The sequence below is a fragment of the Nonomuraea sp. NPDC049607 genome, from assembly GCF_040675375.1.
In the GTDB taxonomy this organism is placed as follows: Bacteria; Actinomycetota; Actinomycetes; order Streptosporangiales; family Streptosporangiaceae; genus Nonomuraea.
Window position 1 is genome coordinate 226,419 of sequence record NZ_JBFAOV010000002.1, and the last position, 54,629, is coordinate 281,047.

56 protein-coding genes and 1 tRNA gene (2 of these 57 cut by a window edge) are annotated in these 54,629 nt (G+C 71.7%); 24 read left to right on the top strand and 33 right to left on the bottom strand.

The window, feature by feature from the left end; genetic code table 11:
- The 8 genes from AB0J97_RS05280 to AB0J97_RS05315 all read right to left on the bottom strand — a co-directional run.
- Positions 1–278, bottom strand: partial view of a hypothetical protein gene (locus tag AB0J97_RS05280; protein WP_364084752.1) — the 5' portion only. It extends 1,063 nt beyond the left edge of the window; 278 of the gene's 1,341 nt are visible here — the first part of the coding sequence; it begins with the start codon at positions 276–278; the stop codon falls past the left edge of the window.
- Entirely contained in the window at positions 275–1,291 is a 1,017-nt protein-coding gene (locus tag AB0J97_RS05285; protein ID WP_364084755.1) for a LacI family DNA-binding transcriptional regulator, read from the bottom strand. The genes AB0J97_RS05280 and AB0J97_RS05285 overlap by 4 nt, the downstream gene beginning before the upstream one ends.
- Positions 1,292–2,935: a glycoside hydrolase family 36 protein gene (locus tag AB0J97_RS05290; protein ID WP_364084758.1), complete on the bottom strand. Its 1,644-nt coding sequence runs from the start codon at positions 2,933–2,935 to the stop codon at positions 1,292–1,294.
- A 2-nt stretch (positions 2,936–2,937) separates the two neighbouring features.
- Positions 2,938–3,747 (bottom strand): carbohydrate ABC transporter permease, encoded by an 810-nt coding sequence (locus AB0J97_RS05295; protein ID WP_364084761.1) that lies wholly within the window; start codon positions 3,745–3,747, stop codon positions 2,938–2,940.
- Positions 3,744–4,613, bottom strand: a complete 870-nt coding sequence (locus AB0J97_RS05300; protein ID WP_357699089.1) for a sugar ABC transporter permease — start codon at positions 4,611–4,613, stop codon at positions 3,744–3,746. The genes AB0J97_RS05295 and AB0J97_RS05300 overlap by 4 nt, the downstream gene beginning before the upstream one ends.
- Positions 4,610–5,920 carry a sugar ABC transporter substrate-binding protein gene (locus AB0J97_RS05305; RefSeq protein WP_364084765.1) on the bottom strand — a complete coding sequence of 437 codons (1,311 nt, stop codon included), beginning with the start codon at positions 5,918–5,920 and terminating at the stop codon, positions 4,610–4,612. The genes AB0J97_RS05300 and AB0J97_RS05305 overlap by 4 nt, the downstream gene beginning before the upstream one ends.
- Positions 5,917–7,068, bottom strand: a complete 1,152-nt coding sequence (locus AB0J97_RS05310) for an aminotransferase class V-fold PLP-dependent enzyme (protein WP_364084768.1) — start codon at positions 7,066–7,068, stop codon at positions 5,917–5,919. Before AB0J97_RS05310 ends, AB0J97_RS05305 begins: the two co-directional genes overlap by 4 nt.
- Before the next feature lie 224 nt (positions 7,069–7,292).
- Positions 7,293–7,366: transfer RNA gene (locus AB0J97_RS05315), tRNA-Lys, on the bottom strand.
- Positions 7,367–7,467: 101 nt separating this feature from the next.
- Here AB0J97_RS05315 and AB0J97_RS05320 point away from each other — a divergent pair.
- Positions 7,468–8,307: a MoxR family ATPase gene (locus AB0J97_RS05320; protein ID WP_357699083.1), complete on the top strand. Its 840-nt coding sequence runs from the start codon at positions 7,468–7,470 to the stop codon at positions 8,305–8,307.
- Positions 8,300–9,679 carry a VWA domain-containing protein gene (locus AB0J97_RS05325; protein ID WP_357699081.1) on the top strand — a complete coding sequence of 460 codons (1,380 nt, stop codon included), beginning with the start codon at positions 8,300–8,302 and terminating at the stop codon, positions 9,677–9,679. Before AB0J97_RS05320 ends, AB0J97_RS05325 begins: the two co-directional genes overlap by 8 nt.
- A 6-nt stretch (positions 9,680–9,685) precedes the next feature.
- Here the strand turns inward: AB0J97_RS05325 and AB0J97_RS05330 are convergent, their stop codons facing one another.
- Positions 9,686–10,450: a nuclease-related domain-containing protein gene (locus AB0J97_RS05330; protein ID WP_357699079.1), complete on the bottom strand. Its 765-nt coding sequence runs from the start codon at positions 10,448–10,450 to the stop codon at positions 9,686–9,688.
- 171 nt (positions 10,451–10,621) lie between these two features.
- Between AB0J97_RS05330 and AB0J97_RS05335 the strand changes: the two genes are divergently transcribed.
- Positions 10,622–11,212, top strand: a complete 591-nt coding sequence (locus AB0J97_RS05335) for a TetR/AcrR family transcriptional regulator (protein ID WP_357699077.1) — start codon at positions 10,622–10,624, stop codon at positions 11,210–11,212.
- Here the strand turns inward: AB0J97_RS05335 and AB0J97_RS05340 are convergent.
- From AB0J97_RS05340 to AB0J97_RS05350, 3 genes are read right to left on the bottom strand one after another with little or no spacing between them, the layout of a single operon-like run.
- Entirely contained in the window at positions 11,171–12,226 is a 1,056-nt protein-coding gene (locus AB0J97_RS05340) for an acyl-CoA dehydrogenase family protein (protein WP_364084773.1), read from the bottom strand. The genes AB0J97_RS05335 and AB0J97_RS05340 overlap by 42 nt on opposite strands.
- Positions 12,223–13,386, bottom strand: a complete 1,164-nt coding sequence (locus AB0J97_RS05345) for an acyl-CoA dehydrogenase family protein (protein WP_357699073.1) — start codon at positions 13,384–13,386, stop codon at positions 12,223–12,225. Before AB0J97_RS05345 ends, AB0J97_RS05340 begins: the two co-directional genes overlap by 4 nt.
- Positions 13,383–14,585, bottom strand: coding sequence for an acyl-CoA dehydrogenase family protein (locus AB0J97_RS05350; RefSeq protein WP_364084776.1), 1,203 nt, complete (start codon positions 14,583–14,585; stop codon positions 13,383–13,385). Before AB0J97_RS05350 ends, AB0J97_RS05345 begins: the two co-directional genes overlap by 4 nt.
- Positions 14,586–14,692: 107 nt before the next feature.
- Between AB0J97_RS05350 and AB0J97_RS05355 the strand changes: the two genes are divergently transcribed.
- The 3 genes from AB0J97_RS05355 (at position 14,693) to AB0J97_RS05365 (ending at position 17,929) form a co-directional block, all read left to right on the top strand.
- Positions 14,693–15,268: a GNAT family protein gene (locus AB0J97_RS05355; protein ID WP_364084779.1), complete on the top strand. Its 576-nt coding sequence runs from the start codon at positions 14,693–14,695 to the stop codon at positions 15,266–15,268.
- Between the two features lie 24 nt (positions 15,269–15,292).
- Positions 15,293–17,677, top strand: a complete 2,385-nt coding sequence (locus tag AB0J97_RS05360; RefSeq protein ID WP_364084782.1) for a hypothetical protein — start codon at positions 15,293–15,295, stop codon at positions 17,675–17,677.
- Between the two features lie 129 nt (positions 17,678–17,806).
- The gene (locus tag AB0J97_RS05365; RefSeq protein WP_357699066.1) at positions 17,807–17,929 is read left to right on the top strand and encodes a hypothetical protein; all 123 of its coding nucleotides are present in this window, start codon (positions 17,807–17,809) and stop codon (positions 17,927–17,929) included.
- Positions 17,930–18,006: 77 nt separating this feature from the next.
- Here AB0J97_RS05365 and AB0J97_RS05370 read toward each other — a convergent pair whose 3' ends face one another.
- Positions 18,007–18,663 (bottom strand): TetR/AcrR family transcriptional regulator, encoded by a 657-nt coding sequence (locus AB0J97_RS05370; RefSeq protein WP_364084786.1) that lies wholly within the window; start codon positions 18,661–18,663, stop codon positions 18,007–18,009.
- Between the two features lie 83 nt (positions 18,664–18,746).
- On the opposite strand from AB0J97_RS05370, the gene AB0J97_RS05375 reads away from it, so the two are divergent.
- Positions 18,747–19,907 (top strand): FAD-dependent monooxygenase, encoded by a 1,161-nt coding sequence (locus tag AB0J97_RS05375; RefSeq protein ID WP_364084789.1) that lies wholly within the window; start codon positions 18,747–18,749, stop codon positions 19,905–19,907.
- On the opposite strand, the gene AB0J97_RS05380 is transcribed toward AB0J97_RS05375, so the two are convergent.
- The 5 genes from AB0J97_RS05380 to AB0J97_RS05400 all read right to left on the bottom strand — a co-directional run bounded on the left by AB0J97_RS05380 (position 19,876) and on the right by AB0J97_RS05400 (position 25,626).
- The gene (locus AB0J97_RS05380; protein WP_364084792.1) at positions 19,876–20,832 is read right to left on the bottom strand and encodes a hypothetical protein; all 957 of its coding nucleotides are present in this window, start codon (positions 20,830–20,832) and stop codon (positions 19,876–19,878) included. The genes AB0J97_RS05375 and AB0J97_RS05380 overlap by 32 nt on opposite strands.
- 164 nt (positions 20,833–20,996) lie before the next feature.
- Positions 20,997–21,371: a VOC family protein gene (locus tag AB0J97_RS05385; protein ID WP_364084795.1), complete on the bottom strand. Its 375-nt coding sequence runs from the start codon at positions 21,369–21,371 to the stop codon at positions 20,997–20,999.
- Positions 21,372–21,424: 53 nt separating this feature from the next.
- A complete protein-coding gene (gene secA2 / locus AB0J97_RS05390; RefSeq protein WP_364084798.1) occupies positions 21,425–23,608 on the bottom strand; it encodes an accessory Sec system translocase SecA2 in 2,184 nt (727 codons plus the stop codon).
- A gap of 134 nt (positions 23,609–23,742) precedes the next feature.
- Positions 23,743–24,621 carry an EamA family transporter gene (locus tag AB0J97_RS05395; protein WP_364084801.1) on the bottom strand — a complete coding sequence of 293 codons (879 nt, stop codon included), beginning with the start codon at positions 24,619–24,621 and terminating at the stop codon, positions 23,743–23,745.
- 189 nt (positions 24,622–24,810) lie between these two features.
- Positions 24,811–25,626 carry an SAM-dependent methyltransferase gene (locus AB0J97_RS05400; protein WP_364084804.1) on the bottom strand — a complete coding sequence of 272 codons (816 nt, stop codon included), beginning with the start codon at positions 25,624–25,626 and terminating at the stop codon, positions 24,811–24,813.
- 190 nt (positions 25,627–25,816) lie between these two features.
- Here AB0J97_RS05400 and AB0J97_RS05405 point away from each other — a divergent pair, with 190 nt between their 5' ends.
- Positions 25,817–26,104 (top strand): PRC-barrel domain containing protein, encoded by a 288-nt coding sequence (locus AB0J97_RS05405; RefSeq protein WP_352352063.1) that lies wholly within the window; start codon positions 25,817–25,819, stop codon positions 26,102–26,104.
- A gap of 93 nt (positions 26,105–26,197) precedes the next feature.
- Here AB0J97_RS05405 and AB0J97_RS05410 read toward each other — a convergent pair whose 3' ends face one another.
- A complete protein-coding gene (locus tag AB0J97_RS05410) occupies positions 26,198–26,749 on the bottom strand; it encodes a nucleotidyltransferase (protein ID WP_364084808.1) in 552 nt (183 codons plus the stop codon).
- A gap of 140 nt (positions 26,750–26,889) precedes the next feature.
- Between AB0J97_RS05410 and AB0J97_RS05415 the strand changes: the two genes are divergently transcribed.
- The gene (locus AB0J97_RS05415) at positions 26,890–27,375 is read left to right on the top strand and encodes a DUF1360 domain-containing protein (protein WP_357699048.1); all 486 of its coding nucleotides are present in this window, start codon (positions 26,890–26,892) and stop codon (positions 27,373–27,375) included.
- Here AB0J97_RS05415 and AB0J97_RS05420 read toward each other — a convergent pair.
- On the bottom strand, positions 27,372–28,325 hold the full coding sequence (locus tag AB0J97_RS05420) for a TIGR03557 family F420-dependent LLM class oxidoreductase (RefSeq protein WP_364084812.1): 954 nt from the start codon (positions 28,323–28,325) through the stop codon (positions 27,372–27,374). The two genes, AB0J97_RS05415 and AB0J97_RS05420, sit on opposite strands and share 4 nt — an antisense overlap.
- Positions 28,326–28,396: 71 nt before the next feature.
- On the opposite strand from AB0J97_RS05420, the gene AB0J97_RS05425 reads away from it, so the two are divergent.
- Both AB0J97_RS05425 and AB0J97_RS05430 read left to right on the top strand, forming a co-directional pair.
- Positions 28,397–28,546: a GPGG-motif small membrane protein gene (locus AB0J97_RS05425; RefSeq protein WP_165959640.1), complete on the top strand. Its 150-nt coding sequence runs from the start codon at positions 28,397–28,399 to the stop codon at positions 28,544–28,546.
- A 138-nt stretch (positions 28,547–28,684) separates the two neighbouring features.
- Positions 28,685–30,466: a SpoIIE family protein phosphatase gene (locus tag AB0J97_RS05430; RefSeq protein ID WP_364084815.1), complete on the top strand. Its 1,782-nt coding sequence runs from the start codon at positions 28,685–28,687 to the stop codon at positions 30,464–30,466.
- 6 nt (positions 30,467–30,472) lie between these two features.
- Here AB0J97_RS05430 and AB0J97_RS05435 read toward each other — a convergent pair whose 3' ends face one another.
- Genes AB0J97_RS05435 through AB0J97_RS05445 form a run of 3 tightly spaced genes read right to left on the bottom strand, consistent with a single transcriptional unit; the run spans position 30,473 to position 32,507 of the window.
- Positions 30,473–31,213 (bottom strand): metallophosphoesterase, encoded by a 741-nt coding sequence (locus tag AB0J97_RS05435; RefSeq protein ID WP_364084818.1) that lies wholly within the window; start codon positions 31,211–31,213, stop codon positions 30,473–30,475.
- Entirely contained in the window at positions 31,206–31,454 is a 249-nt protein-coding gene (locus tag AB0J97_RS05440; protein WP_364084821.1) for a BON domain-containing protein, read from the bottom strand. The genes AB0J97_RS05435 and AB0J97_RS05440 overlap by 8 nt, the downstream gene beginning before the upstream one ends.
- Positions 31,455–31,499: 45 nt before the next feature.
- Entirely contained in the window at positions 31,500–32,507 is a 1,008-nt protein-coding gene (locus tag AB0J97_RS05445) for a DNA topoisomerase IB (RefSeq protein ID WP_364084824.1), read from the bottom strand.
- A 45-nt stretch (positions 32,508–32,552) separates the two neighbouring features.
- Here AB0J97_RS05445 and AB0J97_RS05450 point away from each other — a divergent pair, with 45 nt between their 5' ends.
- Both AB0J97_RS05450 and AB0J97_RS05455 read left to right on the top strand, forming a co-directional pair.
- Entirely contained in the window at positions 32,553–32,828 is a 276-nt protein-coding gene (locus tag AB0J97_RS05450; protein WP_364084827.1) for a hypothetical protein, read from the top strand.
- Positions 32,829–32,836: 8 nt separating this feature from the next.
- Complete coding sequence (locus tag AB0J97_RS05455; protein ID WP_364084830.1) at positions 32,837–33,841, top strand: SDR family oxidoreductase; 1,005 nt, start codon at positions 32,837–32,839, stop codon at positions 33,839–33,841.
- A gap of 36 nt (positions 33,842–33,877) precedes the next feature.
- Here AB0J97_RS05455 and AB0J97_RS05460 read toward each other — a convergent pair whose 3' ends face one another.
- Positions 33,878–34,333 carry a MarR family transcriptional regulator gene (locus tag AB0J97_RS05460; RefSeq protein WP_357699032.1) on the bottom strand — a complete coding sequence of 152 codons (456 nt, stop codon included), beginning with the start codon at positions 34,331–34,333 and terminating at the stop codon, positions 33,878–33,880.
- 63 nt (positions 34,334–34,396) lie between these two features.
- On the opposite strand from AB0J97_RS05460, the gene AB0J97_RS05465 reads away from it, so the two are divergent.
- The gene (locus AB0J97_RS05465; protein WP_357699469.1) at positions 34,397–34,765 is read left to right on the top strand and encodes a VOC family protein; all 369 of its coding nucleotides are present in this window, start codon (positions 34,397–34,399) and stop codon (positions 34,763–34,765) included.
- A gap of 266 nt (positions 34,766–35,031) precedes the next feature.
- Here the strand turns inward: AB0J97_RS05465 and AB0J97_RS05470 are convergent, their stop codons facing one another.
- Positions 35,032–35,439 (bottom strand): RidA family protein, encoded by a 408-nt coding sequence (locus AB0J97_RS05470; protein WP_364084833.1) that lies wholly within the window; start codon positions 35,437–35,439, stop codon positions 35,032–35,034.
- 136 nt (positions 35,440–35,575) lie between these two features.
- Between AB0J97_RS05470 and AB0J97_RS05475 the strand changes: the two genes are divergently transcribed.
- Together AB0J97_RS05475 and AB0J97_RS05480 are read left to right on the top strand one after the other, a co-directional pair.
- Positions 35,576–35,956, top strand: a complete 381-nt coding sequence (locus AB0J97_RS05475; protein WP_364084836.1) for a helix-turn-helix domain-containing protein — start codon at positions 35,576–35,578, stop codon at positions 35,954–35,956.
- A 125-nt stretch (positions 35,957–36,081) separates the two neighbouring features.
- Positions 36,082–37,908 carry a transketolase gene (locus AB0J97_RS05480; protein ID WP_364084839.1) on the top strand — a complete coding sequence of 609 codons (1,827 nt, stop codon included), beginning with the start codon at positions 36,082–36,084 and terminating at the stop codon, positions 37,906–37,908.
- Between the two features lie 5 nt (positions 37,909–37,913).
- On the opposite strand, the gene AB0J97_RS05485 is transcribed toward AB0J97_RS05480, so the two are convergent.
- Positions 37,914–38,297 (bottom strand): ChaB family protein, encoded by a 384-nt coding sequence (locus AB0J97_RS05485; RefSeq protein WP_357699025.1) that lies wholly within the window; start codon positions 38,295–38,297, stop codon positions 37,914–37,916.
- 13 nt (positions 38,298–38,310) lie between these two features.
- Positions 38,311–38,592 (bottom strand): hypothetical protein, encoded by a 282-nt coding sequence (locus AB0J97_RS05490; protein WP_352319513.1) that lies wholly within the window; start codon positions 38,590–38,592, stop codon positions 38,311–38,313.
- 38 nt (positions 38,593–38,630) lie between these two features.
- On the opposite strand from AB0J97_RS05490, the gene AB0J97_RS05495 reads away from it, so the two are divergent.
- From AB0J97_RS05495 to AB0J97_RS05505, 3 genes are all read left to right on the top strand, one after another.
- Positions 38,631–39,140 (top strand): shikimate kinase, encoded by a 510-nt coding sequence (locus AB0J97_RS05495; RefSeq protein WP_364084843.1) that lies wholly within the window; start codon positions 38,631–38,633, stop codon positions 39,138–39,140.
- A 12-nt stretch (positions 39,141–39,152) separates the two neighbouring features.
- Complete coding sequence (locus AB0J97_RS05500; RefSeq protein WP_357699021.1) at positions 39,153–39,707, top strand: GNAT family protein; 555 nt, start codon at positions 39,153–39,155, stop codon at positions 39,705–39,707.
- Between the two features lie 105 nt (positions 39,708–39,812).
- Positions 39,813–43,055, top strand: coding sequence for a WD40 repeat domain-containing serine/threonine-protein kinase (locus tag AB0J97_RS05505; RefSeq protein WP_364084847.1), 3,243 nt, complete (start codon positions 39,813–39,815; stop codon positions 43,053–43,055).
- Positions 43,056–43,068: 13 nt separating this feature from the next.
- Here the strand turns inward: AB0J97_RS05505 and AB0J97_RS05510 are convergent, their stop codons facing one another.
- Positions 43,069–44,712 (bottom strand): serine/threonine-protein kinase, encoded by a 1,644-nt coding sequence (locus tag AB0J97_RS05510; RefSeq protein WP_364084850.1) that lies wholly within the window; start codon positions 44,710–44,712, stop codon positions 43,069–43,071.
- A gap of 103 nt (positions 44,713–44,815) precedes the next feature.
- Between AB0J97_RS05510 and AB0J97_RS05515 the strand changes: the two genes are divergently transcribed.
- Positions 44,816–45,946 (top strand): alpha-hydroxy-acid oxidizing protein, encoded by a 1,131-nt coding sequence (locus AB0J97_RS05515; RefSeq protein ID WP_364084853.1) that lies wholly within the window; start codon positions 44,816–44,818, stop codon positions 45,944–45,946.
- Positions 45,947–45,996: 50 nt separating this feature from the next.
- Positions 45,997–47,103 (top strand): winged helix DNA-binding domain-containing protein, encoded by a 1,107-nt coding sequence (locus AB0J97_RS05520; RefSeq protein WP_364084856.1) that lies wholly within the window; start codon positions 45,997–45,999, stop codon positions 47,101–47,103.
- Here the strand turns inward: AB0J97_RS05520 and AB0J97_RS05525 are convergent.
- The 3 genes from AB0J97_RS05525 to AB0J97_RS05535 are packed head-to-tail and all read right to left on the bottom strand — an operon-like array spanning position 47,074 to position 50,029.
- Complete coding sequence (locus AB0J97_RS05525; RefSeq protein WP_357699011.1) at positions 47,074–47,895, bottom strand: carbohydrate ABC transporter permease; 822 nt, start codon at positions 47,893–47,895, stop codon at positions 47,074–47,076. The genes AB0J97_RS05520 and AB0J97_RS05525 overlap by 30 nt on opposite strands.
- On the bottom strand, positions 47,892–48,782 hold the full coding sequence (locus tag AB0J97_RS05530) for a sugar ABC transporter permease (RefSeq protein ID WP_364084860.1): 891 nt from the start codon (positions 48,780–48,782) through the stop codon (positions 47,892–47,894). Before AB0J97_RS05530 ends, AB0J97_RS05525 begins: the two co-directional genes overlap by 4 nt.
- Entirely contained in the window at positions 48,779–50,029 is a 1,251-nt protein-coding gene (locus AB0J97_RS05535) for an extracellular solute-binding protein (protein WP_364084863.1), read from the bottom strand. Before AB0J97_RS05535 ends, AB0J97_RS05530 begins: the two co-directional genes overlap by 4 nt.
- A 124-nt stretch (positions 50,030–50,153) precedes the next feature.
- On the opposite strand from AB0J97_RS05535, the gene AB0J97_RS05540 reads away from it, so the two are divergent.
- The 3 genes from AB0J97_RS05540 to AB0J97_RS05550 all read left to right on the top strand — a co-directional run bounded on the left by AB0J97_RS05540 (position 50,154) and on the right by AB0J97_RS05550 (position 53,601).
- Positions 50,154–50,909 (top strand): IclR family transcriptional regulator, encoded by a 756-nt coding sequence (locus AB0J97_RS05540; RefSeq protein WP_357699005.1) that lies wholly within the window; start codon positions 50,154–50,156, stop codon positions 50,907–50,909.
- Positions 50,906–51,850, top strand: a complete 945-nt coding sequence (locus AB0J97_RS05545; RefSeq protein ID WP_364084867.1) for a sugar kinase — start codon at positions 50,906–50,908, stop codon at positions 51,848–51,850. The genes AB0J97_RS05540 and AB0J97_RS05545 overlap by 4 nt, the downstream gene beginning before the upstream one ends.
- An 86-nt stretch (positions 51,851–51,936) precedes the next feature.
- A complete protein-coding gene (locus tag AB0J97_RS05550) occupies positions 51,937–53,601 on the top strand; it encodes a catalase (protein ID WP_364084870.1) in 1,665 nt (554 codons plus the stop codon).
- 47 nt (positions 53,602–53,648) lie between these two features.
- Here the strand turns inward: AB0J97_RS05550 and AB0J97_RS05555 are convergent, their stop codons facing one another.
- Positions 53,649–54,581: a dihydrodipicolinate synthase family protein gene (locus AB0J97_RS05555; protein WP_364084873.1), complete on the bottom strand. Its 933-nt coding sequence runs from the start codon at positions 54,579–54,581 to the stop codon at positions 53,649–53,651.
- Positions 54,578–54,629, bottom strand: the end of a protein-coding gene (locus tag AB0J97_RS05560; RefSeq protein WP_364084876.1) for an ABC transporter ATP-binding protein. It continues 941 nt past the right edge of the window; only the last 52 of its 993 coding nucleotides appear in the window; its start codon lies beyond the right edge, outside the window; the stop codon is at positions 54,578–54,580. Before AB0J97_RS05560 ends, AB0J97_RS05555 begins: the two co-directional genes overlap by 4 nt.

The window sequence follows — 54,629 nt, forward strand, 5'->3', positions numbered from 1 at the left end:
GCGAAGCAGCGCAGCATGGTGAGGTTGGCCTCGGCCATGCCGAGCAGGTGCGCGCCGACGATCTGGTGGGCGAAGTCGCGGGCGTAGAAGCCGCTGCGGTGTGCGTACCCCGCCCAGTAGGAGGGCAGGTAGCGGCTCTGTCCCGTCCCCGCGGGCCGGTGCTCGTCGACGTCGACGGGGCCCCACGAGCCGCCCACGTGCCGCAGGCGCAGCGCCCTCGCCCGGGCCCACTCGAACATCGCGACCAGCTCGTAGCTGGCCGAGCCGATGCGCATCATGGGCCGATGCTGGGACGGATCACCAGCTCCCCGGGCAGCAGCAGCCCCGCCTGAGGGGTCGCGCCGTCCTCCACCGTCTGGATCAGACGGCCGATCAGCGCCCGCGCGATGCGCTGGAGCGGCAGCCGTACCGTGGTCAGGGCGGGATGGAGGAACGCGGTGAGGGGAAGGTCGTCGAAGGCGGCCAGAGCGAGATCGGCGCCGATCTCGATGCCCTCCTCCCTGGCCGCGGCGTAGACGCCGAGCGCGAGCCAGTCACCGGCGGCCACGACGGCCGTCGGGCGGTTGCGGCCGCGCAGCAGCTCACGGGTGACCGTGACGAGCTCCGCGGGGCCGTCGCCCGGCGCGGAGAACTCCTGCCCCACCAGGCCGTGCCTGCGGACGCCGGCGCGGAAGCCGTCTCTGCGGTCCTCCATCCACGGTTGCGCGCCGACGGAGGCCAGGAAGGCCACGCGCCGATGCCCCCTGGCGGCCAGCAGCCCGACCAGCTCGATGACCGCCTGAACGCTGTCGACGTCCACCCACGACTGCGGCTGGTCCGGCATCGTCCTGCCGAACGCGGCGAACGGGAACCCCGCCGCGGTCAGGTGCGCGACCCTGGGGTCGTCACGCATAACGTCCGACAGCAGGAAGGCGTCCACGGTGCGAGCCGCGATCACCTCGTCCAGTGCCTGCTCCTGACTCTGGCCCGGGCGCGGCCGCAGCAGCAGGATCCGGTAGCCGACCTCCCCGGCCGAGGCCACCACGGCCTCCAGGAACCCGCCCATCAGCGGGTTGGGGTTGGCGGGGTCGTCCACCGGCGTCGGGTAGGCGATTATGCGCCTGGTGCCCGACTTGAGGCTGCGCGCCGACTGGTCGGGCCGGTAGCCGAGCTCCTCGATCAGCCGGGTCACCCGTTCCAGCGTCTCCGGCTTGAGCCGCTGGGGGGCGTTGAGCGCGTTGGAGATCGTCTGGCGGGACACGCCCGCCGCGCGGGCGACGTCCTCGATGGTGATCCCACGGCGTGCCGCCACTCAGTCTCTCCTCACCGTCAGCAGGCCCCCCACGGGTACCTCGACCACGCTCGTGCCGGAGGTGAAGCGCAGCTCGCTCTCGCTCACGAGCCGCCCGCCGCAGTCGCGGACCTCGGCCGTCGCGACACCCCGCCCGTGCAGGACGACGCGGGTGTCGGGGGCGGCGTTGGCCACGAGCAGCTCTGCGATCTCCGGCACGTCCACAGGCAGGGCAGCGTACCGGGCCACGACCTCGCTCTCCTCACTGTAGGCCCGCACCAGCGGGTATCCGTGCTCGACCCCGTGCGGTTCCAGCACGCCGAGCTGCAGCGTGGCGAGGTGGCGCCGGAAGACGCCCAGCCAGAACCGGATGGCGGCGAGCTGGTCGGGCCGCTGGGCCGCCAGGTCCACGGAGATCTGCGGCACCGAGAAGAGCACGTTGATCAGGTGCACCGCGACCTGCTCGGCGGACTCGTCCGGATGCCAGAGGATCATGTCCGAGTGCACGGCCTGAGGTCCGGCGGTCAGCCGCAGGTCGATCGTCCGCTGCCGGTTCTCCTGCGGGCTGAGCGGGCAGTCCACCGCCCTGACCATGTTCGCGTACGGCCACAGACCCGGGCTCGTGTACGGCTGGCGGTGCTCGATCAGCACGTCCGGCTTCGCCGCCCGGAGCCTGACGTCGAGCTCGCGCAGCAGCTCCGCCACCCCTTCGTCGGTGCCGAAACGGTCGATGAAGTCGATCTTCAGGCCGTCCGCGCCCCACTCCTCCACCGCTCGCGCCAGCTTGCCGACGAGGAACGCGCGCACCTCGGGGTGACGCGGGTCGAGGACGGCCGCGTCCATGTGGTCGAGGTAGCGCAGGAACTTCCCCTCGAAACGCTCGAACGCGGCGTTGTCCTTGCCCACGAACGGCAGCGCGTACCACAGCAGATAGGCCATGCCGTCGCTCTGGACCCGCTGGATGTGCTGCCGGATGTCGGAGATGTTGGGCTCCCAGTCGCCGCAGAAGGCGTACCCCCGCGACCGGTCGGCCGTCTGCCACCCGTCGTCCACGATCATCGTGGCGCAGCCCAGTTCCTTCGCCAGACGGGCCTGGAGCTCCACCGACTCCCGCGAGACCTCCTGGTGCATGCTGTACCAGGTCGAGTACACGGGCAGCCTGGCCTGACGCGGCGTGGGCGGCAGGTCGCGGCCCTCCTGCCACCATCCGGCGACCTCGGTCAGCGCCGCGGAGAACTGCCGATCCGACAGGTCCAGCCGGATCCGCAGCCCCTCGCCCTGCACGGTGAAGACGAACTCGCCGGTCTCCTCGATCACGCCGCCGGTGAAGCTGCCGGTCACCGAGGCCAGGGCCACCGTGCACAGGTTGGCCCCCGCCGTGCCGACGAGACTGACGACGGGCGCGCCGGAGATCAGCCCGGCCGCCGTCGGAGAGCTCCAGATCGGCGGGATCCAGCGGGTGCCCGAGCCCGGCGTCCAGAAGGCCGCGGCGTTGACGCACGGCAGTTTCCACTGCGCCGCGTTCCCTTCGGGGGCGTCGATCAGCCAGACGTCCGGCGCGACCGGGGTGACCGTGATCGCCTCCGTACCGGCTATCGCCACCTCGACCTCGCCCGCGCGGACGACGGTCGTCTCCCCGAGGGCGTGCGGCTCCCAGATCTGCATGGTCAACCTTTCGTGGCCCCGGCCAGCAGGCCGGAGATGAACTGTTTCTGAAGGATGAGGAAGAGGATCATCATGGGCAGCGCGGAGATCGCGGTGCCCACCATGACCTGGCCGAAGTCGGTCCTGGCCAGCCCCTGGAGGGTGGCCAGCGCGACCGGCAGGGTGAACATCTCGGGCGTGCGCAGCGCGATCAGCGGCCACAGGAAGTCGTTCCACGCGCCGAGGAACAGGAAGACCGCCAACGCCGCGAGCGCGGGCCGCATGACCGGCACCACCACCCGCCACAGCACCCGGAGCTCCCCCGCCCCGTCCACGCGCGCCGCGTCGAGCAACTCGTCGGGTACGGCCTGCAGCGACTGCCGGATGAGGAAGATCCCGAACGGAACGGTCAGGTTCGGCAGGATGAGCGCCGGGAAGGTGTCGATCAGCCCGAGGTCGTTCATCATCTCGAAGATCGGGATGATGGTGACGCCGCCCGGGATCACCAGCGTCGACAGCAGCAGGACGAAGAAGGCGTTCCTGCCACGGAACTCGAACTTGGCGAACGCGTAGCCCGCCAGCAACGCCACGACCAGCGCGATCGACGTCTGGACGGTCGCCACGAGCAGCGTGTTCCCCAGCACGTGGAGCAGGCCGATGGACTCCTCCAGCTTCGCGGTGTTCGCTCCGAGCTGGTCGCCCGGCGAGAACGTGGGCGTGGCGCCGAAGATGTCGGCGTTGGCGTGCGTGGCCGCCATGGTCAGCCAGTAGAACGGGCCGACGCACAGGGCGAAGCACGCGGCGAGCGCGAAGGTCAGCAGCCAGCCCTTCATTTCCTGCCTCCGGTGAGCTTGAGCTGCACCAGCCCGAAGCCGGCCACGATCAGCGTGAGCGCGTAGGCGATCGCCGAGGCGTAACCGAAGTCGAAGTAGCGGAAGCCGTTCTGGTACAGATAGAGGGAGATCGTCAGGGTGGAGTTGTCCGGGCCGCCACCGGTGAGCACGAACGGCTCGTCGAACAGTTGCAGCGTGCCGATCGCCGACAGCACGATCGTCAGCAGCAGGATCGGCCGCAGTTGCGGGACGGTGATCGACCAGAAGCGGCGGACCGCTCCCGCGCCGTCGACCATCGCCGCCTCGTACAGCTCCTTCGCGATGCTCTGCAGCCCGGCCAGGTAGATCACCGCGTTGTAGCCGCAGTAGTGCCAGGTCAGCGCGATGACGATGGCGATTCGCGCCCAGAAGGGGCTGCCCAGCCAGTCGATCGGGCTGACGCCGAAGAGGCCGAGCAGCCAGTTGAGCAGGCCGGAGTCCTTGCTGAGGATCACCGAGAACATCACGCCGTAGGCGACCAGGCCGGTCAGCGAGGGCATGAAGACGCCGAGCCGCCACAGGGCGCGCAGCCGTACGAGCTTGGAGTTGAGGCCCAGCGCCAGCAGCAGCGCGAGGATCAGCATGATCGGGACCTGGACGACGAGGATCAGCGCCGTGTTCCCCAACGACGTCCAGAACAGCGGGTCGTTCACCAGCCTGACGTAGTTGTCCAGTCCGGCGAAGGAACGCGCCGCCCCGGCGCCGGTCGTCAGGCTGATGTAGGCCGCCGCCAGGATCGGATAGGCCTTGAAGCAGACGAAGCCGAGCAGCGCGGGCAGCACCAGGAAGTACGGAACGTTTCTCCTGGTGAGCAGGCGGGCGGTCATCCCGCGAGCTTCCTGCCGGACTGCTGGGACAACTGCTGGGCCGCCTGGCTCAGCGCGGCGGCCGGGTCGGCGCCCTTCAGCAGGACCTGGGTCTGCGCGTCACTGGCGATCTTCAGCGCGCGGGCGTAGTCGCCGGAGTAGTAGGTGGCGTCCGCGCCCTCGCCCAGCGCGTCCACGAAGGTCTTGAGCGCGGGCTGCCCGCCGTAGTAGTCCGTCCTGGCGGTGAACCGCGGGTCGGCGTAGGCGGCGGTCAGAGCGGGGAAGACCCCGCCGTCCTCGAACATCTTGTTGATGACCTCGGGCCTGGTCAGCGCGTACTCAAGGAACTTGAACGCCTCCGCCTTGTGCGGGCTGGTTCCGGAGACCGACAGGTACGTGGAGTTGACGATCGCGGTGCGCTTGCCGCCCGGCACGACGGCCGGCGGCTGCATGACGCGCCAGAGCCCCTTCTGCTTCGGCCACGTCTCGGGGATGTAGCCGACCCCCCAAGCCGCCCACGGCAGCACCGCGACCTTGTCCTCGCTGATCAGCTTCTTCCGCGTCCCCTCGCCGGAGGTGTCGGCGACGATCCCGGCGTCGTTCATCTTCTTGATCAGGGTCATCGCCTGCACGGCGGGCGCCGAGGAGAGCGTGACCGCTCCCTGACGGTCGAAGTAGAAGGCGCCCTGCTGCTGCAGCAGCGACTGGAAGAGGTCCATGTCCACGCTGCCGGCCGCCGGCTTGTTCAGGCCGATCAGATAGGCGCCCGTCCTCTCCTTGAGCTTCTTGCCCGCCTCGATCGCGTCGTCCCAGGTCCTGATCGCCGCGGCGTCGATGCCTGCCTTGTCGAACAGGTCCGAACGGTAGAAGAACCCGACCGGGTTGACCTCCCACGGCATCGCGTACGCCTTGCCGTCCTTGCCGGTGACCGTCGGCCACAGGCCCTCGGCGAAGGCGTCCTTGTACTTGTCGGCGCCCAGCTCGCTCAGGTCCGCCAGCCCGCCGGGGAACTTCTCCATGTATCCGGGCAGGTAGTCGATGCCGATGTGCAGGACGTCCCCCAGGCCCTTGCCTCCCGCGGCCATCCCCACCGTGATCTTCTCCCAGATCGCGGGGTTCCCGACCACCTGGACGTCGACCTTGATGCCGGGGTTCGCCTGCTCGAAGTCCTTGGCCACCGAGGCCAGCCCGTCGGAGGCGGGCTTCCAGCTCCAGACCGTGATCTTCACGGGACCGGTGGACTTCTGGTCGCTCCCGCCCCCGCCGCCGCAGGCCGTGACGGCCAGAGCGAGAGTCGCGGAGACGACCATGACGAGAGGTCGGTTCATGACGATTCCTTTCTCGGGGGGTGCAGGGCGGCGGCCAGACGCTGTACGGCCTCGCCCGAGGTGGTGGCGTGGGGCGAGAGACGGATCCACTCGCCCCGCAGAGTCGTGGTGAGCCCGGCGACGGCCAGCGCGGCATGGACGGCCGCCGGATCCCGGCCGGGCATCGTGAAGGACCCGATGCCGCTCCACTCCGCGGCGCCACGTCCGGGGCCACGCCCGGCGCCGGGCGGCGCCGGCCCGCCGGCGCCGGCGGGCGCGTCCAGCAGCACCCGTGCCCCGGCGGCGCGGGCCGTGTCGAGCAGCTCACCCAGCCGATCGGCCGTCCTGCGGCCGATCTCCGCGACGCCGGCCTCCAGGACCAGCTCGATCGCGACGCCCAGGGCGGCGACGCCGGAATAGTCGGGATTGGTCATCGTGTGCGCGGCCGCTCCCGCGAGCGGCGGCCGGGGCGCGGGCCCCGCCAGCGGGCCCTCGACCCCCGACCACCCGCCGAGCCCCGGCGCCATCAGCCCGGCGACGCGGTCGCGGGCCAGGAAGAGCGCCGCCCCCCAACCGGCGCGCAGCCACTTCTGCCCGCCGCAGACCAGCACGTCGGCGGCCTCCACCTCCAGCGGCACGGCGCCCAGCCCCTGGATCGCGTCCACGACCAGCACGCGTCCCGGCCCGAGCACCTCCTTCAGCGCGCCCAGCGGCGCCGGGTAGCCGGTGAGCGCGTCGACCGCGCTGACCGCGAGCGCCCGCACCGACGCGTCCAGGTGCTCGGCCAGCACCTGGGGGGTGAGGCGCACTTCGTCGATCCACCGCACCCGGAGCCCGCCGCGCCCCTCGAACCGCAGCCAGGGGTAGACGTTCGCGGGGAACTCACCCCGGGGCAGCAGCACCACGCCCTCTCCGTGCAGCGCAGCGGCGGCGGCGAACAGCCCGTGGCTGGTGGAGGAGACGAACGCCACTTCGTGCTCGGCCGCCCGCAGCAGCCGCGCCGCCGCCGAGCGCGTCCGCGCCGCCTGCTCCTCGAACCAGGCCAGCGGCATGTCGCCGACGCGGCGGTGGGCCGACTCGGCCAGGACCGCCGCGACCGCGCGGGAGAGCGGCCCCAGCCGGGCGAAGTCGAGGTAGCCGGAGGGCTCGGCGAAAATTTGAACGTTCATATCCTCTGACGGCTCATCTAGGCATGACGAAGCGGGGAGTGTGCGGCTGACCGGGGATAACAGGGCTCAGCGATATGAACGTTCATATTACGCAGCTTCCTCATGGCCGCAAGCAAAGATTGCATAACGGGCCCGGGGAAGCAGGGCGGCCCAGCGGTTCGACCAGAGCCACCGGACAACGAGAAAACCCCAGCTCAGCGTACTGAACTGGGGCTTTCGTGCGGTGCGCCGCCAGGGACTCGAACCCCGGACCCGCTGATTAAGAGTCAGCTGCTCTAACCAACTGAGCTAGCGGCGCTTGCAGAGAGGAATATACCGGTGATCCGCATGTTGGTCGAATCGACCTCGGATGGACTCCTGCCGCTAGAATAAAGTTCGGCCTGCAGACAGGGAGCATCGATGTTCGACTCGCCCGCCGACGTTACGGCGCGGCTCGCCGCCGTGGACTACCTCTCCGACGACGCCATCTCCACCTCGGTGTTCCTCGCCGCCGCACTGGGCAAGCCGCTGCTGGTCGAAGGGCCCGCCGGCGTGGGCAAGACGCAGCTCGCCAAGGCCGTGGCCCAGGCGACCGGGTCCGAGCTGGTCCGCCTCCAGTGTTACGAGGGGCTCGACGAGGCCCGCGCGCTGTACGAGTGGAACTACAAGAAGCAGCTGCTCCGCATCCAGGCGACCAGCGCCGACGACGACATCTTCACCGAGGAGTTCCTGCTGGAACGCCCCCTGCTGAAGGCGATCAGGTCGGCCGACCCCACCGTGCTGCTGATCGACGAGACCGACAAGGCCGACGTCGAGGTCGAGGGGCTGCTGCTGGAGCTGCTGTCCGACTTCCAGGTCACCATCCCCGAGCTGGGCACGATCGCCGCCACCCGCAAACCGTTCGTGCTGCTCACCTCCAACGCCACCCGCGAGCTGTCCGAGGCGCTCAAGCGGCGCTGCCTCTACCTGCACATCGAGTACCCGACGCCGGAGCGGGAGCGCGACATCGTGCTCGCGCAGGTGCCGACCATCCGGGCCGACCTGGCCGAGCAGCTCGCCAGGACGGTCGCGACCATGCGGGCGCTGGAGCTGAAGAAGGCGCCGTCGGTCGCCGAGACCGTCGACTGGGCCAACACGCTGCTGGCCCTCGGCCGGGAGGAGCTGGACGAGGCGACGGTGGCCGGGACGCTGGGCGTGGTCCTCAAGCACGCCTCCGACCAGACGCGGGCGATCAAGGAGCTGGGGCTGCCGGATGCCTGAGCGCATGTCGCTGGTGGACCGGCATGTCGGGTTCGTGCACGCGCTGCGCGAGGCGGGCCTGCCGGTGTCGCTCGCCGAGGGGCTCGACGCGGCCCGCGCGCTGCGGGTGATCGACCTGAGCGAGCGCGAGTCGCTGCGCGCCGCCTACGCGGCCACGCTGGTCAAGAAGCCGGCCTACCGTCCCGGCTTCGACGTGCTGTTCGACCTGTGGTTCCCGTCGTCCACGACCGGCATGCACGCCCCGCGCCCCGGCGACGCAGGGCTCGACCCGCGGACGGCCCCGGTGACCGAGCTGCGCGACCGCCTGGCCGGGCTGCTCACCGGCAGCACGGACGCCGAGCTGCGGGAGTTCGCCCAGGCCATGGTCGAGCGGTTCGGCCGCCAGCAGACCACCGGGCCCGGCCGCCAGAACTGGTTCTCCTACAGCGTCCTGCGCGCCCTGTCCCCCGAGACGCTGATGGCCCGCATCCTGGCGAACGTGCTGGCCGGGCAGGAACGCGGCGGGCTGGCCGAGAAGACCGTGCGGCAGCGCGTCAACGGCAACATCCGGCGCTTCGAGGAGGCCGTGGCCACCGACGTGCGCCGCCGCATCGCCGAGGACTCGGGCATCGAGCGCATCGCCCGCTCGGCCGTGCGCCCGCCGCTCGACCAGATCGACTTCCTCCGCATCACCCGGGCCGACCTGGCCAGGCTGCGCAAGGAGGTCTACCCGCTGGCCAGGCGGCTGGCCGCGCGGCTGACGATCAAGCACAGGAAGGGGCGCAGGGGGCGGCTGGACTTCCGGCGGACCGTGCGGGCCTCGCTGCAGAGCGGCGGCGTGCCGCTGACCACGCACTTCAAGCCGCCCCGGCCGCACAAGCCCGAGCTGGTCATCCTCTGCGACACCAGCGACTCGGTCTCGTCGTTCGCCCACTTCACGCTGCTGCTGACGTACGCGCTGCGGGAGCAGTTCACGAAGGTGCGGGCGTTCGGGTTCGTGGACCGGGTGGACGAGATCACCCGCTTCTTCGTGCCCGGCGCGGACGTGGTGGAGGCCATGACGAGGCTGGCGGACGAGGCCGACATGGTGCGCTTCGGCCGGACGAACTACGGCCACGCCCTGGAAGGCTTCGCCGAACGCCATGCCGACGCCATCGGCCCGCGGACCTCGCTGCTGATCCTCGGCGACGCCCGCTCCAACTACCAGCCGCCCGCCCTCGACGTGCTCAGGCGCCTGACGTCGGGGGCCCGCCACGCCTACTGGCTCAACCCCGAGCCCAGGCCGCAGTGGGACACCGGCGACTCGGTCGCGAGCGAGTACGGCACCGTGGTCGAGATGCACGAGTGCCGGAACGTCGCCCAGCTCACCGCGTTCATCGAGACCCTGGCCTGACGGCGGTCAGACCTTCTGCAGCTCCCTGGCCGCGGTGCGGGTCAGCAGCTCGACCTGCTGCTCGGTGAACACCACGCCCTCGACCGCCCTGATCCGCCGGGAGACCAGGCGCGGCTTGATCAGCGCGAGGCCCTCGCCGACCACGACGCCGCCGCGCGGCAGCAGCCCGCAGTGGACGGCCAGCATGGGCGAGATCGTGACCTCGATCCCGGTCTCGCGGGTCAGCAGTTCGGCGAACGCCTCGGCGGTGTCGACGAGCGGCTTGGCCCATTTGCTGCCGTACTTCTCGCTGAAGAACAGCCTGCCGTTGTAGCAGCCGATCTCGGTGTCGGGGCTCCAGGACTCGTTATCGATGACCCAGATGCCCGTCGGGCCGATCACGAGGTGGTCGATGGAGGCCTGGTCGCGGATCGCGCGGCCGTCGAGCACCTGGTAGCCGCGCCTGGCGAGCTGCCTGCGCAGCAGCCGGCCGGTGATCAGCTCGCCGCGCCGGGCGCCGCGCCAGACGGCCGTCGCGCGGAACGAGCGCCAGTCGATGAACCAGTCGACGGCGGCCACCAGACCGGCGGTGACGGCTCCCCAGAACAGGATGAACTCCGAGCCGAACCGCAGCGCGAGCAGGACGCCGGCCACCGCGCCCACGCCCGCCTTGACGTAACGGGACCGGCGCCGGTTGGGCGCGTCCTCACGCCAGAACTTCTCGTACCACCACTGCGGGGATGAGCCTGTGTACTTCTCGTCCTGCTGCACGTAGATAGAGCCACCGGGCACGGCAAACTCCCCGAGTCAGTAGAAACCTTCAGGATCTGCCACTCCGAAGATCCTCACCGGTCTAAGTGATACCCATGCTTGAACCAAGGCGAGCCTAAGGTGACGTAAATAGAACCCGCAAGACCGTCAACCGACCAGTCGGTATGCTATGGCGGTGACAAGGGGGACGAAGTGAAGGAAGAACCCGTTCGGCAGCGGTTGCTCGCCGAGGCTACCCGGCTGTTCGCGGCCCGCGGATTCGAGGGGACCTCGGTCCAGGAGATCGTCCTGGCGGCCGGCGTCACCAAGGGCGCCATGTACCACTATTTTGACTCAAAAGACGATCTGCTGCACGAGATCTACGCCCGCCTGCTCCGCATGCAGATGGACCGCCTGACGCGCATCGCCGACGGTCCGGGCACGGTCCGCGAGCGGCTGCACCGGGCCGCGGCCGACGTCGTGGAGACGACGACCGCGAACCTGGACGACTCCAAGATCTTCTTCAGGTCGATGCACCTGCTCGCGACCGAGAAGCAGAAGACCGTGCGCGCCGAGCGCCGCCGCTACCACGAGCGCTTCCGCGGCCTGGTCGCCGAGGGGCAGCGCACGGGCGTCCTCAGCGACCGGGTGCCCGCCGAGCTGGTCGTCGACTACTTCTTCGGCTCGGTGCACCACCTGGGCACCTGGTTCCACACCGACGGGCCGCTGACCGGCGCCCAGGTGGGCAGACACTTCGCCGACCTACTGCTGAACTCCCTCGGGGCCGGGGACGCCGGCGAGTGAGGCCAGCGCCTCCCGGTGGTCTCCGGGGGTGCCGAGCGCGATCTCGGTGGCCTTGGCGCGCTTGAGATACAGATGCACGGGATGCTCCCAGGTCATCCCGATCCCGCCGTGGAGCTGGACCGCCTCCTCGGCGGCGTGCACCGCCACCCCCGCGTTCCACGACTGCGCCACCGCGACCGCGATGTCCCCGGGATCGGCGGCCGCGGCGCGGGCGGCGGCCCTGGCCCTGACCACGTCCAGCCAGAGGTCGGCCAGCCGGTGCTTGATCGCCTGGAACGAGCCGACCGGCCGGGCGAACTGGTGGCGCTCCTTGACGTAGGCGAGCGTCGTGTCGAGACACCACTCGGCCACGCCGACCTGTTCGGAGGCCAGCAGGCCCGCACCGAACCGCAGCACGCCGGCCAGGTCGCACGCGCCGACGTCGCGGGCCGGCGCCCCGGCGAGGGTGACGGAGGCGACCGGCCTGGTCAGGTCGAGCGAGGGCACGACCTCGACGGTGGCGCCCTCGACCTCGTACAGCCTGCCCTCGAAGGGCACCAGGAGCACGTCGGCGACGTCCGCCCCGGCCACGCCGGTGACGGTCCCGGACAGCCGCCCGCCCGCCAGCCGCAGCGACGACCCGCGCCCCGGCCGGTACGGCGAGGCCGCGAACGACACGACCAGCGCCGCCGTCCTGCGCCCCTCGGCCAGCTCGCCGAGCAGGGGGTCACCGGTGGGCAGCAGCGCCCGCGTGGCCAGCACCGCGCTGGTCAGGAACGGCACCGGCGCCACGGCCCGGCCCAGCTCCTCCAGCACGACGGCCACCTCGCTGGCCGACGCGCCCGCGCCGCCCAGCTCCTCGGGCACGAGGAGCCCGGCGACGCCGATCTCGCCCGCCAGCGTCTTCCACAGGTCCAGGTCGTAGGGCTGCGACTCGACGCGCCCGAGCACCGCGGCCGGCGGGCAGCGGTCGGCGAGCAGGCCGCGCACGGCCGCGCGCAGCTCCTCCTCGACCTCGGAGTAGAGCAGGGTCATCGCGGCAGGTCCTTCCAGGGCACGTCCTTGTCGACGCGGGGCTCGGAGGGCAGGCCGAGCACCCGTTCGGAGATGATGTTGCGCAGGATCTCGGACGTGCCGCCCTCGATCGAGTTGCCCTTGGCCCGCAGGTAGCGGTAGCCGGGGCCGCGGCCGTAGAAGTCGACGTCCTCCGAGCGGCGGAACGTCCAGTCGTCGTAGCCCAGGTCGCGGCGGAGCTCGACGTCGAAGCCGGACAGCGCCTGGTTGAGCCGGGCGAACGACAACTTCATGCCCGAGCCCTCGGGGCCGGGCTGCCCGGCGGCGAGCTGCTCGCGCAGCCGGGCCCCGGACAGGCGGGTCACCTCGGCCTCCACCCACAGCGCCAGCAGCCGCTGGTGCAGGTCGTGGGTGCGCAGCTCGGGGTGCTCGCGCCAGGCCGCCAGCACCGCGCCGACCATGCCGCCGCCGCGCCGCACGGGCGCGCCGCCGATCGCGACGCGCTCGTTCATCAGCGTGGTCTGCGCGACCCGCCAGCCGTCACCGACCTCGCCCAGCCGCAGGTCGTCGGAGAGCCGCACGCCGGTCAGGAACACCTCGTTGAACTCGGCCTCGCCGGTGATCTGCCGCAGCGGCCGCACCTCGACGCCGGGGGCGTGCATGTCGCAGACGAAGTACGTCATGCCGCGGTGCTTGGGCACGTCCGGGTCGGTGCGGGTGACCAGGATCGCCCATCGCGAGTGGTGGGCGCCCGACGTCCACACCTTCTGGCCGTCGACCACCCACTCGTCGCCGTCCCTGACCGCGCGGGTGGCGAGGGTGGCCAGGTCGGAGCCGGCGCCGGGCTCGCTGAAGAGCTGGCACCAGATCTCCTCGCCGGTCCACAGCGGGCGCAGGAAGCGCCGTCTCTGCTCCTGCGTGCCGAACGCCAGGATCGTCGGCGCGGCCATGCCCAGGCCGATGCCCTGGACGCCGCTGTTGATCTGCGGCGTGCCGGCCAGCTCGTGCTCGACCACCTGCTGCAGCTCCCTGGCCGCGCCGAGGCCGCCGAGCCCTTCGGGGAACCAGACCCAGGCCAGCCCGGCGTCGAACCTGGCCCGCAGGAACTCCAGCCGGTCCCCGTCGGGGTCGTGCTCGCCCAGGAACGCGCGCACGCGCTCCTTGATCTGCGCTTCGTTCACATGAACCTCTTCAGCTCGCGATAGGCCAGGGACCGCTTGTGGACCTCGTCGGGACCGTCGGCCAGGCGCAGGGAGCGGGCGCCCGCCCAGAGCGCGGCCAGCGGGAAGTCCTGGGAGACGCCGCCCGCGCCGTGCACCTGGATGGCCTTGTCCAGGATCCATTCGACGGTGACCGGGGTGGAGATCTTGATGGCCTGGATCTCGGTGTGGGCGCCCTGGTTGCCCACGGTGTCCATGAGCCAGGCGGTCTTGAGCACCAGCAGGCGGAGCTGCTCGATCCTGATCCGGGACTCGGCGATCCAGTCCTGGACCACACCCTGCTGGGCGATCGGCTTGCCGAACGCCGTCCTGGCCAGGGCCCGCTCGCACATCAGCTCGACCGCGCGCTCGGCCATGCCGATCAGGCGCATGCAGTGGTGGATGCGGCCGGGGCCGAGCCTGGCCTGCGCGATGGCGAAGCCGCCGCCCTCCTCGCCGATCAGGTTGTCGGCCGGGACGCGCACGTCCTCGAAGATCACCTCGGCGTGGCCGCCGTGGTCGGCGTCGGTGTAGCCGAAGACGTGCATCCCGCGCTTGACGTGCAGCCCCGGGGTGTCGCGCGGCACCAGGACCATGCTCTGCTGCCGGTGCTTGGGCGCGTCGGGGTTCGTCTTGCCCATGACGATGAAGATCTTGCAGTTGGGGTTCATCGCGCCGGAGATGAACCACTTGCGGCCATTGATGACGTACTCGCCGCCGTCGCGGACGATCGAGGTGGCGATGTTGGTGGCGTCGGAGGAGGCGACGTCGGGCTCGGTCATCGCGAAGGCCGAGCGGATCTCGCCGTCGAGCAGCGGGCGCAGCCACTCGTCGCGCTGCCACCCGCTGCCGAACATCGACAACACTTCCATGTTGCCGGTGTCGGGGGCGGCGCAGTTGGTGGCGGTGGGGGCGATGCTGGGACTGCGGCCCATGATCTCGGCCAGCGGGGCGTACTGGAGGTTCGTCAGGCCGGCGCCGTGCGCGCCCGGCAGGAACAGGTTCCACAGGCCGCGCTTCCTCGCCTCGTCCTTGAGGTCGTCGAGCAGCGGGGGCGGGCTCCAGCCGGCGGCCGCGGCCTGCTCCTCGAAGGCGGGCTCGGCCGGATAGACGCATTCGTCCATGAAGCGGAGCAGGCGCTCGCGCAGGTCCTCGGTGACGGTGTCGAAGGCGAAGTCCATGCCGGTGAGCCTACCGACCGGCCGGTATGGCTGTCGACAGGTGGTTCCCCGCAAAAACCGCCAGGTGGCCGTCAACCTGCGACGGGACCGCGTCCTATCGTGGCGGCATGACCGCCAAGCTGCCCGCGCCCGTGGTGCTGGAGAACGACGTCGTACGCCTCCAGCCCCTCACCCTGGAACACGTTCCGGACCTGTTCGCCGCCGGAGGCGGGGACGACGAGCTCTGGCGCTGGCTGCCCGCCGCCACCCCGCGCACGCAGGAGGACCTGGCGAGGACGGCCCGCGCGCTCATCGACGACGACCTGCACATCCCGTTCGTGGTGATCCCCAAGGAGACCGGACTTCCGGCCGGCTGGACGACCTACATCGACGTGCCCGGCTTCGACGACAGCGTCGAGATCGGCTGGACCTGGTACGGCCAGGCCCATTGGCGCACCGCGCTGAACACCAACTGCAAGCTGCTGCTGCTCGACCACGCCTTCGGCCTCGGCTACAACCGCGTCCTGCTCAAGACCGACGTGCTGAACCTGCGTTCCCAGGCCGCGATCCGGCGCATCGGCGGCGTGCACGAGGGCACCCTGCGCCGCCACCGCAGAAGGCCCGACGGCACCTGGCGCGACACGGTCTATTTCGGCATCCTCGAAGAGGAGTGGCCGGAGCACCGGGCTCGACTGAACCGCTGAACGGAAGGCGGCATCTAATCCCGCATGACTGATCGGCTGGGAGGCTACTGGCTCGGCGCCCGGCTCGACGGCGGCGGGCGGACGACCGTCCGCGAGGCCTACGACGAGTCGGGCGGTCGCCATGCGCTCCACCTGCCCGGGCCGGGCGCGTACGCACAGGTCAGGGAGGTGCGGTCGGTGCACGCCGCGCGGCTGGTCGAGGCGTGCCCGCAGGGCGATCCGCCGTATCTGGTCAGCGAGTACATCGAGGGGCCGACGCTGCGCCAGGTCGTCGACCGGCACGGCCCCTTCGCCGGCGACGACCTCTACCGCCTGGCCGCCGCCACGGCCACCGCGCTGGCCGCGGTGCACGAGGCGGGGGCGGTGCACGGGTCGCTCACGCCCGACAAGATCATCTTAGGCGCCGACGGGCCGCGCCTGGTGGGGCTGGGGCTGGCCGACGCCGAGGCGGGCCCGGCCGGTGACGTCCAGGCGTGGGGGCGCGTCCTGCTGTTCGCCGCGTACGGGCTCACCGAGCGATTAGGCAACGGGGAGCGCCTCGACCGGCTGTTACGCGGCCTGGTCGCCGCCACGCTCCACGACGACCCCGAGCAGCGCCCGGACGCCCGCGGCCTGCTCATGTCCCTGCTCGACGCCCCTCAGTCGCAGCTCGGCCGCCTGCTGCCGCCCGAGCCCGTCGACGACCCGCCGCTCGGCGCCCGCGCCGAGGCGATCTACCTCCAGCTCTGCCGGGCAGACCAGGATCTGGTGCCCGAAGTCTTCCTCCGCCTGGTCGGGCTCGACGACTCCGGCGGCGACACCGTGGCCCCCGCACTCCGCGACGACCTGGTCGCCGGACGCGCCCCCGACGAGGTGGCCGCGATCGACCGGGTCCTGGAGACGTACGGGAAGGCCGGCATCCTGACGATCGCCGACCGGGGGCCCCTGACGATCACGTACGCGGCGCTGCTGCGGGCCTGGCCGCGCCTGCACGAGTGGCTGGACAGCGAGCGGGACGGCCTGGCCGTGCACCGGGAGCTGGCCCGGGCGGCGCGGGCCTGGGACGCGGGCGGGCGCCGCGAGTCCGACCTCTACCAGGGAGAACCCCTCGACCGGGCGCTGGCGTGGGCGGCCGGCGGGCGGCGGCGGGTCACCCTGAGCGCCGGCGAGCAGACCTTCCTGGACGAGGGCCTCGGACGGGCCCGCGGCGGGGCGCGCAGGCGGCGGGCGCTCATGGCGGGGCTGCTGTCGGTCGCGGTGCTGGCGGCGCTGCTCGCGCTGTGGCAGCGCGGGGCCGCCGACGGGCGGCTGGAGCAGGCGATGGCCAAGGTGGCCGCGTCGCGGGCCGAGGCGCTGCGGGTGGCCGACCCGGTGACCGCGCGCCGGCTGAGCCTGGCGGCCTGGCGCCTGGCCCAGGTGCCGCAGGCGCGGCGGGCGCTGACGGCGGCGGCGGCCGACCCGGCCGTGGACGTCTTCACCGCCCCGGAGGCCGGGCCGCACTCGTTGTACGCGATCAGCGACGACGGCTCCCGGCTCGCCACGCTGACCGGCGCCACGGTACGCGTCTACGACGTCCCCGGGCGCCGCCGGCTGGCCGAGACGAACGGTCCCGAGCAGAGCGTGCGGGCGATGGCCTGGTCCCCCGACGGGCGCACGCTGGCGTTCGTGGGCGTGGACCGGTCGTACCTGTGGGACACCGCGTCGGGGCGGGGCGTCGGGCCGCCGTTCGGGAGGGGGCTGGGCGCGCCGGGCGAGCAGTCGGCCTGGTTCAGCCCGGGTGGCGGGCTGCTGTTCGCGGCGGCCCGGCAGTCGGGTGAGCGGTGGGCCTGGGACCTGCGGGCCCGCCGGGCGGCCTTCGTCGGCGAGTACGCCGTGGCCGGTCCCGGCGACCGGGTGGCGCTGACGTTCGAGGGCCGGCGTTCGGCGATCAGGCGCGGCGGCCGCGTCACCCCCGCGCCCTGGCTGGACCGCATGCCGTGGGAGTACACGACGTTCGCGCCCGACGGCGAGCGGGTGGCCATCGCCGAGGAGACCGGCATCCAGATCTACGACCTGGACGGCGTGCCCGTGCTCGGCACCCGCCTGCGGCCCTCCCCCGGCCACCTGCGCTTCAGCCCGGACGGCCGGCTGCTGGCCGGGACGGACAACGACCGGGTGCGGGTGTGGCGCGTGCCCGACCGCACGTTGCTGGCCGAGCGCCAGGTGCCGGTGGGCGGCGCGGACCAGCCGGCGCGGGCGGTGCTCGCGGGCGACGGGCGCACTGCGCGCGTGCTGGCCGCGGGCGGGACGGTGCTCACGCTGGACCTGGCCCCCTCGCCCGCGTCCGGCGACCCGGCGTCGGCGGTCTGCGCCCGCTACGGGGGCCTGTCGGCGGCGGACTGGGCCCGCCACCTGCCCGAGGTGCCCTACCGCGCGACCTGTCCCGGCTGATTTCCGGTTATACGCGAATATTTCTCGAATTCGTGCCGTGGATCGTGAACCAACCTCTTGCCGGGCACGTAACCGTAGTCATACGGTCACCGTGAGCTGTTGTTCGACGAGAAGGAGAGTTCCCCCCGTATGGGCAGGCATGAGGCACCCCCCAAGGACGAGTCGCCCGAGGCCGGCGCGGCCGACGACCACCGGGAGCCTCGCGGCGGCAAGCACGCGAGGGACGGCCAGGACGCGGGCGGCGACGACTAGGCCGCCGGCAGGTCGCGCACAGACCGCGGCACAGGCCATGAACAGGCCATGAACCGGCGATGCAGGCGCCGGCGGTCCTATCCGCCGGCACCTTCGCCACGCAGGCCGGCACCTTCGCCACGCAGGCCGGCACCTTCGCCACGCAGGCCGGCACCTTCCTCACGCAGGCCGGCGCCTTCGCCACGCAGCATGCCGGCGAGCAGGTCCGCCATCGCGAGGGTGAGCTCGTCGAGGGTGGGCACGGCGCCCGCGCCCGCGATCGCGTCGAACATCAGCCCCTCCCCGAAGGCCACGAGCTGGCGGGCGTGGCGCACCGGGTCCTTCGACCCCAGGGCGGCCAGCATGGCGAGCGCCGGGTCGCGGAACCGGCGGCCCGCCCGGTCGTAGATCTCGCGCAGTTCGGGGCGTCTGGTGGCCTCCAGGGCCAGTTCGTAGCGGGCCAGGGTGCGCCGGCGGTCGTCCAGCTGCACGCGCAGCACCTCGGCCATCCGGGCGGGCAGGCCGTCGAGGGTGAGCGGCCCCGGCTCGTACGCCGGGGCCATGACCTCCATCTCCAGCTCGGTGAGCCGGGACAGGGTCAGCTCCAGCAGCGCGGCCCGGGTGCGGGCCAGGTTGGACGTCGATCCGGGCGGCAGCCCGGCCGCCTCGTCCACGGCGCGGTGGGTCAGGCCGCGCATGCCTCGCTCGGCCAGCAGGGTGATGGCCGTGTCGGCGACGGTCTCCGCTCGTTTCACGGACCGAATACTACAGGGGTAGTGTCACCGAACTACAGATGTAGTACGGTGACACTACAGACGTAGTAACCAAGGAGGCGATCATGCCCAAGGCTGTGGTGATCGGCGGCGGCATCGGAGGGCTGGCCGGCGGCGTGGCGCTGCGCCGCAAGGGGTGGGAGGTGAGCGTCCTGGAGCGGGTGGCCGCCGTCGAGCCCGTCGGATCGGGGCTCGCGATCGCCGCCAACGCCCTGAAGGCGCTCGACACGCTGGGCCTGGGCGACCGGGTGCGCGAGCTGTCCACGGTGGAGGGCCCGCTCGGCGTGCGCCGGGCGGACGGCCGCTGGCTGACGCGCACCACCACCGAACACGCCGACGCCCGCTACGGGGACTCGGTGGTCGTCATGCTGCGGGCCACGCTGATGGACGTGCTCGCCGACGCCCTGGGGCCGGACGTCCTGCGGCTGGGCACCACCGTGACGGGCGTGGACGCCGGACGCGGGATCGTGCGCACGGACGCGGGCGAGATCGAGGCCGACCTCGTCGTGGGCGCCGACGGCATCCACTCGGCGACGCGGCGGGCGCTCTTCCCCGGGCATCCGGGGCCGGCGTACGCGGGGGTCACGGCGTGGCGGGCGCTCGTCCCGCGCGGCGATCTGGCGATCCCTCGGTCGGAGAGCTGGGGAAGGGGGCTCGTGTTCGGCGTCCACCAGCTCGCCGACGACCTGGTCTACCTGTACGCCACCGACCTGTCACCGGCGGGCGCCACCCACGGTGACGAGCGGGAGGAGCTGCTGCGCAGGTTCGGCGGCTGGCACGAGCCGATCCCGGCGCTGCTGCGGGCCGCCGACCCCGCCCGGATCATCCGCAACGACGTGTACTACCTCAAGACGCCGCTTCCCGCCCTCCACCAGGGCAAAGTGGCGCTGGTGGGCGACGCCGCCCATCCGATGACCCCGAACCTGGGCCAGGGCGCCTGCCAGGCGCTGGAGGACGCCGTGGTGCTCGCGCACCTGGCGGGCGGCGACCTCGCCGCCTACACCGCCGCCCGGCTGGCGCGCACGTCGGCCGTGGTGCGGCAGTCGATGACGATCTGCCGGGTGACCAAGGTGCGCAACCCCGTCGCCGTACGGCTGCGCGACCTCGCCGTCACCGTGGCGGGCCGGGTCAGCCCCGAGCTGATGCTGCGTTCGATGGACGACGTGCTGTCCTGGCGTCCGCCGGTGGAGGCGGTCACTGACCGGACGCGGGCCGCTGACCGGTGACCGCGCCCTCGGAGTCAGCCTTGGACGCCGCCTGGGACGCAGCCTCGGCGGCCACCGTCGCCGAGGTGAGCACCGGCGGCACGGGAGCGGGGGCGGGGGCGGGCTTGGAGTGGTCGGGGGTGAGGCGGCCCAGGGTGATCGTGCCGCCGATGGTGAGCGCCCCGGCCAGCAGGGCGGGGATCGCCGTGGACGGGCTGGTGGGCAGCGGTTCGCCGAGCAGGATCGCCCCCGCCAGCACCGACGTGATCGGGTCGATGACCTGGACGCCGGCGTAGGCGATGCCGAAGTAGCCGACCGCGTACGAGCGCTGGAGCAGCACGACGGCGCAGACCAGCAGCACCGGCACGGCCAGCGTGAACCAGTGGATCAGCCGGCCCCACTCCCCCTCCAGCCCGCCGCCGACCACCCGGACGAACGTCGAGACGCTGGCCGTCACCACGCCCGCGCCCACCGAGAGCAGCAGCGCCCGCGCCGGCCCGTGGAAGCGCCGCGCGAGCAGCTGCGAGACCAGCGCGATCGCCGCGATGACGCCCAGGAAGCCGAGCGCGGCGCCACTGCTCAGCCGGGGGACGACGTTGTGCTGCGGCACCAGCAGCATGAGCCAGAGCAGGCCCACCGCCACGGCGATCGAGCCGAGGATCTCCGCCCGGTACGGCTTGCGCCCGTACATGAAGGCGGCCAGCGGCACCGCGAACACCAGGGTGGCCACGCTGATCGGCTGCACGGCCACCAGGGGCGCGAAACTGAGCGCCACGGCGTGCAGGCACGCCCCGGCGAAGCCGATCACGCCGCCGATCCACCAGCGGGGACGCCGGACCAGCTTGAGGGAGGCGCCCGCCGACACGGCCTCGTACTGTTGGAGGGCGGCGCCGAGGGCGTATCCCAGCGCTCCGGCCAGCGCGATGAGCAGTCCGACCCAGGTCATCGGCGCCCGCGCAGGGGCAAGGATCCGTGCAGGAGCATTGCTCCAGCTTAGGAGCCGAGCAGAGCACTACCATCCTTCTTTAGGCTGATTAATCACCTAAATGCGGCTGTCACCTGCACGAACATGTTGCTGATCCTTGGCCCTCCGCGGGGGCGTCACGGCGCTTACGATTGCTCGGGAACCACGCAGAACAGGTGCCCCTCCGGGTCCTGCAGCACGATCCAGCGCGTGCCCTCCTCCGTGACGCCCGGCTGGAACTCCGGCTTGACCGCCCCGAGCGCGATGTACTCCTCGACCGCCTTGTCCAGGTCCGGGACGCGGAAGTCGAAGTGGAACTTCTTGTCCGGGCTGGGCCAGGTGCCCGGCTTGTAACCGGGGACGCGGCCGAAGTAGATGTTGGTGGAGCCGTCGCCGATCGCCGCGTACTCCTCCTCCGAATACTGGATCTCGAAGCCGGTCACCTCGTGGTAGAAGGCGGCCAGTCCGCGCGGGTCGTCGCAGTCGAGGGTGAAGGCTATGAGCTTGGCTTTCGTCGTCATGCGTCCATGCTGGCAGGCGTACCTGTCATCTTCTGTCAGGTACGCCCGGCCGGTCAGCCGCGACGCGTGGCGGCCGTCACGCGCTTGAGGATCCGGTCCCATTCCGTGCCGAACGGGTTGTCCTGCACCAGGTACGTCCACGTGGCCGACGGGCGCTTGAGGTCGGGCTCGGGGGCCTCGAAGGACTCCAGCGAGCGGCGTTCGACCTCGGCCTGCAGCGCCTTGTACTCGGCCACGGCCTCCCGCTGGAACTCGTCGACCGGGCTCATCCGGCCCAGCGCGCGCAGGTGGATGCCCTCGCGTAGATCGTTGAGGAAGGCCAGGTGCTCGGTCCAGCAGGTGTCGATGGCGTGCAGGACGATCTGGCGGGCCGTCTCGTCCCTGGTGTCCTCGGGCAGCTCGGCCCAGCGCCCGGCGTCGGCCTCGGCCAGCGCCTTGGCGGCGGCGTCGCCGTGGAGGACCTTGTCACGCCATTCGAGGATCAGCTCACGCTGGTGTTCGAGCAGGCGGGTGTAGCGCCAGGTGTTGCGGTGGATCTCCAGGTTGACGCCCTCGGCGACCCGCTGGGCGTGGCCCACGATGTACGCGCCGCGCCGGTGGCGCACCAGGCCGTCGGGGTCGGCTGCGGGCGGGCGCTCGTCGGGGACGAACTGGGTGATCAGATCGTCGGTCATGCTGACGAAGAAGACCGAGCCGCCGGGGTCGCCCTGGCGGCCGGCCCGGCCGCGGAGCTGGTCGTCGAGGCGGCTGCTGGCGTGGCGCCCCGAGCCGATCACGTAGAGGCCGCCGAGCTCGGCCACGCCCTCGCCGAGCCGGATGTCGGTGCCGCGGCCGGCCATCTGGGTGGAGACGGTGATCGCGCCGCGCTCGCCCGCCCTGGCGATGATCGTGGCCTCTTCGGCGTCGTTCTTGGCGTTGAGCACGACCGGTTCCATGCCGCGGCGTTGCAGCAGCTTGGCGAGGTTCTCCGACTCGGCCACGTCGAGGGTGCCGATGAGGATCGGCCGGCCCGTCTCGTGGATCTCCTGGATCTCCTCGACCAGCGCGGCGTCCTTGTCGGGGACGGTCGGGTAGACGCGGTCGGGCTCGTCCTGCCGCACGCACGGCCGGTTGGACGGGATGACCGCGACCTTGAGCCCGTAGAACTCGCCGAGCTGCTCGTTGACCGCGACGGCGGTGCCCGTCATGCCGCAGATCTGCGGGTAGCGGCGGATCAGCCCCTGGACGGTGATCGAGTCGAGGATCTCGCCCTTCTCGCTCGGCGGCAGCGCCTCCTTGGCCTCCACGGCCGCCTGGAGCCCGTCGGGCCAGCGCTGGAGCAGCGCCACCCGGCCGCGCGAGGGGTTGATGAGCTGCACCCTGCCGTCGCGGACGATGTAGTCGACGTCGCGGGCGAGCAGCGCGTGGGCGTGCAGCGCGAGGTTGAGCTCGATGAGGGTGCCGGGCTCGTGCTCGTCGTAGAGCTCGACGCCCAGGATGTTCTCGACGCTGTCGGCGCCCTTGGGGGTGAGGTAGACGTTGCGCGCCTGCTCGTCGATCTCGTAGTGGTAGCCGCGGACGAGCGTGCGGACCAGCGCCGCCATCTCCGGCACCGCGCTGCCGGGGTCGGCCGCGCCGGCCATCACCAGCGGCACCCTGGCCTCGTCGACCAGAACGGAGTCGGCCTCGTCGATCAGCGCCACCTCGGGCGCGGGCACGATGATCTCGGCGGGGTCGGTGCGCAGCCGGTCGCGCAGCACGTCGAACCCGATCTCGCTGACCGGCCCGTACGTGACGTCCTTGGCGTAGGCGGCGCGGCGCTCCTCCGGGGTGGAGTTCTGGTCGATCCAGCCCACGGTGACGCCGAGCGACTCGTAGAGCGGGCCCATCCACTCGGCGTCGCGCCTGGCCAGGTAGTCGTTGACGGACATCACGTGGACGCGCTTGCCCTGCAACGCGTAACCGGCGGCGGCCATGGCGCCCGACAGGGTCTTGCCCTCGCCGGTCGCCATCTCGGCCACCTTGCCGTCGAGCAGGGCGAGCGTGCCCAGCAACTGCACGTCGTACGGCCTGAGCCCGAGAGTGCGGTCGGCGGCCTCGCGCACCACGGCGCAGAACTCGGCCAGATCGTCCATGGCCGGCGTCGGCAGCTCTTCGAGCTTCCCGATGCGGTCGGCGCGCTCGTCCGCCGCCTTGACGATCTTCAGATAGGGGGTCAGGTTCACCCCGCCCGGACGATCCAGGAGGTTCCTGAACATTCCCTTTATCGAGGCCACAGTTCCTCCAACGCACGTTTCGCCGGCGCCGTTCCCTTAAGCCGAAATGAGGGAGCGGAGCGACGATACGGCAAGCGTCGCCGTACCGGACCTTAACTCATCACGGGCCCTGGACCTCACATCTCCGTATCCGCTTTCAGCGCGAGAACCGCGACGGCGGCGAGCAGCAGCGCGCACCCGCCCCACGCGAGCGGCGTGAGCCGTTCGCCGAACAGCACGACGCCGATCAGCGCCGCCCCGGCCGCCTCGCCGAGCGAGATGATCGAGACCGTGGTGGCGGGCAGCGCGGTGAGCGCGCGGAAGAACAGGCCGTAGGCCAGGGCCGTGGGGACCGCGCCCAGGTAGAGCAGCAGCGCCGCCGACGACACGCTCAGCTCGGGCAGCACGCCCGCCGGCAGGGCGAAGGGCGCCAGGCAGGCCGCCCCGACCACGAAGCCGCCGACGGCCGTGCCCTGCGGGTCGGTCCTGTGGCGCCGGGAGAAGAGCGTCACGCCGGCGTACCCGGCGGCCGAGAGCAGGGCGTACCCGATGCCGGCCCCGCTGCCCGCTGGGGCCTCGGCCCGGACGACGGACTCCCAGGTGAGCAGGACGAGCCCGGCCGGCGCGGCGGCCAGCGCGGCGCGGGCGACCGGTCCCAGCGGCTCGCGCAGCAACAGGCGCCCGCCGATCGCGGTGAAGATCGGCGTGGCGCCCATGGTCACGACGGTCGCGACCGCGACACCGGAGCCGGCGATGGCCGCGAAGTACGCCGTCTGGTAGACGGCCATGCCGGCCCCGACCGGCAGCACGTGCCAGGTGAGCCGCCGCGGGCGCCACGGGCGGCGGGTGAGCGCGAGGAGGAAGGCGGCGCCGAGCAGGTAACGCCAGAAGGAGACGCCGATGGGACCGAGATGGCCGGACTCGAACAGCAGCGCGCCGGCGGCGCCGCCGGTGCCCCAGGCGGTGGCGGCCACGGAGACGTAGACGGCGCCACGGCGGGCGGAGACAGGGGTCATGACAGGAGTTCTCCGGATGGAGTGGTCGGAATGGGCCCGTGTGCGGGCAGCAACCACCCCCGGATCCGTCAGACCCGGAAATTCCTGGAACGCCGCCGCCCGCTAGAGGGCGGGCGGCGGGGAGCAGATGAGGAGACGACGCGGCATGGGCGACACCCTAGCCGTCACCGGTCATGAGGCGCACCGGGATTACGGCTTGCGGGCCACGCCGCCCAGCAGCAGTTCCTCCCAGGGGGCCAGCGGGCCCGGCAGCCGCTCGTCGGGGTGCCATTCCGGGAAGTGCACCACCCCGGGCTCGACCAGGACGAGCCCGTCGAAGTACGCCTCGATCGCCGTCCGGTCGCGGAAGTGGCCGGTGCCCATGGTGGCCTGGAGCAGGGTCTCCAGGGCCTTGGCCTTGGGGTTCTCGGAGGCGAGCATGTTGGAGACGGCCAGGTGGCTGCCAGGGGCGAGCTCGGCGACGTACCGCCGGACCAGGCCGTGGGGGTCGTCGGCGTCGGGGAACAGGTGCAGCAGCCCGACGGCGAGCAGGGCCGTGGGCTGGTCGAGGTCGATCAGGCGGCCCAGCTCGGGGTGGCCGAGCACGGCCTCGACGTCGCGGGCGTCGGCGGTGATCGCGGTGGCGTTGGGGTTGCCGCTCAGGATGGCGCGGGCGTGCGGCTCGACCATGGGGTCGAGGTCGACGTAGACGACCCTGGTACGGGGGTCGGCGAACTGGGCGACCTCGTGCGTGTTCTCGATGGTGGGCAGCCCGGCGCCGAGGTCGATGATCTGCCTGATGCCCGCCTCGCGGACGAGGAAGTCGACGACCCGCCCGATGAAGGCCCGGTTGCACCAGACCAGGTCGACCACCTCGGGCACGGCGTCCTTGAGCCGGCGCGCCACCGAACGGTCGACGGAGAAGTTCTCCACGCCGCCCAGCAGGCAGTCGTGCAGGCGGGCCACGCTGGGACGCGTGACATCGACGCCCGCGGGGGCCCACTCCTGCGCTTCGCCGACAGTCATCCGGCCCCCTTTCCAGTCCGTGACGCGGATCGTATCCGCCACCACCGACGCTTTGTGGGGGGTTTACCGGAGTCTGTCCGGGTAGCGGAGGTCTTGCCCGAGAAAAGACGGAAGAAGAGAGGAAGAGAGCCCAATGGAGCTCTGGAACTATCGTGCTGACGTCTATGACCGGGGTCAGAGTCTGGATCTCGTGGGGTACCACGTCCAGGCGACCGACGGGAAGATCGGGTCCGTCGACGAGGCGACGTACGAGGTCGGCGAGAGCTACATCATCGTCGACACCGGTCCCTGGATCTTCGGCAAGAAGGTCATGCTGCCGGCGCAGGTCGTCACGCGCATCGACCCTCAGGAGCGCAACGTGCACGTCGCGCGCACCAAGGCCGAGATCAAGGACGCGCCCGAGTTCGACGAGGGCAGGTACAAGGAGCCCGAGTACCGTACGCGGCTGGGTGACTACTACGGCCGCTACGGCGGGTGACCCTGGACGTCTGCCCCAGAAGGGCAGTCCGTCCTAGAAGGAGGGCCGCGTCCGAGAAGGACGCGGCCCTCCGCCCGTTCCGGGCCGCCTCCGTCAGGGCCACCGGCTCTCGCCGCCGGCCACCACCGGCTCGCTCAGCACGCCCAGCCGCTCCAGCAGCGTGACGAACGTCGTCGCGTACGGCGAGTCCGCCGTCACCGCCACCACCCTTGACCAGTCGACCTGCTCGCGCAGCGCCCGCACCTGGGCCAGCAGCGCGCCGTAGTCGCAGGCGTGCTCCGACAGCGGCAGCAGCCACGAGATGACCAGGTCGGTGGCCTCCAGCACCGGCACGATCACCGCCGACGCCTTCAGCGGCTCGGCCCGGTCCAGCAACTCCTCGGTGATCTCGTGGTCGGAGACCCGGAAGATCAGATCGACCAGCCGGCCCTCGTCGTACGCCTTGACCAGCCAGTCCTCCGGCGGTTTGGCCGTCTGGAAGCCCAGCCCGCGCAGGGCCTCCAGCGCGGCGGGCACGTCGTGCTCGGTGAGGACGAAATCGACGTCGTGCAGGGAGGGGGCGGCGCCTCTGGCGTAGGCCGCGCAGCCGCCGGCCAGCGCGAACTTCACCCCGGCGTCCTTCAGCCCGGAGCTCGCGCGCTTCAACGTGTCAAGGATGGCGTCGGTGACCGCATGGCCATGGCTGCTCATGGTTCCGGGCTACCCGCACGATCGTCATGTAGGCGTTGCGGACAGCGCATAGGGACAGGGCGTAGGGACGGGGGTTGAGGGTAGCGCCACACCCTATGACCGAGATGCTGGAGAAGACGGAACGGGCGTACGGCAACGGGCACGATCGGCCGCTGGGCGGCTACATGGGCATCCTCGCCACGTACGGGGCGGGGGTGGCCGGCGCGGTGGTGGCCACCGTGCTGACCAAGAGGAAGCTGCCCGAGCGGGTCGGGGTCCTGGACCTCGCGCTCATGGCGGCCTGCACGCACAAGGTCTCCCGGCGCCTGGCCAAGGACCCGGTCATGAGCCCCCTGCGGGCGCCCTTCACCAGGTACGAGGGCCAGGGCGGCCCCTCGGAGGTCCAGGAGGAGCCGCGCGGGCCGATGGGCGAGCTGCTGGCCTGCCCGTTCTGCCTGGCCCAGTGGGCGGCCACCGCGTACGCCGTCGGCCTGGTCTTCGCCCCCAGGGTGACCAGGCTCGTCGGCGCCACGATGACCGCGGTCGCCATCTCCGACTGGCTGCAGCTCGGTTACGCCAAGCTGATGAAGTCGGCCGGCTAGCGCACCCTCGGGAGCACTTCGCGCTCGTAGAAGTCGAAGAAGGCGTCCTGCTCGGGGCCGATCTGGTTGACGTAGACCTCGTCGAAGCCGGCGTCCACGTACTGCCTGATCGCCCGCGCGTGGACCTCGGGGTCGGGGCCGACCGGGCTGCCGCCCACGGCCTCGTCCTCGGTGACCGACTCGGCGAGCTGTTCGAAATGGCGTGGCAGCGGCAGGAGCTGCGACGCCTCACCCTTGATCCCCTGCGTGGGCCACAGGCGGTGGACGGTCTTGCGCGCGGTGGCCTCGTCGGCGGCGTAGCAGGCCTTGAGCCCGCCTAGCACCGGTTTGTCGCCGCCGCCGGCCTCGCGGAACATCGTGACCGACCCGGCGTCCGGCGCGGTGGAGATGTAGCCGTCGGCCAGCCGTCCGGCCAGCGTCGTCGACTTCTCGCCGAACCCCGACATCAGGATGGGCGCGGGCTCGTCGGGGAGCGTGTAGAGCCGGGCGGTGTCCACGCGGTAGTGCGCGCCCCGGTGGGTCACCAGCCTGCCGGTGAACAGCTCGCGCATCAGCCCGACGGCCTCTTCGAGCATCTCCAGACGTTCGTCGAGCGGCGGCCAGCGGGACTCGACGACGTGCTCGTTCAGCGCCTCGCCGGTGCCCACGCCCAGCCTGAAGCGTCCGCCGGTGAGCGCCGCCGTGGTGGCGGCGGCCTGCGCGATGACGACCGGGTGCGTACGGACGAGCGGGCAGGTGACGGCTGTGGTGATGGGCAGGGAGGTCGCCTCGGCCAGCGCGCCTATCACGGACCAGACGAAGGGCGCCTGGCCCTGCTCGTCCAGCCAGGGGTGGAAGTGGTCGGAAATCCACAAGGCCGTGAAACCCGCGCGTTCGGCGGCCTTGGCCTGGCGTACCAATTCTTGGGGGCTGTGTTCCTCGCACGACAAGAAATAGCCGAATGTCGTCATGAATCCCCACCTGCCCGTTACTGCGGAGAAAAACATGTTAAGGAGTCGCGCGTGGGGGCAGTTGCCGTGGCATGGCTACTTTGCTTTGGATCATCGCTGTAATCCTCGTCATCTCCGGGATCTACGTGATTCTGGCCCGGCGCGACCTCCTCTGGGGGATCGTGCTCATCGTCCTCGGCTTCCTCGTGGGGCCGGGTGGGGTCAGCATCTTCAATGTCTAGGGCGGACGCGCCGCCCTGGACCCCGTCCGCGACCGTCCGCTGGGCCGAACCTCGAGAACGGCCCAGCGGAACACCTAGGTTTACCGAAATATCAGCAGCACCAGCCCTCAATCCCGATTGATCGGGCATGGGGAGCGAGTGAGCAGATTTCCGCCGTTCAGCCGCTACGAAATGAACGCGGCTTCGGCAAGGGTCCGTGAGCAGCTCGCTCACCTGCGCCGCCACCTGCGTTCCCAGGCCATCCTCGACGAGGCCACGGCCCGCCTGGCCACCCGGCTCAACATCCGCCCAGGCGAGGCCGCGGAGCAACTCGCCAGGATGGCCCAGCACAGCGGTCTGGAGCTGACCGAGGTCGCCAGGGGCATCGAACCGCTGCCCGAGCAGGAGCTCGAACAGCCCGAGGTGCCCCAATGGGTACGCGGCATGCTGGCGGGCGTGCACGCCTCGGCCATCTTCCTCACCCCCGTCCAGGACGACGCGGGCCGCGTCGTCGACTTCCTGGTCCTGGCCGCCAACAAGCACGCCAGGACCCCGGCCGGACGTACGGCCGACGACCTGGCCGGGGGCCGCCTTCTGGCGGTCAGCCCCGGCGTGGCCGGTTCGGGCCTGCTCGACGACTACATCGCCGTGTACGAGACGGGCGAGCCCCTCCACCACATGCCGATGGAGTTCGTCGAGGCCATGGACTACCGGCTGTGGCCGGCGACCCTGAGCGTGCGTGCCTCGCGCGTGGACGAGGGTCTGCTGGTGACCTGGCGCATCCTCGACGACGAGGAACTGCTGGTCTCCGGCTGGGAACGCGCGCAGCGCCTGGCCGAGCTGGGCTGGGGCGAGTGGAACCTGGCGACCGAGCGCACACTGTGGACGCCTCAGATGTACGAGATGTTCGGCCGCGACCGCGCCGACGGCCCGATGGCCCTGGAAGAGCTGCCCAGCGTGGTGGTCGCCGACGACCTGCCGCTCATGGACGAGCAGATCCGCACGCTGCTGGAGTTCCGCGAGGCCGTGGAGAACGAGTTCCGCATCCAGCACCGGCACGGCGTGCGCCACCTGTGCGTCTACAGCGAGCCGATCCTCGACGGGGACGGCGTGCCGATCAAGGTCCGCTCCCTGGTCCAGGACGTCACCAAGAACCGCCGCAGGGAACGCGCGCTGGCCGTGGCGCACGAGCAGGCGACCAAGGAGAAGGAACGGGCCGAGCAGGAGCACCGGATCACCGTCCAGCTCCAGGACACGATCCTGCCGATCCGCCGGGGGCTCATCAGCCTGCCGGGGCTCAGCGTGGGCGTGCGCTACCTGCCGGGCGAGGAGCTGGCCAGTCTCGGGGGCGACTGGTTCAAGGCCCGTCTGATCACCGACGGCCGCGTCCTGCTGGCCATCGGCGACGCCATGGGCCACGGCCTGACCGCCGCGAGCATCATGTTGCAGATGCGCTCGGGGCTGGCCGGGCTGGCGTACACGGGCGCTCCCGCGGGCCGGCTCGCCACCTGGCTGAACGACCTCATCGTGCACTCCAACGAGGGCATCACCGTCACCGGCACCGCGATCATCGGCCACTTCGACCCCGAGCGGCGCACGTTCGCCTGGACCAACGCCGGGCACCCGCCGCCCGTCCTGATCAGGGACGGGCAGGGGAAGCCGATCGAGGGGGTCACCGGCACCCTGCTGGGGGCCTTCGACGCGGCCGAGTTCGGCATGACCGTCACCCAGCTCGAACCGGGCGACACCCTGCTCATGTACACCGACGGCGTCGTCGAGCGGCGCGGTCAGGACCTGGACGCGGGGGTCGCCGCGCTCGTCCGGGCCTCGCACGCGTGCGTGGGGGACGATCCCGAGCAGATGATCGACTGCGTGCTGGAACGGCTCGGCGCCGACAGCGCCACCGACGACGTGTGCGTCATCGCCGCACGGGTGCTGTGAGGGCCGTCAGTCGTCGTAGTCGTTGCCGGGCTCTTCCAGGCAGTAGACGCCGTACGCCTTGCCGAGGACGGGCAGGGCGACGTTGCGGACGCGGATGCCGCCCGAGGTCGTGCCCTTCTCCGTGCCCTTGTGGGCGTGCCCGTGCAGGATGAGGTCGGCCCCCGCCGTGTCCACCGCCTCGGCCAGCAGGTAGCTGCCGAGGAAGGGGTAGATCTCCAGCGGCTCGCCCTCCAGCGTCTCCTTGATCGGGGAGTAGTGGGACAGCACCACGCGCTGGTCGGCCACCAGCTCCTTCAGCGCGACCTTCCACGCCTCGGCGATGTAGCGCGTGTGGGAGATGAAGTTCTTGATCTCGCGCTCGCCGAACTCGCTCGCGCTCTTGCCGGCGAACCCGCCGCCGAACCCCTTGCCGCCGACCACGCCCAGCTTCCGGTCACCGCACTGGATCACCGTGCCGTCGTCGTCGAGCACGATGACGCCGGCGTCCCGCAGCTCGGCGGCGATCTCGTACTGCAGGTCGGAGTGGTAGTCGTGGTTGCCCAGGACGGCCACGGTGGGGATGGGCAGGCCGCGCAGCTCGTCGGCCACGAGCCGCCCCTCCTCCAGCGTGCCGTGCCGGGTGAGGTCGCCCGCGAGCATGAACACGTCGGCGCGTTCCTCGATGCCCTCAAGCCTGCGCCGGTACTGGCCTCTGACGTCCTCGCCCAGGTGGATGTCGCCCACCGCCGCTATTCGCAGGTCAGTCAAGATGCTCATCCTCCCCCGGCACCGAGACGTCGACCACGCGTATCTCGTTGTGCAGGTGCAGCTCGGGCGCGATCTCCCGCGCCACCTGGCCGAGCCTGTCGCGCTGCTCGGCTCCGCTCACCTGACCACGCAGGAACAACTGGTCGCCGCGGACGTCGACCCGTATGCCGAGCTCGTTCGTGCGTCCGTCCTCGGCCAGCGCCCGTTGGACGCGGGCCGCGACGTACTGCGGAGCTTCCATCGTCTGTCTCCTTCCATTGTCGCCGCATGCCCGGGGATTAACGGCTCAAACAGCGCGAATCAGGTCTATGACCGCCCGTTCCACCGTCCCGTGCGTGGCGAGCTGGCCGTAGTCGGTGTCGGCTCCGAGCTCCGTCAGGGCCGCGGCGATCGTCCTGTTCTGGTCGTACGCCTCCACCACCCGCGGGTCCACGTACGACGCCCGCGCCACGGTCGGCGTGTTGCCCAGATACTCGGCCACCTCCCGCATCACCCGGGTGACCGCCCGTTTCCTGGCCGTGCCGCTCCCCCGGGCGTGTCCGGAGACCGCCAGGCCCACGGCGGCCAGGACGGTCGCGTGCCAGGTGCGGAAGTCCTTGGCGGTGACCTCGCACCCGATCAGTTCGCGCAGGTAGTCGTTGATGTCCTCGCTCCTGACGTCCTCCCACCCGCCTTTCGGACGGCGGTAGCGCAGCAGCTCGCCCTCCGCGCCGAGCGCCTTGAGCGAACGCAGCACCGTGCACGCCCCCGGATCGGCCACCTCGACCTCGCGGGAGATGTCCCCCTTGGCCTGGTAGGCACAGGTCACGATGCCGTTCCGGCACGTCACGTGCTCCATGCGCAGGGTGGCCAGGCCGTAGGTGTCGTAGCTCTCGCCGCCGATCCTGAAGAACCCGATGTCCAGCAGGCGGGCGGCGGCGGCGAGCACCCGGTCCCTGGTCAGGCCGCGGCCCTTGAGCCGGTCGTCCACGGCCTGCCTGAAGGCGGGCAGGCGCTCGGCCACCTCCAGCACGTGGTCGAACTTCGCCTTGTCCTGCTGCTCGCGCCAGAGGTCGTGGTAGCGGTACTGCCGGCGTCCGGCCGCGTCCGTGCCGACGGCCTGGAGGTGGCCGCGCGGGGACGGGCAGATCCACACGTCCTTCCACGCCGGGGGGATGACGAGCGACCGGATGCGCTGCAGTGTCGCGCTGTCGCGCACCGGCCGCCCGTCCGGTCCTTCGTAGCTGAAGCCTCGCCCGCGGCGACGCCTGACGATCCCCGGCTCACTCTGATCACTCGGACGCAGCTCGGGCACGCACGGCGGCTACCCAGGACGTTAGGCAACAAACAGGACGGGCAGGTGAGCGGCATGCCTGAGAACACGGATGACGGTAGATGGTACGAGCAGGGTGACCGGAAGGGGCACCCCATGGTGCCCGCCACACCGCGCGACGTGGTGCACATCAGGGTGGGGTCGTTCATCCTGGTGTTCCTCTTCGCGTTCACGGTGCTGGGGCTCATAGCGGGTGCGCCGGTGATGGCGGGGATCGCGATCGTGTTGTTCATCGTCACGATCATCGACATCGCCATGGCGATCCGGCGGCAGAAGGAACGAGGAACGGGAGAGGCAGGCTGACAGTCGACATGGCATCCCTTCGAGGACGCGTGGTAGTGGTGACGGGCGCCAGCGGCGGGGTCGGACGGGCGGTGGTGCGCGAACTCGGCGCCCGCGGCGCCCGCGTGGCCCTGGTCGCACGCGGCGAGGCGGGCCTCGGCGCGGCCGCCGTGGACGTGGGGACCGCGGGCGGGGACGCGCGGGTCTACGAGGCGGACGTGGCCGAGTACGAGCAGGTGAAGGCGGCGGCGGAACGCGTCGAGGCGGAGATGGGACCGATCTCCGTCTGGATCAACTGCGCCTTCTCCTCAGTGTTCGCCAAGTTCGCCGACATCTCGCCGGATGAGTACGCCCGTACCACTTCGGTGACGTACCTCGGCTACGTGTGGGGCACCAAGGTCGCCCTCGACCTCATGGGCCCCCGCAACGCCGGGACGATCGTCCAGGTCGGCTCGGCCCTGAGCCACCGCGGCATCCCCCTGCAATCGGCGTACTGCGGGGCCAAGCACGCCATCAAGGGCTTCACCGAGTCGCTGCGCACCGAGCTCCTGGCCGACCGCAGCGGCGTCGAGGTCACGCTGGTCCAGCTCCCGGCGGTCAACACCCCTCAGTTCGAGTGGGTCCTGTCCAAGCTGCGGCGGCACCCCCAGCCCGTCCCCCCGATCTACCAGCCGGAGGTCGCGGCCCGCGCCATCGTCTACGCCGCCGAGCACCCCGGACGCAAGGAGTACTGGGTGGGCGCCAGCACCGCGGCCACCGTCCTGGCCCAGCGCGTCGCCCCCGCCCTCGTGGACCGGTACCTGGCCAGGACCGGCATCAAGTCCCAGCAGACGGACGAGAAGCAGCCGAGCGGGGTGTCCAACCTCTGGGAGCCGGCCGACGAGGACGAGGACTACGGGGCGCACGGGACGTTCGACCAGCGCTCACACGGTCACAGCCCCCAGCTGTGGCTGTCCCAGCACCGGCGCGCGGTGATGCTGGCGGCGGGGGGCGTGGTCGCGGCGGTCACGGCGGCCCGCCGACTCAACCGCTGACCCGGCGGCGAAGGCGGGCCACCTCGGAGCGCCGAGCTATGCGTCGTCACCGTCGCGCAGGGAGTGAATCATGCTCCGCAGGATCCGGAAGGCGTCCGACTGCTCGGTCTCGTTCATCCCGGCCAGCATTCTGACCTCGACGGACCGGACCGCCGCGCTCGCCTTCTCCAGGCTCCGCCGGCCGCTGGGCGTGAGCCGCGCCGGAAGGGCCTTCCCGACCGGCGCAGCCGCGGGCCTGGTCACGTAGCCGTCTCGTTCCAGGGCCTGGAGCAGCACGTTCATCGACTGCCGGGTCACGAACGCGCCACGCGCGAGCTCGGAGTTCGACAGGCCCGGCCGTTGGGCCAGCAGTTCCAGGCAGGAGTAGTGCGTCACGGTCATCCCGAGCGGCCGCAGCACCTCCTCCATGGCTGCGCGCAGGGCGCTCGAAGCCTCTTTCAGCAGGTAGCCCAGCGATTTGTCCAGGTCGATGCCGCCACCGCTTTGACTCATGTCAGTATTCTGACATACATTGCTGCGTGTCAGTATCCTGACATGAAGAGAAGGAGCATCACCATGCCCGTCACCGGCCCCGACTTCATCTCGCTCCAGGCGCGCGACCTCGGCGCTTCACAGGCGTTCTACGAGCGCTACCTCGGCCTCGTCCGCTCGCCGGCCGGGCCTCCGCACGCCGTCGTCTTCGAGACGAAGCCGATCGCGTTCGCCCTGCGCGACGTCGTCCCCGGCACCGATCTCGCGTCCGTGGCCCAGCCCGGCATCGGCGCCTCGATCTGGCTGCACGCCACCGACGTCCAGGCCATCCACGACGCCCTCGTCGCCGACGGCCACACCATCGTCTCCGCACCGATCGACGGCCCCTTCGGCCGCACCTTCACCTTCGCCGACCCCGACGGCTACCAGGTCACCCTCCACGACCGCGCCTGAAGGCGGCCGTCCTGGCGTGGAAGCGGTGTGCCTGCGACGCCGGGGATCGGGTCCCCGCCCTCGGCCAGAATGCCGCGCCACTTGCCGCGCCGCTCCTCGATCCCGCCCTCGGCGACCTTCGGCGCACACAACGGACCGTGGATCTCGCCGAGGACGTCCCCGTCACCGGGCCGCGAGGGCTTCACTTCACTGAGAGAAACTGAGAAGTGGGTTCTGAACGACGTTTCTCAGTTGGTTCTCAGTACATCGCCTCCGGCATTGCCCGGTCAGGGGAGGAGGGCGGTGGCTTCGATCTCGACCAGGTGGTCGGGGACGGCCAGGGCGGCGACTCCCAGCAGGGTCGCCGGTGGGGTCGACGTCACCCCCAGCTTCGCCTTCGCCCGGGAGATCCCCTCCAGGAGGGCGGCCATCCGGTCGGGGGTCCAGTCCACGACGTGGACGGTCAGTTTCGCCACGTCGTCGAACGTGCCGCCCGCTCCGGCCAGGGCGGTGGCGAGGTTGAGGTAGCACTGCTCGACCTGCGCGGTGAGGTCGCCGGCGCCGATCGTGGTGCCGTCGGCGTCCCAGGAGACCTGGCCGGCGACGAAGACCAGCCTCGTCCCCGACGCGACCGCCACCTGGTGGTAGACGTCGACCTCGGGCAGCCCCTCGGGGTTCAGCAGGGTGACGGGCATGGTGGTGCGCCTCCTCGGAACACGGGCGGCCGGAACGCGTGCGCGGCCGCCTCACAGTCTCTTGTGGTTACTGAGGAACTGTAGGAGAGTGTCCGCTGACGTGGAAGAACGCACTTTTCAGTGACTGGGGAACCTCATGGTGACCAAGCAGTTCAAGGGCCCGGACGGCGAGGCGGACCTGAGACGGGCCGACTCCCTGGCACGGGAGATCTTCTCGGACGTCGCCAACAAGTGGGCGTTCCTGATCATCGAGGCCATCGGCGAGGGCACCCTGCGGTTCGGTGAGCTGCGCGACCAGGTCGAGGGCATCAGCCACAAGATGCTCACCCAGAACCTGCGCATGCTGGAGCGCAACGGGCTGGTCGAGCGGGAGGTGTATCCGACCGTGCCGCCGCGGGTGGAGTACACCCTCACCGAGCCGGGGCGAGCCCTGCGCGCGACGGTCGACGCGATGTGCCACTGGACGCAGCGCCACCTCGGCGAGATCGAGGCGGCCCGCCGCCGCTTCGACACCTGACACCCCGACCCGGGCCGCCCCGCGAGGGATGTTTCAACTGTGGATAAATGGGGTCAGGTGGCGTCAAGCCCGAGTTAAGCCGCGCCCAGGGGGTAGGCGGCGTGAAACTCACGAGGAGGGTCTTGATGCCTGAACGCGATCTCCAGTATTTGACCGAACTGGCCGCGCAACTGCGCGTCGACTCCGTACGCGCCGCCGCGGCGGCCGGTTCCGGGCACCCCACCTCGTCCATGTCGGCGGCGGACCTGATGGCCGTGCTGTTCGCCTGCCACCTCAGGTACGACTTCGACCGCCCCGACAACCCCGGCAACGACCACCTGATCTTCTCCAAGGGCCACGCCTCCCCCCTTCTCTACTCGCTCTACAAGGCGGCGAAGGTCATCGACGACGAGGAGCTGCTGTCGTTCCGGCACAGGGGAAGCAGGCTGGAGGGGCACCCCACCCCCCGGCTGCCCTGGGTCGACGTCGCCACGGGCTCGCTCGGGCAGGGGTTGCCGGTGGGCGTGGGCGTGGCCATGGCGGGACGGCTGGAACGGTTGCCGTACCGGGTGTGGGTACTGTGCGGTGACAGTGAGCTGGCCGAGGGGTCCATCTGGGAGGCGGCCGAGCACGCGGGGGCCGAGGGGCTGGCCAACCTGGTCGTGATCGTGGACGTGAACCGGCTGGGACAACGCGGCCCGACCAGGCACGGATGGGACACGGGGGCGTACGCGCGCCGCTTCGGCGCCTTCGGCTGGCACACGATCGAGATCGACGGGCACGATCCCGGGCAGATCGACTTCGCGCTCGGGGACGCCTGCAACACCCGCCGACGTCCCACCGCGATCCTGGCCAAGACCCGCAAGGGCGAGGGGGTCACCGAGGTCGAGAACCGGGAGGGCGCGCACGGCAAGCCGCTCAAGGATCCCGACAAGGCCATCGACGAGCTGGGCGGCCCGCGCAGCGTCCGGGTGGACGTGCACCCCCCGGAGGGCGAGGCGGAGCCGTTCCACTTCGACACGCGACCGGCGACGGTGCCCGAGTACGAGGTCGGCGGGAAGGCCGCGACCAGGAGCGCGTTCGGCGCTGCGCTGGCGGCGCTCGGCGCGGCCCGCGGCGACGTGGTGGCGCTGGACGGCGAGGTGGCCGACTCGACCAAGACCCAGGAGTTCGGCGAGGCGTTCCCCGAGCGCTTCTTCGAGATGTACATCGCCGAGCAGCAGCTCGTGGCGGCGGCCGTCGGCCTGTCGGTACGCGGCTGGACCCCGTACGCGGCCACCTTCGCGGCGTTCCTGACCAGGGCGCACGACTTCATCAGGATGGCCGGCGTGAGCCAGGCGTCGATCCGGCTGGTCGGCTCGCACGCCGGCGTCTCGATCGGCGAGGACGGCCCCTCGCAGATGGGCCTGGAGGACCTGGCCATGATGCGGGCGGTGTACGGCAGCACGGTGCTGTACCCGTGCGACGCCAACCAGGCGGCGGCGCTGACCGTCGAGATGGCGGACGTGTCAGGGGTGTCCTACCTGCGCACCACGCGCGGGGAGACCCCGGTCATCTACCCGCCGGGCGAACGGTTCCCGGTGGGCGGCTCGCGGGTGCTGCGGCGCTCGCCCGACGACCGGGCCACGATCGTGGCGGCGGGCATCACGGTGCACGAGGCGCTGGCGGCGGCCGAGGAACTGCAGGCGGCCGGCGTCCCGGTCGGCGTGATCGACCTGTACTCGGTCAAGCCGGTGGACGCGGCGGTGCTGGTGGAGGCGGCCACGACGACGGGCAACCTGATCACGGTCGAGGATCACCGGCTGGAGGGCGGTCTCGGCGACGCCGTGCTGGACGCCGTCAGCGAGCTCGGCCCGCGGGTGGTGAAGCTCGCCGTGACCGGGTTGCCCGGGTCGGCGACGCCTGAGGAACAGCTCGCGGACGCCCGCATAGACCGCCACGCGATTGCCGCGGCGGTCAAGCGGTTGCTTTGAAGGAACTAGCGGGCCTTCGCCGTGGCCTTCCTGTTGGCCTTCTTGATGGCGTCCACCAGTTCCTTCTTGGTCATCCTGGATCGGCCGCGCACCCCGAGCCTGGACGCCACGCCCTGCAAGTGCTCCTTGCTGGCGTTGGCGTCCACGCCCTCCTCGGTCCGGCCGGAGCGGTCGGTCGCGCCCTTGTCGGACGGTCCCTTCTGCCCCTTCGCCTCCCAGTGGTCTCCGACCTTCTCGAAGGAGTGCTTGAGGGCGGCGAACGCGGTCATGTGCGCGCGCCGCCCCTCTCCGTACTCCTTCACGGCGGAGTCGTGCGCCTTGATCCACGTGTTCTGCGCCTTCTTGGGCGAACGCTTGATGGTCGACGGCAGCTCGTCAACGGCTGGCATGTCGATTCACCTCCTACAGCGGCGGTTCGTCGTAGTGGCGGCGCTCCTCGTACACCGTGGTCCTGCGGGTCTCCGGCTCCTCGTAGATCTCGTGCCGGTGCACCGGCTCGTCGATGGGGCCGACCGCCCTGCGGGTGACGCTGATCCGGTAGATGCCGAACAGCAGCCCCGCCAGGCCACCGAGCATGAGGATGACGCCGACGACGTTGATGTCGAGACCGGCGAGATCGAACTCGACGGCCCAGGTGAGGATCGCACCGAGCATGATGAGGATGATGCTTCCGGCGATGGTCATCAGATTTACCTCCTTGACACGAAGGAACCTCTATCCACATGTCGAAAAACAAACCAGTCGTGGTGATCGGGCTGATGGGATCGGGTAAGACGACCGCGGGCCGCCTCCTGGCCACGGCGCTGGCGATGCCGTTCACCGACAGCGACCCGTTCCTGGAGAAGGAGTACGGCGGCACGGCGGCGCAGATCGCCGCCCGCGAGGGCGCGGACGCGCTGCACCGGTACGAGGCCGAGCACGTGCTGGCGGCGCTGGCGGACGAGCCGAAGGTGATCGCGGCGGCGGCCAGCACCGTCGAGGACCCCCGGGTGCGTGCGGCGTTGCGCGACGCGTTCGTGGTCTGGGTGGACGCCGCCGACGCCGTCCTGGCGCAGCGCATGAGCTCGGGCGCGCACCGCCCCGAGTTCCAGCCGGCGGAGATGCGGGCCCGGCGCGAGCGGTATTTCGAGCAGGTCGCGGACCTGACCTGTGACGTCGGCGTGCTGACCCCGGAGGAGGTGCGCGACGCGGCACTGAGGAAAATGGGTTTGCCGGTCGATGACCAGGGCTGATAGCCAAAGGGGATGTTCGCCGAGAAACCCACTCTGACGGGGAAGCTGGTCAGGTTGCTGCCGGTCGGCCCCGAGCACGTCGAGGGCCTGCTCACGTTGGTCGGCGACCCGGAGGTGACCCGGCTGACGGGCAGCCACGGCGAGGCCGACCCCGAGGTGGCCCGCCAGTGGTACAGCACGAGAGGCGAGCACGCCGACCGGCTCGACCTGGCCGTCATGGCCGGCGACGAGTACGTGGGCGAGGTCGTGCTCAACGAGCTCGACCGGCACAACCTGTCGTGCAACCTGCGGATCGCGCTGATCGGCGCCCGGGTCTTCGGCAAGGGCTACGGCAGCGAGGCGATCGAGCTGGTCCTCGACCACGCCTTCGCCACCACGCCGCTGCACCGGATCAGCCTCGACGTCTACTCCTTCAACGACCGGGCCCGGCACGTCTACAAGAAGGCCGGGTTCGTGGAGGAGGGCGTGCAACGCGACACCCTGCTGTGGGAGGGCGAGTGGCACGACTCCGTGACGATGTCGGTGCTGCGTCCGGAGTGGCAGTCAAGATCCGGGAACCTGGCATAATGATCATGACGCATGGGTCCCCCGAGGCGCGCGGGGGACCTGTGGTCGTTCTCCCACAACCAACGGCCGCTCCGGCGCATCTAAGCATCAGTGACGATGCGCTTGGTGCCTGGTGATCCCGAGAGGCTGGGCGGCTTCTGGCTGGCCGCCCGGCTCGGCGCGGGCGCGCGCGGAGTGGTCTACGACGCCTACGACGACGACGGCCGCCGCTACGCGGTCAAGGTGCCGCGGGTCGAGGTGGAGCCGGTCGCGCGGGTGACCTGCCCGCATCTGGCGGAGGTGGTCGCGTCCGGGGTCGATCACGGCGTCCCTTACGTGGTGAGCGAGTTCGTCGACGGGCCCGACCTGCGGCAGGCGGTCGAGCGGCACGGGCCGTACCGGGGCGAGGAGCTGGCGGCGCTGGCCGGGGCGCTGGCGGGGGCGCTGAGCACGCTGCACGCGGCCGGGCTGACACACCGTGACCTGCGGCCGGAGAGCGTGCTGCTGGCGGCGGGCGGCCCCAAGGTCATCGACATGGGGGCGGCGGTCGGCGGGTCGCTGGGGGCGACGTGCACGTACCTGGCCCCGGAGATCCTGACCGGCAGCGGCCACGAGGCGGCGACCGACGTCTTCTCCTGGGGGGCCGTGGTGCTCTACGCGGCCACGGGCGGCGATCCGTTCTCCGGACGCAGCCTGGGCGTGGTGCTGCACCGGCTGCTGACCGTCGACCCCGACCTGAGCGCCCTGCCCGAGGGGCTGCGCGAGCTGGTCGGACGGGCGCTGGCCAAGGACCCCGCCGCTCGGCCCGCGGCGCACGAGCTGCTGGTCGAGGCCGACCCCGCCGCGCTGCGCCCGCCGGACGGAGTGGCCGGCCACCGGTCGCTCGGCGAGCTGGCCGAGGACGTCTACGCCGGGCTCACGCCGCGCCAGCAGGAGGCGGTGCCGGGGCTGCTGCTGCGCCTGATGGACGGCGACGAGCCCCACGACGAGGGCGGCGTGCTGGCCCCGCTCATGGCGGCCGGGCTGCTCGTGCGCCGCAGCGTCCGGGTGCCGCCCACCGAGACCCCGGTCGGCAAGCTCGTGGCCGTGCGCGACGACCGGGTGGGGCCGGCCAGCGCCGCGCTCTACCGGGCCTGGCCACGCCTGCGCGGGTGGGTGGCCGACGAGCGTGACGGCCTGGCCGTCCACCGGGAGCTGCGCCTGGCGGCCGACCGGTGGTCGCGCCACCGGCGCGGGCAGACGTACCTCTACCGGGGCGACCGGCTCGACACGGCGCTCGGCTGGGCCGCGGCCAGGCGCCGCCACCTGCGCCTCAACCAGCTCGAACGCGACTTCATCGGCGCGAGCGTGGCCATGTCGAAGCAGCGCAGGCGGCTGCTGCGCCCGTCGCTGGCGACGCTGGCCGCCGCCCTGGCCGTCGCGGTGTCGATGTCGGCCCTCTCCCTGAACGGCGAGCAGCAGCTGCGGGGGCAGCTCCTGGAGGCCAACGCGCGGGCCGTCGCCGCCCGCGCCGAGGCGCTGCGCTCCTCCGACCCGCGTACGGCGATGCGGCTGAGCGTGGCGGCCTGGCGGATGTCGCCGGTGTTCGAGGCGCGGGCGGCGTTGCAGGCCTCGCTCGCGCAGCCCGAGCTGGGCGTGTTCACCGACCCCGCGGCCGACGAGCGGGCCGGCTACCTGCTGCGCGGCGACGAGCTGGTCAGGTGGGGCGACGGCACGCTGACCGTCTGGGACGTCCGCGGCGGCCGGCAGCTCGCCACGCGCGCGCTCCCCGAAGGCAGCGCCGCCCTGAGCGAGGACGGCCGGTACGCCGAGGGCCCGGACGGCCGGCCCGTCGAGGTCGCCACCGGCCGTACCCCCGAGACCGGGACGTACGCGATCACCAGCGGGAACCGGACGAAGGTGTACCGGGGCGGCGAGGTGCTGTTCGACGTGAGCGACCGCCGGGTGGCGGTGTCCCGCGACGGGAGCCGGGCCGCGTTCTCCGGCCTGGACGGGCGGGTCGAGCTGTGGGCGCTGCCGGGCCGGACCAGGGAACGGGTGATCACCGTACGGCCGCAGTCCGGGCCGGACCGGTCGGCGCCGCCTCTGGCGTTCAGCCCCGACGGCCGCACCCTGGCCGTGGCGGGCCGCGACGGCGTGACGCTGGTCACGCCCGGCGCCGAGCCGCCGAAGGGCGCCTCCGCCGCCGACTCGGCCCCCGCCCCCGTCGCCGCCTTCGCGGCGGAGGCGGGCGACGGTGAGAGGCTGTCGGACACCTCCGCCGGCACCCCCGTGTTCAGCCCCGACGGCACCCTGCTCGCCCTTCCCGGCCGGGACGAGGTGCGCGTCTGGAGCGTGGCCGACCGGCGGCTGGCCGGGGCCTACCACTTCCGCGGCGACCAGCACGGCGGCCTGGCCTTCTCCACCGACGGCCGCACGCTGCGCTACCTGAGCGGGCTGGGCTCGGTCGTCTCGCTCGACGTCCCCGGGCTGCCCGCGCCCTCCCCCGGCGTCCGCACCGCCGCGCTGTCGAGCGACGGCCGGGTCGCGGCCAAGGACGTGGGCGACGCCATCCGGCTCACCGACGTGGTGGCGCGCAGGCCGCTGGCCGAGATCGCCGCCACCGGCGACGTGACCTTCGACGCGGCGGGCAGGCTGCTGGCGGTGGCGGGCGACCCGGTCACCGTCTGGGAGGCGTCCGGCGGCAGGAGGGTGAGCGCCGTCGACGCGGGCGGCGACGTGTCGGCCGTGGCCCTGTCCCCCGGCGGCGACACGCTGGCCACCGCCCGTGGCCGCCTGCTGGAGACCTGGGACGTGCGCGCGGGCCGCCGGATCAAGGTCTACGAGGGGGCCGGCGACCTGGCGATGGCCTTCAGCCCCGACGGCTCGACGCTCGCCTCCGGCACGAACCTGCTCGACCTGCGTACGGGCGAGGTCACCCCGCTCGCCCCGGCCGCCGACCGGCCCACCGCGCTCGCCTTCTCCCCCGACGGCCGCACGCTGGCCCTCGGGCTCGGCGGCGGACGCGTGGAGCTGTGGGACGTACGGGAGCGCGAGCGGGCCGGCACGGTCGTGACCGGCTCGGCCCCCGTACGCGACCTGCGCTTCTCCCCCGGCGGCGACCTGCTGGCGATCGACGCCGAACGCACCTCCCTGTGGGACGCCGGCACGCTGCGCGAGGTCGGCCAGGTGGGTTCGTGGGCCGAGGGGCTGGCCTTCAGCCAGGACGGCCGCACGCTGCGCGGCGTGGCGGCCGACGGCAGCGTACGCGAGAGCCCGGTCGACCCGGCGCTGACGGCGCGGGAGGTGTGCGCCCGCGCGGGCGGGCCGCTCAGCCAGGACGAGTGGAGCCGCCTGATCCCGGAGAGCGGCTACCAGGGCGGCTGCTGAGCCGCCCGGCCGGTCAGGAGGCGCGGTAGGTCTTGAGCACCCTGCCCTGGGGGTCGGCCACCAGGTAGCCCGTGCGGTAGGCGTCGCCCAGGTAGACGAGCAGGACCTGCTTGGTGCTGGTGAAGACGAAGTTGGGGTCGACGATGAGGTAGCGCGAGGTGGGCTTGCGCACGCCGAGGACGCCCTCGGCCTTCTTGAGCAGGCCGGGCATGGCGTCCCAGTTGTACTTGGCCAGGTCGACGGTGGGGGTGCGGACCGTGGAGCCGGCGCCCTCGCGGGAGGCCACGCCGTCGCGGTAGGCATAGCGGTCGTAGATGGTCGGGTCGCCCTTGACCGGCGCCTCGGCGGAGATGTACGTCGGGTAGACGACCATCCGGACGACCTTGGTGCCGCCCATGACCGGCTTGAGCGCCTTGATCGCGGCGCGGATGCCGTCGGCGGTGAGCAGGTTCTCCGGCTCCGGCTTCGGCTCGTCGGTCTCCGCCGGCTCCTGGGCGTCGGTGGTCTCCATCGGGGTGACCCGCGGCGTCTGCGGCTGCTCCGGCTCCTCCGCGCCGCGCACGCCCGGGAGCAGCGTGTAGACCAGCACGCCGGTCACCGCCAGCGCGCCCACGGAGGCCGTCACGGCCGCGACCGGCGAGCGGCGGGAGCGGCGCGACGACATGGTCCCGGCGTGCGAGAACGACGGCTCCGGCCCCCAGGGCCGCGGCCCCCCGGGCGGCACGGTGGCCCCTGGCGGCGGCCCGTGGTGGAGGGGGCCCGAGGGTGGGGAGGGGTGGCCGGGCGGGAAGGGGGCCCGGGGTGGCGGGAGGTAGGCATGCGGGGCGGAGCCCGGGTCGGCGACGGCGGCGAGCAGGCGGTCGAGGGTCTCGGCGTCGGGCCGGCCGGCCGGGTCGCGGCGCAGCAGGGCGCCGAGCACGGGCGCGAGCGGCCCGGCCCGCTCCGGCGGCGGAACCTCCTGGTTGAGCACGGCGGCCAGCGTCGCCAGCGTGGTGCTCCTGCGCAGCGGGTGGCGGCCCTCGACGGCCACGTACAACATCATGCCGAGCGACCACAGGTCGGAGGCGGGGTCGCCCTCGTGGCCGTTGATGCGCTCGGGCGCGATGTACTCCGGCGAGCCGATGAACGACCCGGTCGCCGTCAGGCTGGTCGACTCGCGCACGGCGGCGATGCCGAAGTCGGTGAGCACCGAGCGGCCGTCCTCGCGCAGCAGCACGTTGGCGGGTTTGACGTCGCGGTGCTGGATGCCGACCGCGTGCGCGGCGCGCAGCGCGGACAGCACCTCGCGGCCCAGGCGGGCGGTCTCCCAGGGCGTCATCGGCCCGCGGGTGAGACGGTCCTGGAGCGAGCCGCCGGTGACCAGCTCCATGACGATCCACGGGTAGCCGTCGGCGCCCGGATCGACGATGTGGTGGATGGTGGCGACGTGCGGATGGTTCAGCCTGGCCAGCGCGCGGGCCTCGCGCAGCACCCGGGCGCGCAGCTCGCGGGCGCCCTCCGGATCGTGCTCCTCGAACGACGGGTCGGGCGGCCGGACCTCCTTCAGCGCGACCTCGCGGTGGAGGGCGGTGTCCCAGGCGCGCCACACCAGGCCCATTCCACCGCCGCCGAGCCTCTCGGTCAGCTCGAAGCGGTTGTCGATCACGCGTTTGTGCATGGGAAGCAGCGTAGGGCCGCGTCGCGGTCGCCGTCATCAGGGCCGTCATGAGGGCGGTCGTCACGGCCCCCGGAGGGCGGGACGGGCTGGTTGGATGGGAGCCATGAACGCAGGCGATCACCAGCTCGGCATCTACCTGACGGGCATGCTCGAAGGCCGTGCGCCGGAGCTGACCACCGACCTCTCCGCCCTGGAGGCCGCGGCCGGGCGGGTGCTCCCGCCCGAGGCGCTCGGCTACATCGTGCCCAGCGCGGGCAGCGGCTCGACCGCCCGCGCCAACCTGGAGGCGTTCGAGCGGCGCAGGATCGTGCCGAGGATGTTGCGCGGCGTCCGGCGGCAGCGTGACCTGTCGTGCGAGGTGCTGGGCACCCCGATGGCGGCGCCGGTGCTGGTGGCGCCGATGGGCGTGCAGACGCTGGCCCACGAGGAGGGCGAACTCGCCACCGTGCGGGCCGCGGCCGCGGTCGGCGTCCCGTACGTGCACTCGACGGCCGCAGCCCACGACTTCGAGCAGGTGGCGGCGGCGGGCGGGGACGCGCCGCGCTGGTACCAGCTCTACTACCCGACCGACCGGGACGTGTGCCTGAGTTTCCTGCGCCGGGCCGCGGCGACCGGCCATTCGGTGCTGGTGGTCACGCTGGACACGACGCTGCTCGGCTGGCGTCCGGCCGACCTCGACCGTGGCTTCCTGCCGTTCCTGGCCGGCACCGGCATCGCCAACTATCTGAGCGACCCCAACTTCGCCGGGGTGGAGAACCCGGTCGCCCATTGGGCGGGCATGTTCCCCAACCCGGGGCTGAGCTGGGACGACCTGCCGTTCCTGCGCGACCACTGGGACGGCCCGATCGTGCTCAAGGGCATCATGAGCACCGAGGACGCGCGGCTGGCCGCCGAGCACGGCGTCGACGGCATCGTGGTGTCCAACCACGGCGGCCGCCAGGTCGACGGCGCCCTGGCCGCGCTCGACGCGCTGCCCGGCATCGCCGAGGCGGTCGGCGACCGGCTGACGGTGCTGTTCGACTCGGGCGTGCGCACCGGGGCCGACGTGGTCAAGGCGCTCGCGCTGGGCGCGCGGGCCGTGCTGGTCGGCCGTCCCGTGCTGTACGGGCTGGCGCTGGACGGGCAGGCGGGCGTCGAGCACGTGCTGCGCTGCCTGCTGGGCGAGCTGGACATCACGCTCGCCCTGTCCGGCTACTCCTCGCCGGACGAGCTGGGCCCCGACGCGCTCGCCTGAGGGCACATCGAGGTCGGGAAGTGACCGCGATTGCCCCTACCTTTGTCCCCATGGATCCCCTCATCTCCCAGCGCGCGCTCAACCGGGCCACGCTCGACCGGCAACTGCTGCTGCGCCGCGGCGGCGGGAGCGTGCAGGAGGTCGTCGAGCAGCTCGGCGGTCTCCAGGCGCAGACCCCCCACACCTGGTACGTCGGCCTGTGGAACCGCTTGGAGGGGCTCAAGCCCGAGGACGCCTCCGCCCTGCTGGCCTCCCGCGAGCTGGTGCGGATCGCGTTGCAACGCTCCACGATCCACCTGGTCACCGCCCGCGACTGCCTGGCCATGCGGCCGCTGTTGCAGGTGGTCACCGAGCGCATGACCCGGACGACGTTCGGCAAGCGGCTGGCGGGCGTCGACCTGGACGAGTTGGCCGTGACCGGGCGGGCGCTGCTGGAGGAGCGGCCGATGACCTTCGCCGACCTCGGGCGGGCGCTGGCCGAACGGTGGCCGGAGCACGACCAGCACGCGCTCGGCCAGGGCGTGCGCTGGCTGCTGCCGCTGGTCCAGGTGCCGCCGCGCGGCCTGTGGGGCAGGAGCGGGCCGGTCGCGCACACCACCGCCGAGTCGTGGCTGGGCCTGGGCGAGGTGCCGCCGATGACGGCCGCCGAGCTGGTCCGGCGCTACCTGGCCGCGTTCGGCCCGGCCTCGGTGCAGGACGCGCAGACGTGGTCGGGGCTGACCAGGCTGGGCGAGGTGGTCGAGTCCATGGACCTGGTCCGTTTCAGGGACGCCTCCGGCCGCACGCTGTACGACCTGCCGGAGGCCGTCCGGCCGCCGGAGGACGTGCCGGCCCCGGTCCGGCTGATGTACGACTTCGACAACCTGTTCCTGTCGCACGCCGACCGCTCCCGGGTGATCAGCGAGCGCGGCGCGGCCGTCATGCAGGGGTCGTTCATGGGCACGAACGTGATCCCCCGGATCATCCTCGTGGACGGCGTCACCGCCGGCGACTGGACGGTGACCAGGGCCAAGGGCGTCTCCACGCTGAACGTCCACCAGTGGACGCCGATCGGCGAGCTGGACGAGGTCGAGCGGGAGGCGCGGCTGCTGCTGGAGTTCCTGGCCCCCGGCGACCGGCACGACGTCTCAGTCCTTGACCGCCCCTCCAAGCCCTGACACGAGCCGCCGCTGCACCGCCACGAAGAAGATCAGCACGGGGATCGTCATCAGCGTCGAAGCCGCCATGATCCCGCCCCAGTCGTTCTCGTTGGGCTTGAAGAAGACGAGCAGCGCCGCGGGCAGGGTCTGGTTGTCCTTGGCCGAGATGATGAAGGTCCGCGCGAAGACGAAGTCGTTCCAGGCGGTGATGAAGGAGAACACGCTGGTCGCCACCAGGCCGGGGGCGACCAGCGGGAACAGCACGCGCCACAGCACGGTCGCGCGGCCGGCCCCGTCGATCATCGCCGCCTCCTCCAGCGCCTCGGGCACCGCGGCGACGAACCCGCGCAACATCCAGATCGCGAACGGCAGCGTGAACGCCAGCTGCACCACCACCAGCGAGGCCAGCGTGTTGAGCAGCCCCAGGTCCCTGACCACGAAGAACAGCGGGATCGTCAGCGCCTCGACGGGCACCATCTGCGCGACCAGGAACATGATCAGCACGGTCGTCCTGAACCGGAAGGCGAACCTGGTCACGGCCACCGCCGCGAGGAAGGCGAGCCCGGCCGACAACACGACCACGACCAGCGCCACGACCGCGCTGTTGAGCAGGTAGCGGGCGAAGTTCTCGCCGGTCAGCACGCGGACGAAGTTGTCCAGCGTCGGGTGCGACGTCCAGGGCCTGACCTCCAGCGACTGGATCTCCCCCGCGGGCTTGAACGCCGACAGGGCCATCCAGTAGAGCGGGAACGCGGTGAGGACGGCGACCACCAGCGCGACCGTGTTGGGCAGAAGACGTCGTCGGTTCACAGGCGTTCCCCACTGCGCCGCAGCGCACGGATGTAGAACAGGGTGATCACGAGCAGGATCAGCGTCATGACGACCGCGACGGCCGAGCCGAGGCCGTACTCGGAGGAGCCGAAGGCGATCTGGTAGGCGTAGACGTTGAGCACGGTGTTCTGCCCGGCGACGCCGCCGCCGTTGGTCATCACGTAGATCTGGGTGAAGATCTTGAAGTCCCAGATGACCGACTGGATGACCACGATCGTGACCAGGGGCCGCAACATCGGCACGACGATCCGCCAGAACCCCTGCCAGGCCGAGGCGCCGTCGAGCGCGGCGGCCTCCAGCACCGAGGACGGGACGGCCCGGATGCCCGCGTACAGGGTGATCATGACGAGCGGGAACGAGTGCCACACGACCGTCGCGCCGACCACGCCGAAGGTGACCCACCGGTCATAGAACCAGTTGAACCCGTCGATCCCGAGCACCTGGTTGACCAGGCCGAGGTCGGCGTCGAACAGGAACATCCACACGGTGGAGCCGGTCATCGCGGGCGCCGCCCACGCGCCGAGCGCGGCCAGCGACAGGGCCGCCCTCGGCACCGGCCCGGTCCTGGTCAGCAGCACGGCCAGGGCCGCGCCGACCGCCAGCGTCGCGACGACCAGCGCCGCCGCGAACCCCACGGTCTGCGCCAGCACCTCCCAGAAGCGCCCGTCGCCGAGCAGCGTGGCGTAGTTGCCGAACCCGACGAACGTGCTCGGCTGCCCGCCGCTGACCTGCGCCTGCCGGTAGTCGAAGACCGACAGCAGGCCCAGCATGTAGACCGGGTAGCCGAACATCGGGACCAGCACGGCCGCCGCGGGCAGCAGGTACAGCCACGGACGCCCGCGGCGGACGGTCGTACCTCGGCTCACGAGCGGCCGAAGGCGGTCTTGACGGCCGCGGCCGCCTCGGTGGTGGCCTGGTCGACGGTGGACTGCCCGGTCGCGACCTTCTGCAACATCGTGGGGATGACCTTGCCGTTGTCGATCTTCACCCAGGCGGGGTCGATCGGTACGAACCGGGTGCCCTTGGCCACCGTGTCCAGGAACGGCCTGACGAACGGGTCCTTGGCCGCCAGCTCGTCGCGGGCCGAGGTGAGCGTCGGCAGGTTGCCCATCGCGTCGTACATCTTGGCCTGGTACGCCTTGCCGCCCAGGAGCTTGACGAAGTCCGCGGCCAGGGTGCGGTGACCGGCGTTCTTCAGCACGCCCAGGTTGTTGCCGCCGGCGAAGGCGGGCGCGATCGAGCCCTCGGCCGCGCCGGGCAACGGCACGACCGCGTACTTGCCGGCCGCCGCGCCGGCGTCCACGGCCGAGCGGTTGAAGTTGCCCAGGATGCCCATCGCGGCCTTGCCACCGGCGAACAGCTCGACCGTCTTGCCGCCGGTCAGCGAGACGCACGCCTGCGGCGGGCAGACGTCGTCGGTCAGCAGGTCCGTGTACGCCTTGACGCCCTTGCGCGACTCGGGCGAGTCGAGCGAGGTGATGTCGCCGCCGGCGTCCCAGACGAAGGGCAGGGCGCCGAAGGTGTACTCGCCGCCGACGGCGATGCCGTACAGGTCGGGCTTCTTCTTCCGGATCGTGCGGGCGGTCTCGGTCAGCGCGGCGACGGACGTGGGCGGTTTCAGGCCCAGCTCGTCGAAGACGTCGGTGCGGTAGTAGAGGGCTCGGATGCCGATGAACCAGGGCAGGCCGTACTGCTTGCCCTGGACGGAGGCCGACTTGACCAGGTCGGGGGTCAGGTCCAGGCCCTTCAGGTCGGCGGTGAGGTCGGCGAAGCCGCCGGCGGCGGCGTACTCGGCGAGGTCGGTGTTGCCGTACTCGGCGACGTCCGGGGAGCTGGCGGGGTCGTTGAAGGCGCCCTTGAACTTCTCGTGCCGGGCGGGCGTGGTGGGGATGTAGGTGACCTCGACCTTGACGTCCGCGTGCGCGGCGGTGAACTCCTTGATCGCCTCGTTGACGACTTTGTCCTTGGGGGCGCGGTTGGGCTCGTCGAAGAGCCAGACGCGCAGCGTCCCCGTCCGCTCGTCGCCGCCGCCGGAGGCGGGAGCGGTCGAGGGTGCGCAGGCGGCCAGCGTGAGCAGGGCCGTTCCGGCCGCGGCAAAGTAAAGAAACTTCACTATTACCTCCTGAGCGCAGACACTAGGAATTCGTCCAGGGGTCGAGAAGACTTGTCAGAAGATGTTGTGCAGTGCACAACAGCGTGCTGCATTTCGCGAAATTTCATCGAATATGGTGACGTTCGTGCCCGAACGCAACCAGTCCGCCTCGCTCCGGCGCGCCCTGGCCGTCCTGGACCACGTACGCGGCCACACCGGCCTGTCGCTCACCCAGCTCGCCGAGGCCGTGGGCCTGTCCAAGAGCACGGTGCTGCGGCTGACCGTCCCGCTCGTGGAGGCCAGGCTGCTCGAACGCGACCGCAGGACCGGGGCGTACCGGCTGGGGCACGGCACCCTCCAGCTCGGGCAGGCGTACCTGGCCACGCTCGACCTGCGCGCGGTCGCGGCCGAGGAGTCGCACCGGCTGATGAGCGAGGTGCGCGAGACCGTCCACCTGGTCGTCTACGATCACCCCCACGTCGTCTACATCGACAAGGTGGAGAACGAGACGAACGTGCGGATGGCCTCGCGCGTCGGCAGCCGCGGCCCGGTGCACGCCACGGCGGTCGGCAAGGCGATCCTGGCCTGGCAGCCGGAGGAGGCGCTGGCCGGGCTGGCGCTGGAACCGATCACCAAGCACACCATCACCGACCCCGACCGGCTGCGCGCCGAGCTGACCCACATCCGGCGGCGCGGCTACGCGGTGGACGACCGCGAGAACGAGCCCGAGGTGCGCTGCGTCGCCGCGCCGATCTTCAACCACAATGACGCCGTCGTCGCCGCCGTCTCGGTCTCCGGGCTCACCTCGCGGATCACCGCCGCGCGGGTGCGGGAGCTGGGGCCGCTGGTGGCCGGGGCGGCGTCACGGATCTCCAGAAAGCTGGGCAGGCCGACCACATGACCGAACTGGTGACCTTCGGCGAGACCATGGCGCTGTTCGCCGCCCGGCGTACCGGGCCGCTGCGCTTCGCCCGCGACTTCGACCTGGGCCTCGGCGGCGCCGAGTCGAACGTGGCGATCGGCGTGGCCCGGCTCGGCCACCGGGCGACGTGGACCGGGCGGGTGGGCGACGACGAGTTCGGCGACCTGATCCGGGCCACGCTCGCCGGGGAGGGCGTGGACGTGCGCGCGGTCACCGACCCGGACGCCCCCACCGGCCTGATGATCAAGGGCAGGCGCACCGCCGACCTCGTGGACGTGCGCTACTACCGCAGGGACAGCGCCGGGTCCCGGCTGCGGCCGGACGACCTCGATCCGGCGCTGATCTCCTCGGCCCGCGTGCTGCACGTCTCCGCGATCACCCCGGCGCTGTCGCCGTCCGCCCGCGAGAGCGTGGCGCACGCCATCGCCGTGGCGCGGGCGGCCGGCGTGCTCGTCTCGCTGGACGTCAACTACCGCCGGGCCCTGTGGGCGGCGGAGGAGGCCGGTGCCTGGCTGCGGGAGGCGGTCGGCGGCGTGGACGTGCTGTTCGCGACCGTGCCCGAGGGCCGCCTGATCGCCGACGTCGAGGACCCGGCGGAGCTGGCCAAGGCGCTGGCCTCGCTGGGGCCCTCGTACGTGCTGGTCAAGTCGGGGGCCGAGGGCGCGCTTGAGCTGTCGGACGGGGTGCTGCGGCGGGCCCGGCCGTACCGGGTGACGGAGGTGGACCCCGTGGGCGCCGGGGACGCGTTCGCGGCCGGGTGGCTGGCCGACTGGCTGGCCGGGGCCGAGCCGGAACGGCGGCTGGACACCGCCTGCGCGGCGGGCGCGTTCGCGGTGACCTCGCAGGGCGACTGGGAGAGCCTGCCCCGCCGGTCCGACCTGGGCCTGCTCGGCCGGGGCGCCGACGACGTGAGCAGGTAGCCGCCCCGAGGACGAGGTTTTGCCCGTTTCCGATCCGGCCTTGAGGGCAGCCGGGGAAGATCTCGTCCGGGGAGAGGAACGGTGCGATGACAGACGTCTCCAGCAAGGGACCGCAGTCGGGCGACGAGCGCGAGGTGCTCACCAACCGGCAGGGGCATCCCGTCTACGACAACCAGAACCAGCGGACGGTCGGCCCGCGCGGTCCGGCCACGCTGGAGAACTACCAGTTCCTGGAGAAGATCAGCCACTTCGACCGCGAACGCATCCCCGAACGGGTGGTGCACGCCAGGGGCACGCTGTCCTACGGCTACTTCGAGGCGTACGGCAAGATCGGCGACGAGCCGGTCAGCCGCTACACCAGGGCCAAGCTGTTCCAGGAGGCCGGCAAGCGCACGGATGTGGCGCTGCGCTTCTCCACCGTGATCGGCGGCCGGGACTCCGCCGAGACCGCCCGCGACCCGCGCGGTTTCGCGATCAAGTTCTACACCGAGGACGGCAACTGGGACCTCGTGGGCAACAACCTGGCCGTCTTCTTCATCCGGGACGCCATCAAGTTCCCCGACGTCATCCACTCGCTCAAGCCCGACCCGGTCACCTTCCGGCAGGACCCGAACCGCATCTTCGACTTCATGTCGCAGACGCCCGAGTCGATGCACATGCTGGTCAACCTGTTCAGCCCGCGCGGCATCCCCGCCGACTACCGGCACATGCAGGGGTTCGGCGTGAACACCTACAAGTGGGTCAACCAGCAGGGTGAGACGTATCTGGTCAAGTACCACTGGATGCCCAAGCAGGGCGTGCGCAGCATGACCGAGGCGGACGCGGCGGTCGTCCAGGCGGGCGACCTGGGACACGCGACGAAGGACCTGCACGACGCCATCGAGCGCGGCGAATATCCCGAGTGGGAGCTGCTGGTCCAGCTCATGAGCGACGAGGAGCACCCCGAGCTGGACTTCGACCCGCTCGACGACACCAAGGTGTGGCCGGAGAACGAGTTCCCGGCCAGGCCGGTCGGCCGCCTGGTGCTGAACCGCAACGTCGACAACCAGTTCGCCGAGAACGAGCAGGCCGCCTTCGGCACCGGCGTCCTGGTGGACGGCCTCGACTTCTCCGACGACAAGATGCTGGTCGGCCGGACGTTCTCCTACAGCGACACCCAGCGCTACCGGGTCGGCCCCAACTACCTGCAACTGCCGGTCAACCAGGCCAGGAACGCGCCCATCAGGACCAACCAGCGCGACGGCCAGATGGCGTTCTTCGTCGACACCGGCGGCGAGGACCCGCACATCAACTACGAGCCCTCGCTCCGCGGCGGCCTGCGCGAGGCCGAGTACCCGACCCTCGACGAGGAGGGCCCGGTCATCAGCGGCCGGCTCATGCGCCGGCGCATCCCGCGGACCAACGACTACAAGCAGGCCGGCCAGCGCTACCTGCTCATGGAGCAGTGGGAGCGCGACGACCTCGTGCGCAACTTCGTCGACGCGCTCAGCCAGTGCGACCGGCGTATCCAGGAGCGCATGGTCTGGCACTTCCTGCTCGTGGAGGACGACCTCGGCCTGCGCGTGGGCGAGGGCCTCGGCCTCACCCCGGACGACGTCTCCCGGCTGGAGCCGCTGGCGGGCCAGGACCTCACCGACGAGGACCGGGAGCGCCTGGTCAAGCTGGGACGCAACGGGCCGCGCGACGTGGAGGGGCTGAAGATGACCCATTGCGTCCCCAACGAGCGGGCCGCCCACGCCGAGGGCCTCTGAGCAGCGGCCACTGAGCAGCGGCCCTCTGAGCAGCGGCCACTGAGCGGCTACAGCAGCCCGGCGGCGGCCAGCAGCTTGCCGATGCGGCCGGTCTCGTCGTCGTTCAGCGGGATCTGCGGCAGCGCGGTGAGCGGGCAGTCGATGACGCCCCGCAGGTGCAGGGCGGCCTTGAACGCGCCCAGCCCCGCCGAGCTGCCGCCCATGCGGCCCGCGCCGACCCGGACGATCTCGAACAGCCTGACCAGGCGTTCCTGCTGGATCCTGGCCGCCTCCCAGTCGCCGCGGGAGGCGGCCCGGTACAGCTCGGCGTACCCGTGGGGGTCCACGTTGCCGAGGCCGGGCACGACGCCGTCGGCGCCCATCCACAGCGCGGAGTCCACGGTCACCTCCGACCCGGTGAGCACGCTGAACGGCGCCCGGCGGCCCATGATGACCTGGCGCAGGCCGCCCTCGTCGCCGCTGGAGTCCTTCACCCCCGCCAGCGCGCCCTCGGCGGCCAGTTCGAGCAGCAGGTCGGCGCCCAGCTTGGTGTGCACGCTGACCGGCAGGTCGTAGGCGTAGACGGGCAGGCCGCCGCGGGCGGCGATCGTCCGGAAGTGGGTGCGGATCTCGTCGGGGTGGGTGCGCGTGTAGAACGGCGCGGTCGCCACCAGCGCGGACGCCCCCGCCTCCACCGCGACGCGGGCGTGTTCGAGCACCCGCGGCGTGGTCATGTCGATCACCCCGGCGAGCACCGGAACCTGTCCGCCCACGTGCCCGACGACCGTGTCCAGCACCACCCGCCGCTGCGTGTCGGTCAGGTAGGCCACCTCCGAGGAGGAGCCGAGCACGAACAGCGCGTCCACCCCGCCCTCCAGCAGGTGGTCCACCAGGCGGGTCAGGGAGGCGGCGTCCACCTCGTGGCCGGGGGTCAACGGGGTGCAGACCGGGGGGATCACGCCGGTCACCGTCGCGGACCCGGCGACATCGGGATCTGTCATGAGTGCTCCTGGATCAGCTCTAGGTCGGTGGCTCCGGCCGCCACCGGA

Excerpts from the sequence above, each read along its gene's own strand:
- AB0J97_RS05425 (WP_165959640.1), top strand. The coding sequence starts at position 28,397 with ATGGCTACTTTGCTTTGGATCATCGCTGTAATCCTCGTCATCTCCGGG.
- AB0J97_RS05415 (WP_357699048.1), top strand. The coding sequence starts at position 26,890 with ATGACCGAGATGCTGGAGAAGACGGAACGGGCGTACGGCAACGGGCAC.
- AB0J97_RS05320 (WP_357699083.1), top strand. The coding sequence starts at position 7,468 with ATGTTCGACTCGCCCGCCGACGTTACGGCGCGGCTCGCCGCCGTGGAC.
- AB0J97_RS05470 (WP_364084833.1), bottom strand. The coding sequence starts at position 35,439 with ATGCCCGTCACCCTGCTGAACCCCGAGGGGCTGCCCGAGGTCGACGTC.
- AB0J97_RS05300 (WP_357699089.1), bottom strand. The coding sequence starts at position 4,613 with ATGACCGCCCGCCTGCTCACCAGGAGAAACGTTCCGTACTTCCTGGTG.
- AB0J97_RS05395 (WP_364084801.1), bottom strand. The coding sequence starts at position 24,621 with ATGACCCCTGTCTCCGCCCGCCGTGGCGCCGTCTACGTCTCCGTGGCC.
- AB0J97_RS05510 (WP_364084850.1), bottom strand. The coding sequence starts at position 44,712 with ATGCACAAACGCGTGATCGACAACCGCTTCGAGCTGACCGAGAGGCTC.
- AB0J97_RS05475 (WP_364084836.1), top strand. The coding sequence starts at position 35,576 with ATGGTGACCAAGCAGTTCAAGGGCCCGGACGGCGAGGCGGACCTGAGA.
- AB0J97_RS05385 (WP_364084795.1), bottom strand. The coding sequence starts at position 21,371 with ATGACGACGAAAGCCAAGCTCATAGCCTTCACCCTCGACTGCGACGAC.
- secA2 (WP_364084798.1), bottom strand. The coding sequence starts at position 23,608 with ATGTTCAGGAACCTCCTGGATCGTCCGGGCGGGGTGAACCTGACCCCC.
- AB0J97_RS05440 (WP_364084821.1), bottom strand. The coding sequence starts at position 31,454 with ATGGAAGCTCCGCAGTACGTCGCGGCCCGCGTCCAACGGGCGCTGGCC.
- AB0J97_RS05400 (WP_364084804.1), bottom strand. The coding sequence starts at position 25,626 with ATGACTGTCGGCGAAGCGCAGGAGTGGGCCCCCGCGGGCGTCGATGTC.
- AB0J97_RS05325 (WP_357699081.1), top strand. The coding sequence starts at position 8,300 with ATGCCTGAGCGCATGTCGCTGGTGGACCGGCATGTCGGGTTCGTGCAC.
- AB0J97_RS05365 (WP_357699066.1), top strand. The coding sequence starts at position 17,807 with ATGGGCAGGCATGAGGCACCCCCCAAGGACGAGTCGCCCGAGGCCGGC.
- AB0J97_RS05490 (WP_352319513.1), bottom strand. The coding sequence starts at position 38,592 with ATGACCATCGCCGGAAGCATCATCCTCATCATGCTCGGTGCGATCCTC.
- AB0J97_RS05485 (WP_357699025.1), bottom strand. The coding sequence starts at position 38,297 with ATGCCAGCCGTTGACGAGCTGCCGTCGACCATCAAGCGTTCGCCCAAG.
- AB0J97_RS05350 (WP_364084776.1), bottom strand. The coding sequence starts at position 14,585 with ATGGACTTCGCCTTCGACACCGTCACCGAGGACCTGCGCGAGCGCCTG.
- AB0J97_RS05480 (WP_364084839.1), top strand. The coding sequence starts at position 36,082 with ATGCCTGAACGCGATCTCCAGTATTTGACCGAACTGGCCGCGCAACTG.
- AB0J97_RS05355 (WP_364084779.1), top strand. The coding sequence starts at position 14,693 with ATGACCGCCAAGCTGCCCGCGCCCGTGGTGCTGGAGAACGACGTCGTA.
- AB0J97_RS05375 (WP_364084789.1), top strand. The coding sequence starts at position 18,747 with ATGCCCAAGGCTGTGGTGATCGGCGGCGGCATCGGAGGGCTGGCCGGC.
- AB0J97_RS05360 (WP_364084782.1), top strand. The coding sequence starts at position 15,293 with ATGACTGATCGGCTGGGAGGCTACTGGCTCGGCGCCCGGCTCGACGGC.
- AB0J97_RS05460 (WP_357699032.1), bottom strand. The coding sequence starts at position 34,333 with ATGAGTCAAAGCGGTGGCGGCATCGACCTGGACAAATCGCTGGGCTAC.
- AB0J97_RS05550 (WP_364084870.1), top strand. The coding sequence starts at position 51,937 with ATGACAGACGTCTCCAGCAAGGGACCGCAGTCGGGCGACGAGCGCGAG.
- AB0J97_RS05495 (WP_364084843.1), top strand. The coding sequence starts at position 38,631 with ATGTCGAAAAACAAACCAGTCGTGGTGATCGGGCTGATGGGATCGGGT.
- AB0J97_RS05520 (WP_364084856.1), top strand. The coding sequence starts at position 45,997 with ATGGATCCCCTCATCTCCCAGCGCGCGCTCAACCGGGCCACGCTCGAC.
- AB0J97_RS05455 (WP_364084830.1), top strand. The coding sequence starts at position 32,837 with ATGGCATCCCTTCGAGGACGCGTGGTAGTGGTGACGGGCGCCAGCGGC.
- AB0J97_RS05290 (WP_364084758.1), bottom strand. The coding sequence starts at position 2,935 with ATGCAGATCTGGGAGCCGCACGCCCTCGGGGAGACGACCGTCGTCCGC.
- AB0J97_RS05305 (WP_364084765.1), bottom strand. The coding sequence starts at position 5,920 with ATGAACCGACCTCTCGTCATGGTCGTCTCCGCGACTCTCGCTCTGGCC.
- AB0J97_RS05340 (WP_364084773.1), bottom strand. The coding sequence starts at position 12,226 with ATGACCCTGCTCTACTCCGAGGTCGAGGAGGAGCTGCGCGCGGCCGTG.
- AB0J97_RS05310 (WP_364084768.1), bottom strand. The coding sequence starts at position 7,068 with ATGAACGTTCAAATTTTCGCCGAGCCCTCCGGCTACCTCGACTTCGCC.
- AB0J97_RS05465 (WP_357699469.1), top strand. The coding sequence starts at position 34,397 with ATGCCCGTCACCGGCCCCGACTTCATCTCGCTCCAGGCGCGCGACCTC.
- AB0J97_RS05500 (WP_357699021.1), top strand. The coding sequence starts at position 39,153 with ATGTTCGCCGAGAAACCCACTCTGACGGGGAAGCTGGTCAGGTTGCTG.
- AB0J97_RS05380 (WP_364084792.1), bottom strand. The coding sequence starts at position 20,832 with ATGACCTGGGTCGGACTGCTCATCGCGCTGGCCGGAGCGCTGGGATAC.
- AB0J97_RS05515 (WP_364084853.1), top strand. The coding sequence starts at position 44,816 with ATGAACGCAGGCGATCACCAGCTCGGCATCTACCTGACGGGCATGCTC.
- AB0J97_RS05295 (WP_364084761.1), bottom strand. The coding sequence starts at position 3,747 with ATGAAGGGCTGGCTGCTGACCTTCGCGCTCGCCGCGTGCTTCGCCCTG.
- AB0J97_RS05420 (WP_364084812.1), bottom strand. The coding sequence starts at position 28,325 with ATGACGACATTCGGCTATTTCTTGTCGTGCGAGGAACACAGCCCCCAA.
- AB0J97_RS05545 (WP_364084867.1), top strand. The coding sequence starts at position 50,906 with ATGACCGAACTGGTGACCTTCGGCGAGACCATGGCGCTGTTCGCCGCC.
- AB0J97_RS05555 (WP_364084873.1), bottom strand. The coding sequence starts at position 54,581 with ATGACAGATCCCGATGTCGCCGGGTCCGCGACGGTGACCGGCGTGATC.